The following is a 56,078-nucleotide window of genomic DNA, read 5'->3' on the forward strand; positions in this document are numbered from 1 at the left end:
AAGCTGTGCTTCATCCGCATGGAGGGCCACCTGTTCGGCGACGTCCCCATGGATATCGAGCTGCGCCTGTCGGTCGAGGACTCGCCCAATTCCGCTGGCGTCGTCATCGACATGATCCGCTGCTGCAAGCTGGCCCTGGACAACGGCATCGGCGGCATCCTGGAGGGACCCAGCGCCTATTTCTGCAAGCACCCCCCGGTCCAGTACACCGACGACGACGCCTACCAGATGACCGAGACCTTCATCCGCGGCACCACCCTGAAGCTCGCCGTCGCCAAATGAAGTGCCTGATCGTCGCAGCCGGGCAAGGAACCCGGCTGCGGGAGCGCGACCTGCTCAGCCGTTGATCCCTATCAAGGTCAGCCGTCGCCCGTGCGATAGAGTCCGCTCATAACGTTCCCCCTCCATAACGTTTCCGATGCCAAGATATGCAGAACTCAGCAGAGCAGATCCGGTCGCTTGTCTTTGACGCCCTCCGCGCCGCGCTGGAACGGCCCGTCGAATTGTCGGATGATACGAACATCACCGAAGGCCTCGGTCTGGATTCGGTTGCGGTCATGGATTTTGTGATGGAGATCGAGGATGCGCTCGACATCTCCATCCCGCTAGACCGGATCGCCGAGGTGAAGACCGTCGGCGACCTCGTCGCCGCGGCGCAGGACCTTAAGGGCGGCCACTGACCCATGGCCCTCTTCGACAAGTACGCGCCCTTGATGGGGCAGTTCGAGAGCCTGGAATCCACCGGCTACAACCCCTTCAACGTCAGCTTCGACCGGGTGCTCTCACCCACCGAGGGAATGATCGCCGGCCGGCGCATCCTGCTGCTGGGCACCAACAACTACCTGGGTCTGACCTACGACCCCGACGTGATCGACGCCGCCGTCGCCGCAACCCGCAACCTGGGCGCCGGCACCACCGGCTCGCGCGTCGCCAACGGCAGCTACGGCGGCCACCGGCAGCTGGAACGCCATCTTGCCGACTTCTACGGCCGGCGGCACTGCATGGTGTTCTCCACCGGCTACCAGGCCAACCTGGGCATCCTCTCCGCCCTGGCCGGCAAGGACGACCACCTGATCCTGGACGCCGACAGCCACGCCAGCATCTACGACGGCTCCCGCCTGGGCCACGCCCAGGTCACCCGCTTCCGCCACAACGACCCCGACGACCTGGACAACCGACTGCGCCGCCTGGCCGACACCCCCGGCGACAAGGTCATCGTCGTCGAGGGCATCTATTCCATGCTGGGCGACACCGCCCCCCTGCGCGAGTTCGTCGAGGTCAAGCGCAAGTGGGGCGCCTACCTGGTGGTGGACGAGGCCCATTCCCTGGGCGTCCTGGGACGCACCGGGCGCGGCCTGGCCGAGGCGGCCGGCGTCGAGGACGAGGTCGATTTCATCGTCGGCACCTTCTCCAAGAGCCTGGGCGGCATCGGCGGCTTCTGCGTCAGCGACATGGACGGCTTCGACATCCTGCGCGTCGCCAGCCGACCCTACATGTTCACCGCCTCCCTGCCACCGGCCGTGGTGGCGGCGGTGACGGAGGCGCTGAACCAGCTGCGCCACCGCCCGGCGCTGCGCCAGCAGCTGATGGACAACGCCCGCCGCTTCCATGCCGGCCTCGGCGACCTGGGCTTCCAGGTCGGGCCCGAGGCCAGCCCCGTCGTCTCCGCCATCATGCCCGATCCCAAGACGGCCTTCGCCTTCTGGACCCGCCTGCTGGAGGCCGGCCTCTACACCAACGTCAGCCTGCCCCCCGCCACGCCCAAGGGCCTCGCCCTGCTCCGCTCCAGCGTCAGCGCCGCCCACAGCCGCAGCCAAATCGACCACGCCCTCTCCCTGTTCGCAGACACAGGGCGCGAGTTGGGCCTCATCCCGGCAGAGCCGGCCATCCCCACCTGGGTCAAACACCCCACGGCAAACCTCGCCGGCACCGAGCCGCAGGACGCCCTCGCCATCGGTTTCCGCAACCAGCTGCTGGCGCGGCTGGCTGCCCCCAGCAAGGCGATGGCGAAGTACTATTCCGCTTTCCGCCGCCAGTCCCCTGGCCGCGCCCGCATCGTGGGCGACAAATAGGGCGCGCCTGAAATGCCGTTATCCCGCGAGCCAACAGCGCTGATCCAGATGACGTTTGACGATTGCGGGCACGCCCGCGACCGCTAAATAGTTCGCAAAAGCGGCGTGTCCGGCCTCATGCCAGCCCAGGTGGTTCTGATGAGGGTTGTCGCCTTCCCGCCGGCCCTGCTGATGTCGATGCCCGTGCTGGCGGCGCAGAGCGTCACGCTTCGGGGCAAGGACTCTACCTGGACGGCAAGCCCTGGCTGGCGAAGGGCGTGGATGTCAGCGCCTTCGTCAAACCGCCAAAAAATTCTTCTCCTTCGACACCTCGGCGCAGGCCCAGCGGGCCACATGGGGCTGGTCGAATGGGGCATCGAATCTTCGTGCGGGCGGAGCATCCGCGATCATCTGCAAGGACGGTTCATTGACGGGCGGCGGCCTTCTGCTCGCCAACTACCCTCACAACTGAAGGCCCGGCCGTCACCTCTTCACGCTGAGGGCGCTTGATCGCGCCGACCGACAGGCGCGATCCGTAATCGGGGCATTTTTCCGCGCCGGATCACAACGCGCTCCATTTAGGGCTGCCCGATCACATCTATCATCTGGTTCATCGGCTTCTTATTGCCGCATCTCGCCAGCCAGTCGTCCGGTCCCGTCCATGTCGGGACCGGACGCTTCCGAAGCCGCCACGCCGCCAGGGGCGTCAGGCGTTGTCCCAAGAGGGCGCGACGCGATCGGGTAGCGCTCTTTGAATCGGCCCGTGCGCTCGCGGCGTTCACGCCGCCAGGCCGCTGGACTCTGTCCTGTCGCTCCGCGGAAGCGGTTGGTGAAATGAGACTGATCGGAAAATCCGCAAGTAACGGCGATCTCGCTAAGCGGCGCGTCGCTTGTCAGCATCATCCGCTGGGCCAGCGCCAAGCGCCGCCGCGTGATGAAGCTATAAGGCGTCTCGCCCATCGTACGCTTGAATGCTCGGCAAAAGTGCGACGCGCTTCTTCGAGCGACCTCACCCAGCTTCTTGACCGAGATATGTTCCGACAGATGCTCCTCCATGTAAGCGGTGACCCGGCGCACCTGCCAAGGCGCGAGCCCACCACCGTCCGTCCCATGCAGGGTTGCGGTTCTTTCAAGCTCGACCTGTAGAATAGTGGATGCTCTCTTTATCGCGCTTTTGGCGGCTTCCGGGTCCCAGTCCACATCGCCGCCGGCACGCTCCAAGAGCTCAAGCAGGCTGTGAACAAGTGCCTCTTCGCCAATCCCATTCAGGGGCGCAGCGGGAACAGCAGCGGCGGTCAGGTGAGTCATCTTTCCAGTCCCGTCGGAATTACCTGGGAATGATGCCTTGCCCGCCCTCGCAAACGCTTGTTTGGCGTTGCGAGAAATCATTACGAAATTGTAAGCCCGCTTAAGCAAAGTGGTACAAATTGACGCACTGACTTTCTAGAAGAGAGCTTTTCCAGAACTTAGACTCGCCAGGACGTCATAGTCCGGGGAATCAATCATGCCTCTCGCTTCAGACGTCTTCCGATCCTACGGGGGTAAAAGACGTTGGAACCGATTGACGGCGTTTTCCGCCCATGTCTCGATCGGCGGCTCACTGTTGGGGGCCGGTTCGGCGTCCACGCCCGCTGGCCCGCTCGCTGGTCCGTCCGGCGGCCGTCCGTTTTCGCGGGAATTCGCCCTTGAAGGCGACCCCCATAGTCCAAGCCTGAAATTATTCGGCTCTACCGACACGGATCGCTATTTCCTTTATCGCCCCAACCGGATCGAGATCCGGACCAGGAGGGATGCTCTGATCATGGGGGTGGACCACCCGGGCGCCACTCTGGTGGAGAGCGCCCACGGTCGCCCCCTCAACGAGGTCGAGAGGTTGTACCTGACTGGAAACGTTTTATGGAACGCCATCGCCGGCCCTTTCGCCGGGCTTCTCCCTGGCGCGAGAACCGTCGCCGCCGGCGTGGGACAACTGGATATTCACCTGCCCCAGCGCGCGGATCCCCTATGCCCCCATCGGCGACTGCTCATCGGAGACGATGGAATTGCGTTCTGCTGCGACTATCGGATGCCGCATGTCCACCCCGGTGTTCTGGCGGACATGCTGTCGGCCCATGCCTTTTTCAACGGCATTCTCATCGCCACCCTTCGGCGGGCCCGCGCCATCGAAGCGGATGGGCGTCCTGGCACGAATTCCGTTTTGGACGTCGAGATTTTCGACGTGCGCTTCCAATAAAAGCGCACGTCGATCAGTCGCAAATCAGAGGAAGTTCTCCTGGATCATCTCGATGACGTCCTGGCTCTGCCCCCCCAGGATGGCCCGGGCGGAATAGAGCGCCATGCCATAGGCCGGGCCGAACTCGATGACCGGCGGCATCACCAATGTCATGCCTTCCACCTTGACGTTGAGCAACGCCGGTCCCGGGTGGTCGAGCCAGGATCCGACCGCCTCCTCCAACTCGTCAGCGCGGGAGACTGATCTTCCCCACAATCCCATCGCCTCGGCCACCTTGCCGAAATCCGGATTCTGCAGGTGGGTATAAAGCGGGAGCAGGCCTTCCGACTTCTGCTCAATATCAATGAAGCCCAGCTTGCCATTGTCGTAGACGGCGATCTTGATCGGCAGCTTCTCCTGAACCGCGGTCAGCAAGTCGCCGAACAGCATGGCGATCCCGCCATCCCCGGACAGGGCGATCACCTGCCGGTCCGGCGTCGCCTTCTGCAAGCCGAGGGCGGTGGGCATCGCCGACGCCATCGTGCCGTGCAGCAGGCTTCCGAAGAAGCGGCGCTGGGCCGTGGCGGTGAAGTAACGATGCATCCAGACGGTCGGGGTGCCATCATCCGCCGTCACCAGCGCATCGTCGGCCGCCAGGCGGTCGATGACTTCCGTGAGATGGATGCCGGAAATGCTGTCCCGCCGCTTGGGCGCCGCCTTGGCCATGTGTGAGGCGATCACCTCATGGTAGCGCTTCACCAGGCGGTCAAGGAAATGCGTGTCCGTCTTCTCCTGGACCCTGGGTATCAACGCTTCGACGGTCGCCTTGATGTCGCCAGTCAAGCCGAGGGCTATGGGATGACGGCGGCCGAGATGCGTCGGATCAAGGTCGATTTGAACGATGCGCGCATGCTTGGGATAAAATTGGCGCCAGGCGAAATCCGCCCCCAGCAGCAGCAGCGTGTCGCAGTCGTGAAGCGCCTGATAGCCCGCTTCGGTCCCAATGATTCCCGTCATGCCGACGTTGTAGGGGTTGTCGTAGGCCAGCGCATCCTTGCCGCGCGACGTGTGGGCGATCGGCGCCTTGAGAATTTCGGCGAGACGGACGATCGCATCATGCGCGTCGCGGCAACCCGACCCACCATAGATCGCCACCTTCTGCCCGGTATTGAGGAAGGCGGCGGCACGATCGAGATCGGCGTCGATGGGGCGGACCAGCGGATCGCTCGTGTGGACGGCATAGGGCACGTCGTCATGCGCATCGGAATGCGAAATATCAACCGGCACGATCAAGACAGCGACACCGCGCTTGGCCAAGGCGGCCTGACAGGCCATGACGGTCTTGCGCCTGGCCTGGTTGGGCGTCAGAATCATGTCGCAGTACACGCTGCAGCTGCCGTAAATCGCCTTGAAGTCGACCTCCTGCGGGAAGTCGAACCCCAACTCGTCGCGGACGACCTGGGTAGCGATCACGATGACCGGGGCCCGGTTGCGGTTGGCCTCCACCACCCCATTGATGAAGTGGAGGCTGCCAGGGCCGCAGCTGCCAGCGATGGCGGTGAGCCGGCCGGTCAGCAACGCCTCGCCCTGCGCCGCGAAGGCGCCGGCCTCCTCATGGCGCATATGGATCCAGTCGATCGAGCTGGTGGAGATGTTATGGGCGATCAGGTTGAGAGTATCACCGACCACGCCATAGCAGTTCTTGACGCCAGCCTGCTCCAGGGTTTCGACGATGATCTGGGCTACTTTCTTGCTCATTCCGGGAATACTCCTCTGCAGAAGAAGTCACTTGCGCCACAGGGCGGCGCTGGCGCTGTAGACGGCCCCACGGGCGCGATTGAGATTTCCGAGCGGCCGGAAGCTTTCGGGCGCGTTCCAAGGATTGAAGGCCAAACCATCGACCCGGGCGGCCATCTCCGCATCAAGGCTGGGGCGCCCCGGGATCACGAGGGTGGCAATGTCGATGGACGGAGTGACGGCTTCACGCCATTCCACGGCGCCGTCTTCTATCGGGGTGTGTTCTTCATCGACGAAGGATTGCAGCGCCAATTTGAAGGTCACCGAGCCCTGGGCCAGGCGTGCCGAGAAATCGGCATTGAGGTCGTCGGGCTCCACCCCGACGGGCCCGGCGGCGGCGTCAGACCAGGGCCGCAGGTTGAAGCGAACCGGCCCCGCCTCCCCCCAGAGATAGGCGCCGCGGCTCCAGAACCGTTCGCGGGCGAGCCCCGGTGATTTGCGGGCACCTTGCTGGATGTTTTCCAGCATCCGCCTCGTTTCCGCAGGCCCGAAATGCTCGACCAGGCGCTCCGGCAACGTGGCCCTGTCGCCGCTCGACGCGATCATGGCGAACTCGACGAATTGCCGCGCGTTGCGGGCGTGCGACACGGGGAAGCTTGTCATGAGCAAGTCATGGATGCCGCCATCCGGGGTCGCGACACGAAGCGCCACCCCCCTGAGATCCGGCGATGCGTCCGGCTGGTGTGCCGCGCTGGCGTTGGAGAAGCGGACGGTCGCCCCGAACTCCTTGCCAGCTTGGATATAGCCCTGGAAAAAACGGGCGGGCGCGTCTTCATCGATCAGCAGGCGGGCGTCCTCGATGCCGGCAATCTGCTTCGCATGGAGCGTTCTTTGCGGATAGCTCCATCCGGCCTTTCGCCGGGTGGCTTCCTGGATTGACTGGAAGACTTCCGAGAAGCGCTGAAAGCTTTCCCTTTCCGCCTCAATCGACCCGCCGTCGAAAACCTCGCGCCAGCGTTCTGTATTGGTCATCGCAAATCCCCTGATGGTGCGCCGGCCGCATGCTGGCGGCATCGTGCCCAAATGGATTGCAGTCCAATGCCCTGCTTTGGGAATTATTGTTGCTCGCGTCGGCGCGCCCCCCGGCACACGCAAGCAAGGATTTTCAAGTCGACGCACTGGGATGCAATCCCGGGGAAACCACACCGAATAGCTTCTAGGCCGGATATTCACCTCGCCTCCGGTTCCCCATGATGTCCCATCCCCGTACCGCCCCGGACCGCTGGCTCGTTCCCGCCGGCGCCCTGCTCCTGGCGGGTTGCCTGTCCAGTTGCAACACCGCCCCGACCCAAAGCATTCTGGGCTCGTTCTTCCCGTCCTGGATGATTTGCTTCCTGATCGGGGCCGTCGCCTCCGTGGCAATCCGGCTCATTCTTTCCGCGGTCGGTATCGCCCGCGCGGTGCCGGCCGCCCTGCTCATCCATCTGATCCTGGCGGTCGCCATTTCCTGCGCGGTGTGGCTGCTATGGCAGGACTAGACGCCGACATGCGGCCGCCCAGCGCCACCGAACGCCTGGTGGGAAAGGCCATCGCGGTGGTCACGGTGGTTCTGGCCATCGGACTGGGCGCCGCCGTCCTTGTGCGCATCGACAGCCGGCCGCGCACCCACGACGCGTTCCTGTACGCCGACAGCGCAGGCCTGGCCCCTGAGGTCAGCGGACGCATCCTCGACCTTAAGGTGCGCGACAACCAGCGCGTCACCAAGGGCCAGGTTCTTGTGGTGATCGACCCGGAGCCGTTCGAGCTGAGGCTCCGCCAGGCGCGCGCGCAGGTGGCGGCGCTCAGGGCGCAGATCGCGCTGACGGGGCGCCAGGTGGCCGGCCAGTCATCCGGCGCCGACGCCGCCGCGACCCAGGTGGGCCGCGCCCGAACCCAATACAAATTGGCACAGGACACGCTTGACCGGCTTTCCCCGCTGCTGGGCAAGGGCTATGTCACCGCGCAACAGGTCGATGAGGCCCGCACCAATGTGCAGACGGCCGCGGCGTCGCTGACCGCCGCCACCCAGCAGGCCCAGCAGGCGCGCCAGATGGTGGGCGACACCGACAGTCTCGAAGCACAACTGGCTGGCGCCGAGGCCAGCGAGGCCCTGGCGGAACGCGACCTGAGGCTGTCAACGGTGGTGGCCCCGTTCGACGGGCTGGTGGTCGGGCTGGATATCGCCGATGGCGCCTACGCGGTCGCCGGCCACCCGCTGTTCACCCTGGTCAAGGCCAACGAATGGTATGCGGTGGCCAATTTCCGGGAAACCGAGTTGCCCGCCGTTGCCGCCGGCGACGATGCCACGATCTGGATGATGATGGACAATGGCCATCCTCTGCACGGCAAGGTCGACAGCATCGGCTGGGGCGTCCGGCCCGAGGATGGCGGCGGCCCGTCCTTGCCATCGGTGGGCCGTACCCTGAGCTGGGTGGTGGTGGCGCAGCGTTTCCCCGTCCGCATTCGCCTGACCGAGCCACCGGAATCGCTCATGCGCATCGGAGAAACGGTGACTGTCGTGGTGCGGCATGGCCGCCGCTGAACAACCCTCCCTGTTGGCCTTTCTCCGCGCCGAGCTGGCGCCGCGGCCAGGAAGGATAAGCCGGGTCTGCCGTATCGCCATCACCTGTACGGTCGTCGTCATCATCGGCCAGATCTTCCAGGTGCCGCTGACGCCTTATATGGCCTACGCCGTATTCCTGGTCAGTGGTGGCGAGGCGGCAAGCACGGTGATGGTCGGCTTGGTGGCGGCGCTCGCCTTCACCATCGCCATCGGGCTGTCGCTGCTGTTTTACGTCTTCGACGCGTCCGAGCCGGCGCTCCGCATTCCGCTGATGGCGTTGAGCACCTTCGCGGGCATGTATCTCGTGCGTGTCATGACCCTGGGTCCGGTGATGTTCCTTGCGAGCTTCGTCCTCGTCCTGTCCCAGACCCTGATCGATGAAATCCCTAACCTCGAAGCATTGACCCATACGGTGCTCTGGCTGTGGGTGGTGGTGATGATCCCAGTCGCGGCGACCATCCTGGTCAATCTGCTGATCGGGGAAGATCCTGCGCGCCTGGCGCGGCGCACCGCCCATGATTTGCTCAAGGCCTTGGCGGACGCACTTCGACGCGGAGATTTCTCCGGCCTGGCGGAACGGCGGCAAGAGGCGGTCACGCTGATGGAAGTGCGCCACAAGGCCGCCTTTTTGAACCCCGGCCTGCACGGGCGCGATGCCCTGGACAGCATGCTGATCGAGACTGTGGCGGAATTGCTCGCCCTTTGTCCGCTGCTGCCCCCGCAGACTCCCGCCGCAATCCGACTGCCCTTGGCGGCGGTGGCGGATGACTGCGCGATGTTTCTATCCGCAGGGGCGTCGCCGGGCTCTCTCGCCGTGGCGATGCCCGCGCTGGATTTGACGCCTGAAGCAACTGCGGTCGTCATCGCGTTCCGCACGGCGATGATGCGGCTGCGGGAGGGCCTGTCTCAGCGTAATTCAGTAGATGCAGCCGTGCCGAGGCAACGAAAGCCCCTCTTTGTGGGTGATGCCTTCACCAACCCATCGCATGCGCGATTTGCCCTTAAGACCACCCTGGCCGCCATGGCCTGCTATGTCGCTTATAGTTTGGTGGAATGGCCCGGCATCGATACGGCGATCACAACCTGCTTTTTCGTGGCCCTCGGAAGCCTGGGGGAAACCATGCACAAGCTGGCGCTGCGCCTTAGCGGCGCGATTCTGGGTGGCCTGCTGGGCGGGATATGCGTGGTTTTCGTCCTGCCTCATATGACCGACATCGGCCAGCTGTCGGTGCTCATCCTGGGTGGCTCCGCGCTGGGCGCCTGGGTCTCAACCAGCAGCGACAGGCTTTCCTATGCCGGCATGCAACTGGCCTTCGCCTTTTTCCTGACCGTGCTGCAGGGCTATGCCCCGTCAACCGACCTCACGGTCCCACGGGACCGCATCGCCGGCATTCTGCTTGGCAACGTGGCGATGTCCCTCGTCTTCAGCCTGTTGTGGCCGGTCAGCGCCACGGACCGGGTCCGAAGCTCCATCGCCGAGGCCTTGCGGGCCTTGGCCGGGCTGTTGAGTTCCGGCACGCCAGGTACCCGGCTGGCCGCGATGCGGGCGCTGGGGGCCGCCCATCGCTTCACGGGCCTAGCCTTGTTTGAACTGAAAGCGCTTCCCGAGCGCGCGCTCCAGAAGCATGACGTGATAACCCTCGATTCCCTGGATCGTATCGCCGCGGCGACCTTCACCATTGCCGATCAGGCCGCAAGTCCCGCCGCAGCGCCAGCCGATGCCGCCGCCGCCGGTTGGCTGGCCGCCAGCGCCGACCGGGTCATGACCGGCGCCCCCGTCCAACCGCCGCCCCCTCAGGCGGCCGCGGATCTCGAAGGGCTGCTCGCCGTAACCCCGGCGGACGACCGCATCCCGCTCCAAGCCCGCAAATTGCTCCTGCAGCAAATCGCCCTCGCAACCGACGCCAGGAGTTGACAGCCGTGCTGTACCTCCGCACCGCCCTTCTGCTCTGTCCCCTTCTCGCATCCGCCTGTGCCACCGACAGGCTGGACCTGGCTCCGTCCAGTCCGGATCGCCCCATCCTGCTGCCGACGGATTATTCGGCCCAGCCGGCACAAGGGTCAACCGTGCGTCCTGAGGCCCCGGATGTCGTTCTGTCACCGGTGATGGTCGACCCATCCCGGCGCTACGACCTGCCCGCCCTGATCGACCTTTCCCAACGGAACAATCCCGACACGCGTATCGCCTGGGAAAGGGCCCGCCAGGCGGCGTTGGGGGTCGGTCTCGCGGAAGCCGCCTACCTGCCGCAGATTTCGGCGGAGGCGATCGGCGGAATCCAGCATACGCCGCTGCCGGCACCCACTTCCTTGATTCCGAAAGGATACTTCACCAGCAACAGCCGAGAGTTGGTTCCGGCGCTGACCGCCAAATGGCTGTTGTTCGATTTCGGTCAGCGTGCCGGCGCCGTTGACGAGGCCAAAGCCAATTCGTTCGTCACCAATGTCTCCTTCAACGGCGTCCACCAACGGCTGATCTATGAAGTGAGCCGCGACTATTTCGCCCTCGGCGCCACCCGTGGCCGGCTCAAAGTGGCGCAGAAGGCTTTGGATACCGCGCTGGTGGTGCAGGAAGCGACCCAAGGGAAGCAGAACAACGGCCTGGCCACCGTGGTCGCCCTGCATCAGGCGGAACGGGAAACGGCCCAGACGCGTTTCAATCTGGAACGGGCGCGAGGTGCTGAGCGTGCCGCCTACACCGCGTTGATGGTCAGCCTGGGCCTGTCGCCCTCGGAACCGCTGCAAACCACCGACAGTTCGGAATTGCCGCTGCCGGCGCTGCCCTCGGGAGATATCGAGCAGATGATCCGCGAGGCGTTGGATGCCCGCCCCGACATGCTGGCCGCCCTGGGAAAGGTTCGTGCCGCCGAGGCGCGCATCCGGTCGGCGAAAGCCACCTATTATCCGACCGTCGGCATCGACACGAGGGTCTATGAAAACGTGGGCCAGCTGAGTTCACAGGGCCACCCCTACAGCACCGTCAATCTCCCCGGCTCCTCATTTCTGCTGAGAATCAGTTTGCCGCTCTACGACGGTGGCGTGCGCGATGCCAAGGTGGCGCAGGCCAATTCGGAACTTGCCGCCGCCCATTGGGAGTTGGACCGAACCCGCGACAGTGCGTCCAAACAGGTTATCGATGCCTTTGATGCGCTGAAGACCAGCTTCGCCGAATACCAAGCGGCCGTGGTTCTCACCAAGGCGGCCCAGACCGCTTACGATTCCGCCCTCGAAGCCTACCGTCATGGTGTCGGGACTTACACCGAACTGGTCACTTCGGAAACGTCGCTTGCCCGCGCCCAGTCCGATAAGGAGGACGCGCACGCCAATGTCTTCACCGCGGCCGCAGCACTAGCCTTCGCGACTGGCTCGATGCGATGAAAGAACCAAACGCGACGCACGACGATCGCTTCGATCCCGATGCGCTCAGCTAGTTGGTGCTAGGCGGCGGGAAACGTCGTCCGTTTTCCCGCGCATAGACGGCCGGTGTGCAGCCGGCGTGATGGCGGAAGCGGCGCGTGAAATGGCTTTGATCGGAAAAGCCCACCGCATAGGCGATGTCCGCGAGCGGCAGATCGGCGGCCCGGACCATCTCCTTCGCCCGCTCGATCCTCAACCGCTCCAAATATCTCATGGGGGACATCCCCACTTCCTTTTTGAAGATCTTGACCAGATGGAAGCGGTTCACACCCGCCGCCTCGGCAAGTTCGGCAAGCGTGATCTTCTCCATGCCACGATCCTCGACATAAGCGAGGGCGCGCCTGACGGCGGACGAGGACGGTGCCGCCAGGGGTGTGTCCACCGTGTGCACGTCAGCGCTGTAACTACGGACCAGATGAACCGACAGGGCGACAGACAGGGACTCAATCAGGAGATCTTGTGCTGGATGCGGCGCCCGTCCCAGTTCCAGCGACAGTATCTCGCCCAAGCGGGCCAGCCAGGGATCACGCGTCCGGAAATTGCTGAGGAAGCGGGGCCTGGGTGCCGTTCCAATGCGCCTGCAGGCGTCAGCCGCTTGCATCAAATGATCCGGCATCAGGCCTATTCTGATGTGCTGGGGCAGCAGGCCCCGGAAACGGGTTTCATATCCCGCCGGCATCAACGTGGCTTCGCCAAAGAGGCTCGGGCTTTCAAACGTCTTCCCAAGCCGCTCCTGCAGGACTTCTGACGAGCGGCCAAGTGAGACGGTAACAATGTGATGGTCGCGCGGTGGCATGAATTGGCTGCCGTCCATGTAATAGTCGGCATATTCGTCCAGGGAAATTCCTTCCCATAACCTGCCGGCACTGGTGGCGCGCAGGGGACGATCACTGAGTTGCTGGCGGGCCTGCTCGAAATTGACCGCCTTCGGAGTTTGTCTGGCCGACATGGACTGGGATCCCTTACCGCGAACCTGTCCGGGAAGGCAGGCGGCATTCAGTTGAAATACGGCGAAGAGGTTCGCGCCCAATCCGACGGCTGCGTTTTCAGGGCAGGTGCTCGGAGAAGCGCGCCATCCCGACGCTGCAACGCACCAATCTGCACTTCCTCGGCGACTTTTGCGGTTTCCCGAGAAGTGTGCAACCGCGTTCCACCGGGGCGCCAGCCCTCCGAATGGATATGCACTTCGTCATGTCCCGCTCCCCCGCCGATTACCATGGGAACACCTGGCCATGAGGGACGCACGCTATTTCGCCGCACGCCATGGAAGCGCCAATAACATTCCACCACGCCATAAGTCGTCGGCTTTATTTCATGATTCTCAAGAAAAAAGCCGCGGCGACACCCCGCCACAATTTACGGCCAAGCGGGCCAATAAGCTTCAATCTTTCTCATAAACCGAACTGTTAGGCTGACCGCCTGTCTGATACCGACTTTCTGATTTTCGTGTATCCGACCCGAAAAACTCATATACCGCTCGCTATCTGGATAGCGTACGCTATGCACCATCCCGTGCCTTCGCGAATGCGATGTGAGGTTGTGAGAGGACAATATGATGGCGTTCGCCTCTCGACTTGCGGTCGGCAGCCTTGGGGATGACGGCACCGCCGACGAGCTGCTTTTCGGCCCCTTCCGCCTGTCACGACCCGAAAGGCGCCTGGAGCGGGACGGCAAGCTTGTTCCGCTGGGCGGCCGTGCGCTCGACGTCCTTTTCGCCTTGGTGGAACGCGCAGGCCGGGTGGTCAGCAAAGCTGAGCTCACGCGTGCCGTCTGGCCGAACATGATCGTCGAAGAGGGGAATCTGCGGTTCCATATCGTCGCCCTGCGCAAGGCACTGGGCGACAGTGCGCAGGACCATAGGTACCTCACCACCGTCGCGGGGCGTGGCTACTGCTTCACCGCCACCGCGACACCATCACCCGATATACCGTTAGCCACCGTGGCCGTCCGGGTGCCCCAACTGCCTCTCCGCACGCGCCGCGTCATCGGCGTCGATGAGGCGGTCGTGGATGCCAGCAACGAACTGCTGGCCCGCCGCTTTCTGACGCTGGTCGGGCCGCCTGGTATCGGCAAGACGACCTTGGCGGTCAAATTGGGCCATGACCTTCTAGAACATTTTCCTGATGGTGTCGCCTTTGTCGAACTCGGCGCGCTCCGCGGCAATGCCTTGGTCCCTGCCGCCATCGCGGCGGCGACGGGCCAGCCCTTGCCGGCGGACAATCCGCTGGACCACCTGATTGCGATTTTCCGCGATCGCCGAATGCTGTTGCTTCTTGATAGCTGCGAACACGTCATCGATCTTGTCGCCGACCTGGCCGAAAAGCTATTCAGCAGCCTTCCTCAGTTGAGCATCCTGGCGACAAGCCGGGAATCGCTGAGAGCGGAAGGGGAACATGTCTTCCGGCTGTTTCCGCTGGCCTGCCCGCCCCCGACCCTCCCGCCATCAAGCGAAGCCGCCCTGCGTTACTCGGCGGTGGAATTCTTCGTCGACCGGGTCCAGGCCAATCAGCTGGGCTTTCAATTGTCGGACGATGATACGCCCTTGGTCGGTGAGATATGCCGCAAGCTCGATGGCATCCCCCTGGCGCTGGAATTGGCCGCCGGTCGTGTTCCGGCCTATGGCATCAGGCAAACGGCCGCCCTTCTGGATGGGCATTTCCGCCTGCTGTGGGAGGGGCGCCGGACCGCCCCTCCCCGGCTTCAGACCTTGAGCGCGGCGCTCGACTGGAGCTATGAGTTGCTGAATGAGCCGGAGCGGGCCGTGCTTCGGCGCATTTCCATCTTCATGGGTTACTTCACGCTGGAGGCCGTGGTCGCCGTCGCCTGCTTTGGTGATTCTGACGACTACTCGGTGGTGGGAATCCTGGCCAACCTGGTTGCGAAATCGCTGGTGGCGCTGCATGAAACGCCGCACGGCGTACGCTATCGGCTGCTCGACACCACCCGCGTTTACGGGTTGGCCAAGATCGAGGCGATGGATGAGGCGCGGGCCGTGGTCTACAGCCATGCGCGCTTCTCTTACTCTTTCAACGGCTAAGCGATGGGTTGGGGGTTGTCGGCACCTCGATTGTGCTTCATGAGTCGATCATGGATGATGGCCGAACAAGATTAACCCGTCAGGAAAGCCAGCTTGCCACCCGTGCGCGCCTGATCGCGGCGGCGCGGACATTGATCGCCAGTGACGGGGTCGCGGCAGCTTCCGTCCGCAACGTCGCGGAGGCGGCGGGCTATACGCAGGGCGCCTTTTATTCCAATTTCCCCACCAAGGACCACATGCTGATGGCCGTCCTGGCGGACCACCTGGAAGGCATCGCGGTCCGGGTGGAGGCGATGGCGGAGGAAGTTGTCGCCGCGCCCCATGATACTAACCAACAGAAGATACCGGCCGCGATCACCGCATTCCTGCAAAATCTGAATCCGAAATCGAACTGGGCGACCCTTGCCACCGAACTTCTGCTGCATGCCAACCGCAGCGCCGACCTGGCGGCAGATTATTCCATTATGCGGGAGGGGTTCTTTCGGCGCCTTGGCGCGTCATTCCGGCGAATTTTCGATCACCTCGGCCTGACGCCCTCGATCTCGCCTGAAGATCTGGCGATGGGCCTGATCTCAACCTCCGTCGGCTTTTCAATTCAATTCGGCGGACCGTTAACTCCTGAAGCCCGGACCCGCTTCATGGTCGCCGTGTTTCAAGGGGTTCTCGATACCGCGTCTCCAATTTTGAACCCGGAATTGAAGTAGGCCTGGTCAAGGTCGACCGGTGATCACGCCCCTCCCGTAGACAAAGCCGGCGCGCTCGGATTGATCGGGCGCGCCGGCCTCGTGGCTTTACCCCGTCACAAAGCCGCGGGTGATAGAAAGGCGCGAAACGCCGGGGACGCGTCGGGCCCGAACATGTGGGCCGGCGGGCCGCTGGATTCGACGCGCCCGTTCATCAAGTGCACCACCCGGCTGGACACATCGCGCGCGAACGCCATTTCGTGGGTCACGACGATCATGGTCCGCCCCTCTTCCGCCAGGGACCGCATCAGGGCCAGCACCTCACGCACCCGTTCCGGATCGAGGGCGGAGGTCGGCTCATCGAACAGGACCAGCTTCGGGTTCGTCGCCAGGGCCCGGGCGATGGCCACCCGCTGCTGCTGTCCGCCGGAGAGCCGCTTGGGATAGGCGGCGTGAAAGCCAGCCATGCCCACCCGTTCCAGCAGCGACCGCGCGGTCGCCAGAACCTCATCACGGTCACGGCGATGGACGCGCAAGGGGGCCTCCATGACGTTCTGCAGCACCGTCAGATGAGGCCAGAGATTGAAGCCTTGGAAGACCATGGCCGTCTGTGTGCGCAGGCGGGCGGCGGCACGGCCGTCGGAAACCTCCAGGCGGCCATGGCGGTTGCGCGTCAGGGGCGCCTGCACGTCGCCGATGGCGATCTGGCCCTCGTCGGGAACCTCCAGCAGGTTGAGGCAGCGCAGGAAGGTGCTTTTGCCCGAGCCGCTGCCCCCCAGGATGGAGATGACCTCCCCCTCCCGAGCCTCCAGCGAAATGCCGGCCAGCACTTCCCTGTCGCCGAAGGACTTGCGGATGTTGGTGGCGGTCAGGACAGGGGGCGGCACGGTCATGACAGCGGCTCCAGGGTGGGCGGAATGGGCGCGAGCGGCGTAGGGGCGCGGTCAACGTCCAGCCGGCGCTCCAGCGCCGTCAGCAGGGTCGACAGCGTCGCGTTGATCAGCAGATACAGCGCCGCCGCCGCGCAGAACACGTCCAGGGTGCGGTAGCTGTGGGCGATGACCTGCTGCGCCACGCCGGTGATGTCCAGCACCGTGATGGTGCTGGCCAGCGAGGTCGACTTGGTCATCATGATGATTTCGTTGGAATAGCTGGGCAGCGCGATGCGGATGAGCGACGGCGCGATCACCCGCCGCAGCAGCAGGAACCCGGTCATGCCACAGGCACGACCGGCCTCGATCTCCCCGCGCGGCACGGCGGCCAAGGCCCCACGGAAGATTTCGGCGATGTAGGCCGAGCAGCAGCAGGTCATGGCCAGGCAGGTGCAGAAGACGGGATCCCGGAACGCCGCCCAGAGCAGGCCGTGGCGTATCCAGGGAACCATGGCGAACCCATAGTAGATCATGAAGATCTGCAGGATCAGCGGCGTGCCCCGGAACAGGAAGGTCCAGGTCCGCTGGATCAGGCGCGGCAACGGCGACCGCGCCACCGACATCGCCGTGAGGCCGGTGGCCAGCACCGTGGCGCAGACGCCGGACACCGCCAGGATCAGCAGGGTCACGGGCACGGCCCGCACCAACTGCGCGGTGACCGACCCGATGAACGTCAGATGTTCGCCCATCGCGGTCAGCCCCTGTCCCACCGGTTGGAATAGCGGCCGCCATAGTGGAAGGCCGTGCTGGAAAGGGTGGTGAGCACCAGGTAAAGCGCCATGGCCACGCCGAAGAACAGGAAGGGGTGCCGGGTCGATCCGGCGGCCACCAGGCTGGTGCGCATCAGCTCGCTCAGCCCGGTGACGGCGATGAGGGCGCTGTCCTTCAGGTTGAACTGCCAGACGTTGCCCAGCGCGGGCAGGACGACACGCGCCACCTGCGGCAGGACGATGCGGTGGAAGCACAGGAGGTCGCTGAAGCCCATGGCCCGCGCCGCCTCGAACTGGCCTCTGGGAATGGCGCCGACCCCGCCCCGGAAAATCTCGGCCTGGTAGGCCGCCGACACCAGGCCGACGGACAGGCTGCCGACCAGGAAGGGCGGCGGCAGGCCCGGGGCCTCCCAGCCGAAGGTCTCCGACAGCGACAGGATCAGCGACGGCAGCCCGAAGTACAGCAGCAGGATGACCAGCAACTCCGGCACCCCGCGCAAGACCACGCCATAAACCAGCGCCGTCCGCCGCAGCCAGCCTGGTCCCTTCAGCCGCGCCCAGGCCAGCAGGACGCCCAGTACCGTGCCAATGGCCATGGAGGTGGCGGACACCGCCAGGGTGAGCAGGCAGCCCTTCAGCAGCAGGGGCGCCCAGCCGTCCGGCCCAAAGCCGAGGAGCGTGAGGTCGTCCATCATGGTTGGGGGCTCCCGGCGGCGGCGCCCGGGTGGGCGTCCCCCGGGTGGGCGTCCCCCGGGCGGGCGTCCAGGGTCGGGGTGGCGTCCGCCTTGAACCATTTCAGGCTGAGGCGCCGCACGGTGCCATCCTCCACGGCGGAGCGGATGGCGGCGTTCAGGCGCTCCGCCAGGGCGGTGTCGTCCTGGCGCAGGCCGAAGCCTTCGCCGGCGCCGAGTTCGCCGCCGATCAGTTCCGGCCCGACCAGGACCAGGTCCTGCGCGTCGGGTGCCGCCAGCAGCGGCCGCAGGTAGGTGGTGTCATCCAGCGTGAGGTCGATACGGCCGCTCAGCAGGTCCAGGTCCCGCTCGCCCATGGTGCGATAGGATTTAACGGTGATGACGTCGGCCAGGTATTTGTCCAGGAAGGCGTCGTAGGTGCTGGAAATGGCGACGCCCAGCGTCTTGCCGCGCAACTCCTCGCGCAGGGCAGACAGCGCCTGGGTTTGGCGCTCGGGCGTGGGGCTGGCATCCAGGTCCAGCACCAGGCCCCGGTTGGCCATGCGGGCCAAAGGGCTGTCCTTCTGGGTGACAAAGACCCCGGTGGTGATGGCGTACGGCAGGGAGAAGGCCAGCACGGCCTTGCGCGCGGGCGTGATCTGCAACGCGTCGGCGATGACATCGATCTTATGAGCCTGCAAGGCGCCGATCATGCCGTCCCAATCCTGTGCCACCAACTGGCACCGCAGGTTCGCCCGCTGGCAAAGGACTTGAAGCAGATCGGGCTCGAAACCAATGAGGGTGCCGTCGGGCCGGGTGATGTTCCAGGGCGGGAAGGCCCCCTCCGTCCCGATCACGACGGTCCGGGGGGTATCCTGAGGGGCGACGTCCGTCGCGTGCCCGGTCTCTTGGGACAGCAGGACGGCGAGCCCGAGAACGGCGCCGCGCAGGGTTTTGCTCATGGCCGCTCCGTCAACGGGACAATCTCGATCCACCAGCACGCCGCCGTCGCCCGGACGGTGATGGACGCCGCCGTCCCAGCGTCGACGAATAGGGCGTCAAGCGATCCCAGGGTGTGGGCTTCGTCGCCGTGCGTCACCTGCGCCGCCCCGGTCGCCACCAGCAGGTGGGTGGCGGCCGGGGTCAGCGGCAGCGTGACGGTGCCGGGGGGCAGCCGGTGTTGCGCGCCGCATGCCCGGCCACGGCGGACCATGAGGTTCAGGTCAGTGACGGGCCCGCCATCCGGCGTTCCCGATACCGGCACATCGCCGGGAAACGCGTGGGCTGCCGTTTCCGGTGTCACCAGCACGGGGGCCGTGCCGGCGCCGAAGTCCAGCAGCAGGCGGCCGTCCAGCACCGCCAGCACGCGGTCGATGCCCGGGAAGTGGGAGAAGGGTCCCGCCTCCCGCACCTCCGCGATGCTGACGCGCCAGAGGATGTCGCCCGCGCCATCGTCCCGGCGGGCGACCTCACGCGTGACGCCGCCCCCATTCTTCCACGCCTGGGCGGGGCGGGAGGCCGAGGGAAGCAGCCGGACACCGCTCATCCCGGGGGTCATCCCGGGGGTCATCCCGGGGGTCATCCCGGGGGTCATCCCAGGGGTCATCCCAGGATGCCGGGCAGGTCGAGGCCCATGGTGCGGGCGCAGTCGCGGGCGATGTCGTAGCCGGCATCGGCATGGCGCATCACGCCGGTGGCCGGGTCGTTCCACAGGACGCGCTCCAGCCGCTTGGCGGCTTCGGGCGTGCCATCGGCGACGATGACCATGCCGCTATGCTGGGAATAACCCATGCCCACGCCGCCGCCATGGTGCAGCGACACCCAGGTGGCGCCCGACGCGGTGTTGAGCAGCGCGTTCAGCAGCGGCCAGTCGGACACCGCGTCGCTGCCGTCCCGCATGGCTTCCGTCTCACGGTTGGGGCTGGCGACGCTGCCGCTGTCCAGGTGGTCGCGGCCGATCACCACGGGGGCCTTCAACTCGCCCTTGGCCACCATCTCATTGAAGGCCAGACCCAGGCGGTGGCGATCCCCCAGCCCGACCCAGCAGATGCGGGCCGGCAGGCCCTGGAAGCGGATCCTCTCCCGCGCCATGTCCAGCCAATTGTGCAGGTGCCGGTTGTCCGGCAGCAGTTCCTTCACCTTGGCGTCGGTCTTGTAGATGTCCTCGGGATCGCCGGACAATGCTGCCCAACGGAAGGGGCCGATGCCGCGGCAGAACAGCGGGCGGATGTAGGCGGGCACGAAGCCGGGGAAGTCGAAGGCGTTGGCGACCCCCTCGTCCTTCGCCACCTGGCGGATGTTGTTGCCATAATCGACGGTGGGCACCCCCGCCGCCTGGAAGTCCAGCATGGCCTGGACGTGCACCGCCATGCTGGCGCGCGCGGCGGCGGCCACGGCCTGCGGCTCCCGCTCCCGCCGCTCGACCCACTCGGCGACCGTCCAGCCCGCGGGCAGGTAGCCGTTGACGGGATCGTGGGCCGAGGTCTGGTCGGTCAGCAGATCCGGTCGGATGCCGCGCCGGACCATCTCCGGCAGCAGTTCGGCGGCATTGCCCAGCAGGCCGACCGACACCGCCTTCTTCTCGGCACAGCTGCGTTCGATGATGGCCATCGCCTCATCGATGGTTTCGGCGGCATGGTCCAGATAGCCGGTCCTCAGGCGCATCTCGATGCGGCTGCGCTGGCATTCGATGGCCAGGCAGGAAGCGCCGGCCATGACGGCGGCCAGCGGCTGCGCCCCGCCCATCCCGCCCAGGCCGGCGGTCAGCAGCCAGCGGCCCGACAGGTCGCCGCCGTAATGCTGGCGGCCCATCTCGACGAAGGTTTCATAAGTGCCCTGCACGATACCCTGGGACCCGATGTAGATCCAGGAACCGGCCGTCATCTGGCCGTACATGGCCAGGCCCTTGCGGTCCAGCTCGTGAAAATGCTCCCAATTGGCCCATTTCGGGACCAGGTTGCTGTTGGCGATCAGGACGCGCGGGGCGTCGGGGTGGGTGCGGAAGACACCCACCGGCTTGCCGGACTGGACCAGCAGCGTCTGGTCGGCTTCCAGCCGCGTCAACGCCTCCACGATCCGGTCATAGCTCTGCCAGTCACGGGCGGCGCGGCCGATGCCGCCGTAGACCACCAGCTCCTCCGGGCGCTCCGCCACGTCGGGATGCAGGTTGTTCATCAGCATGCGCAGCGCCGCCTCGGTCAGCCAGCTTTTGGCGGTGCGTTCCGTGCCGGTGGCGGGGCGGATAACGCGGGTGTTGTCGATGCGGCTCATAGGGTCCTTCCCAGGCTGGTGGCGAAGGCGAGGCAGTCGTCCAGGATGCCGGTCAGGACCGTGACGAGAGGCCTCGCGTATGCGGGGTCGAAAGGGGGCGGCCAGGTGTCGGGGCCGGGCTCGTCGGGCTCGGCGAGATAGCCCCGGATGGCCAGTTCCATCTGAATGGCGTGGATGCCCTCAGCGGGGCGGCCATAGTGGCGCGTCGTCCAACCGCCTTTGAACCGGCCGTTCAGCACATGGCTGTGGCCGCTGGCGGCGCAGCGGTCATGGATGGCGGTGGCCAGCGCCCCGTCGCAGGTGACGCCACCGTTGGTACCGATGTTGAACTGCGGCAGAGGGCCGTCGAACAGGCGCGGGATGACGCTGCGGATGGAATGGGCGTCATACAGGACGACGGCGCCATGGTTCCGCCGCAGCCGCGCCAGTTCCGCCCGGATGGCGTCGTGGTAGGGATCGAAATAGGCCGTCCGCCGCGCGGCGATGTCGGCGGCATCGGGCGTGGCCCCGGCGTAAAGCGGCTCACCGTCGAAGGTGGTGACGGGGCAGAGATCGGTCGTCGCTTGGCCCGGATAAAGCGATGCGCCGGAGGGGTCGCGGTTGACGTCGATGACGCTGCGCGACAGCCGCGTCCGGATGGTGGTGGCGCCCATGTCCGCCGCGAAAGCGTACAGCCGGTCTATCCACCAATCGGCGTCCTTGCGCGCCAGCCAGGGCGACGCGAAGCGGCCCAGCAGCCCATCCGGTATGTCGGTGCCGGTATGGGGGAAGGTCACGACCAGGGGCGCGGCGCCGCGGCGGATTTCCAGCCAGTCCGTCATCTCACCAGTCCGTCATCTCGGTTGCCCCGCCAGACGCGCGCGTGCAGGGGGTTGAACCCCATGCGATAGACCAGATCCGCCGGCCGCTCGATATCCCAGATCGCCAGGTCGCAGGACTTGCCCGCCTCCAGCGTGCCGATCTCATGCTGCAGCCCCAGGGCCCGGGCGGCGTTGCGGGTGACGCCGGCGATGCATTCGTCCACCGTCATGCGGAACAGGGTGGCGCCCATGTTCATGACCAGCAGCAGGGAGGTCAGGGGCGAGGTGCCGGGGTTGCAGTCGGTGGCTAGGGCCATGGGAACGCCGGCCGCGCGGAAGGCGTCCACGGGCGGCAGCTTGGTTTCCCGCACGAAATAGAAGGCGCCGGGCAGCAGTGTCGCCACGGTACCGGCCGCCGCCATGGCCGCGATGCCGTCGGCGTCCGTATGTTCCAAATGGTCGGCCGACAGGGCGCCATGCCGGGCCGCCAACGCGGCGCCGGACAGGTTGGACAACTGGTCGGCGTGCAGCTTGACCGGCAGGCCGTGGGTGGCGGCGGCGGCGAACATCCGCGCCGTCTGATCCGGCGTGAAACCAATGCCTTCGCAGAATGCGTCGACGGCGTCGGCCAGCCCCTCCCCCGCCGCCGCCGGCAGCACGGTGTCGCACAGGAAATCGACATAGCGGTCGGCGTCACCGCTGAATTCAGGCGGCAGCGCGTGGGCGCCCAGGAAGGTGGTGGTGATCCGGACCGGCCGCGCCTGCCCCAGCCGCCGCGCGGCGCGCAGCATGCGCAGTTCCGCCTCCAGGTTCAGCCCGTATCCCGACTTGACCTCCACCGTCGTCGCCCCTTCGGCGATCAGGGCGTCCAGCCGGGGCAAGGCGCTGGCCGTCAGCGCCGCCACATCGGCATCGCGCGTGGCGCGCATGGTGGAAAGGATGCCGCCGCCGGCCCGGGCGATCTCCTCATACGAGGCGCCGGCCAGCCGCAATTCGAACTCATGCGCCCGGCTTCCGCCATGGACCAGGTGTGTGTGACAATCGATCAAGCCGGGGGTGATCCAGCGGCCGGCGCAGTCCACCACCACGTCGGCGTCGAAATCGGGCGCGTCGGCGATGGCGCCGGCGTAGGCGATCAGGCCGTCACGCATGGCCACGACACCATCGCGAACGATACCCAGCCCGGACCGCGCCCCGACCAGGGTCGCCAAATGGGCGTTTGTCCACAGCTTGTCGCAACGCATGCCCGTTCTCCCGGCGGCTCAGGTCCGCCTCAATGGTTGCGTTCGCACCTTAGAATGTATAGACATATGGCGCAACAGGAGAATGCACCATGGGCACTGACGGCGGTTCGAACGGGGCTTTCCATTTCGAGCAGGCCCTGCTTCCCGAGGGTTGGGCGGACAATGTGCGGCTGACGGTCCGGGGTGGCGTCATCGCCACCCTGGAACGGGACGCGGCAGCCCAGGCCGGCGATGAGCGGCGGCCGGTGGCCATACCGGGCCTGCCCAACCTTCACAGCCACGCCTTCCAGCGCGGCATGGCCGGCTTGGCGGAGGTACGCGGCCCGGCGGGCGACAGCTTCTGGACCTGGCGCGACGTCATGTACCGCTTCGTCGACCGCCTTTCGCCCGACGACCTGCACGCCATCGCGGCCCTGGCCTATATGGAAATGCTGGAGGGCGGGTTCACCCGCGTCGGGGAATTCCATTACCTTCATCATGACCGGGATGGCGGGCAGTTCGCCGACCCGGCGGAAATGACCGCCGCCATCGTCGCGGCGGCAGCGGAAACCGGCATCGCGCTGACCCACCTGCCCGTGTTCTATGCGCATTCCGGTTTTGGCGGGGCGGCGCCCGGGCATGGACAGCGGCGCTTCCTGAACAACCTGGACGGCTTCGCCCGCCTGCTGGACGGGGCGCGGACCAAGGCGCGGGCCCTGCCCGACGCGGTTGTCGGCGTGGCGCCGCACAGCCTGCGCGCGGTGACGCCCGAGGAATTGAGCCAGGTGGTCGGCCTGGCCGGCGCCGCCCCCGTGCACATCCACATCGCCGAACAGGTCAAGGAGGTTGAGGACTGCGTGGCCTGGGGCGGGGCGCGGCCGGTGGAATGGCTGCTGGTCAACGCGGCCGTGGACGCCCGCTGGTGCCTGGTGCACGCCACCCACGTGACGCCGGCGGAGGTCGCGGACATGGCGGCGCGCGGCGCGGTGGTTGGCCTCTGCCCCATCACCGAGGCCAACCTGGGCGACGGCATCTTCCCGGCCGCCGCCTACCTGGCCGCCGGCGGCCGGTTCGGCGTCGGATCGGACTCGAACGTCCTGATCGACGCGACCGAGGAACTGCGCCTGTTGGAATACGGCCAGCGCCTGGCGGGCCGCAGCCGCAACGTGATCGCGACGGCGCCGGGACGATCGACGGGCCAGGATCTGATGGAAGGCGCCTTGGCGGGGGGCGCCGCCGCCCTGGGCGCGCCGGCCGCCATCGCGGTCGGCCATGCGGCGGACCTGGTCAGCCTCGACACACAGCACCCATCGCTGCACGGCCGCCGGGGCCCGGCGCTGCTGGACGCCCTGATCTTCGCCGCCGGCCGGGCGGCCATTGACGGGGTCTGGCGCCGGGGCAAGCAGGTGGTTAATACTGGCCAGCACCAGCGGCGGGACGCCATTGTCACCCGTTACCGCCAAGTCCTCGAAAGATTGACCCAGTGACGCTTTCCCTGCATGAGCGCATTCGAACGGACATAGAGTCGGCCATCCTGTCGGGAAAGCTGGCACCGGAAGACCGGCTCCCCGTCGAGCATGAGCTGATGCAGACCTATCAATGCTCGCGCATGACGGTCAACAAGGCGCTGTCCGCCTTGGCGGCGGCGGGTCTGATCGAACGGCGCAAGGGCGCCGGCTCCTTCGTGGGCCGCCCGCATGCCCATTCCATGATCCTGGACGTCCCGGACCTGCCGGTCGAGGTGGCCAAACGCGGCCATGTCTACGGCTATCAGCCGTTGGTGCGGAAGCTGCGGGCAGCGGCCCGGGGGAACGCCGAGGAGGAATTGCTGGCCGGCGGTCGCCGGCTGTTGCAGTTGGACGGCCTGCATTCCGCCGACGGCGCGCCCCTGGCGGTGGAACGCCGCCTGGTCAGCTTGGCCGCCGTGCCGGCCATCGCGGACGCCGACCTTGAGAAGGAGCCGCCGGGAACCTGGCTGCTGCGACATGTGCCATGGACGGAGGCGGAAACCCGCATTTCCGCCGTCCCCGCGGATGCGGAGATCGCGCGTCTTCTGAAGACGCCCGTGGGCACGGCCTGCCTGTTGGTGGAACGGCAGACCTGGCGCAGTTCGGAACGGATCACGGCCGTGCGCCAATATTTCCTGGGTACGGCCTATCACCTGGTCGCGCGGTTCGGCAGCACCCGTCCGTGACGGCCTGCGGGCCCCGAAGGACCGCAGGCCGGACGGGACATCAGAACTTCTGACCGAACTTGACGCCGAACAGTCGCGGCTTCGTCGGATAGATGCGCGCGTACTGACCGGAGATTTCAGGGGCGGAGAACGTGTTCCGGGTCAGCCCCCCGCGTTCGTCGAACAGGTTCTGGACATAGAACTCGGCGGTGGTGTTGCCGATCTTGCCACCCATCGAGATGTCGATGGTGGTGAAGCCGGGGCTGTCGCCGACGAGGTCGTTCGCCGTGGTGCCCAGGAAGCTGCGCGTGCTGGTCTGGTGGTTCAGGGAACCCTGGACGAAGCTGTCCACATCCCCCAGCAGGAATTCATAGCGGGCCGTCGTGTTGAATTTGATGCGGGGCTGCACCGGCAGCCGCGTGCCCTTCGGCGCCGCGATGATGCCGGAGGCGCAGTCCGGGTTGCTGTTGGCGCCGATGGCGCAGAAGTCGGTCGTCAGTTGGGCGTCGTTGAAGGCGCCCGATGCCGACAGGGTCAGGCTGCGGGTGACGGCCCAGGTGATGTCCGTCTCGACGCCATAAACCCGGGCGTCGCCGGCATTGTAGATGTTGGTCACGCTGCCGGAATTCAGCGCCACCAGGGCGTATTGCAGGTTGTTCCATTCCTCGTAATAGACGGCGCCGTTGAAGCGCAGCTTCTGATCGAACCAGGACGTCTTCCACCCCAGTTCGTAATTGTCCAGGGTGTCGGATCCATAGGGCTCCACCGCCGCCCGCCGGTTGTTGCCGCCGGGGCGGTAGCCGGTGGAGTACGTGGCATAGACCATGCGGTCCGGGTCGATCTGCCACGTCACGTTCAGTTTGTGGGTCTCGCCTGAATCACTGAATTTCTTGTTAAGGTAGGAACAGCTGTTCAGCGACGGGAAAGGCGTCACGCAGCCGGCCTTCGCCGCGTCGCTGGCGAAGCCCGAGAAGCCGGTCAGCGTGTTGTCGGCGATGAACCCGCGCACGCCGCCGGTCAGGGTGACGCTGGGCAGGATGTCGTAGGAGGCCTGGCTGAACACCGCGTAGTCGCGGTCGACGATGTGCACGTTGGTCAGGAAGATGTCGTCTTCGTATACGGGCGATCCCTGCTGGGACGACCCGTAACCAGGGGCGTAATAGTTCGCCTGAAACTGGTTGGTCTGTTCCTGATAGAACAGGCCGGCCGTGACCCGCCAGCGGTTGGCCGCGGGCGAGCTGAAGCGCAGCTCATGGCTTTGCTTGGTCAGATCCTGGTGCCCATAGTAATATTGGGTGGGGTCGATCTGCTTCCCCATCGAATTCGTGAAATACCCATAGTTGGGATAGGCATCGTACGCGACGGTGTAATAGCTGTAGTCGGCGTGGGTGTCGATCGACCGCTGCATATAGCCGCCGGAATAGAGCACATCCCAATCCCAGACCTTGCCCTCGACCGTCAGGGCCGCCTGGTACCACTTGTCGATGTTGCGTTCCGGCGCATAGTCGTGGACCTGCAGGTCACCAGCCTTGGGGTCGTAAAGGAAGGAACCGTTGGACCGCTGGTGCTGGGCGATGACCTGGGGCGTGACGGTCCAGTCGTCGTCCAGGTCGATGCCCAGGGCCACGCGGCCGCCATAGGTATCGACATCGTTGAAGTTATTTTTGACGAACTTGGAATTGTCCACGGTGATGGGGCTGTTGACCACCGTGCCGTCGTCCAGGGTATGGGGGCTCTGGTAGGTGCGCTGGTGGTAGGTGTTGTCGATATAGCCGCCATCATGCTCGTCAAAGCCGACGATGCGCACCGCCGCCTTGTCGCTGAGGGGGATATTGACGAAGCCCTCGATGGTGCCGCCCAGGCTGCCCTTGTCGAAGCGGGTGCCCTGCACGTCATAGCCCGCGGAGAATTTGGACGTGTCGGGCTTGTTGGTGATGATGCGCAGGGTGCCGGAGAGGGAACTGGCGCCGTAGAGCGTGCCTTGCGGCCCGGACAGTGCCTCGACCCGGGCGACATCATAGATATGGACGTCCAGCAGGGAGCCGATGGTGGTGACCGGTATTTCGTCCAAGTAGAAGCCGCTGGTGGGCAGCGCGCCGAACGGCAGGCCGTCGCCACCGGACGAAATGCCGCGGAAGAACAACTGGCTCTGGCCTGGCCCGAAAGACTGGAAAGACACGCTGGGCAACTGCTTGGCGTAGTCGTCGAAAGACTGAACCTGGTGTTGCTCCAGCGTGGCCGTACCCAAGGCCTGTAGGCTGATGGGCACGTTCTGCAGGTTCTCGCTGCGCTTCTGCGCCGTCACCACGATTTCCATCAGGCCGTCATTCGCCGCAGAATCCGGGGTCGCCGGTGCAGCGGGCGTGGTGTCGGCGGCGATGGCGGACTGCATTCCCCCTATCGGCGCCAGCGCCGTGGAGGCCAGAAGCAGGACCAGCCTGCCGGCCCGCTTGGTCTTAACTCGCATTATGATCGCCCTTTCCCATGAAGTTCCGCTTCTGTCCCTGTTCTTGTGGGTCTTCCGCCCTTTGGTGTTTTGTTATTTTACTTTATATTGATTTACACAACTATAACTCAACTTCCGGATACGTGGACAGCGCGGTCCCCAGCGCCGCCTTCAGCGGTGCCAGCCAGGGCTCGAAACGCCGCCAGTGGTCCAGCCCCTCGGTGAAGATGGGCTGGCGCACCTGTTCCGAACTGGGAGTCCGCACGGTGCGCCTGTTGTCCCAGAACGCCAGGCAGCCGTCCTCGAACGGCAGGCCCAGATGGTCCAACAGCGCGTGGACCTCGTTTTCGGTGTCGGCCACCAGCCGTTCATAAATGACCCGGTGCACGCAGCCCGGGGCCGCCCGGTCCACGTGGGCCATGAGCGTGGCGTAATCCGCGTAATAACGCCCCAGCTCCGTCAGGTCGTAGGTGAAGGCCTGGCCGCGCGCGAAATGCTGCTTGTACGCGGACCAGCCGACGCCCAGGGGATGCCGGCGGACATCGACGATCCGAGCCTTGGGCAGGATGGCGCGGATGAGCGCGACGTGCATCCAGTTGTTGGGCATCTTGTCGATGAAGAAGGGCTTCGCCTCATGGCGGTGCACCCGCGTCCGCGCGATGTATTCGGCGCCCAACGCCGCCAGGGCGTCGGCGGGAAGATCGTCCAGGCATTCCGGATACCGCCCTGCGGCCGCCCCTTTGCCGGGGGACGCCAGCCGCGCGGCGATCGCCATCATGTCGGGCAGTTCGCTGGTGCCCTCGACCATGCTGTGGCTGGCCAGGATCTGCTCCACCAGGGTGGAACCCGACCGGGGCAGGCCGACGATGAAGATGGGGTCGGGCGCCTGGCAGCCGCCACGGTCCCGGGCCAGGAAACCCCTATCGACCATGGCGGCGATGCGGGCGCACTGGTCATGGATCTCATCCGGGTCATAGTCCAGCTGGGCCCGGCGCAGGCGGTTGCCCTCGGCATAGGCCCGGAAGGTGGCCGCGTCATCACTCCCCGCATCCTCAAGCGCCTTGCCCAGCGCGAAATGCAGGTGCAGCCGGTTCTCGTCGTCCGCCGTTGCCCGCAGGCCGCGCTCCATGGCCGCCCTGTCGTCCACGGAAAAGCGGAAGGTCTTGAGGTTGGCCAGGCTCCACCACGCCTCGCCCAGCGTGGGCTGCTGATCAAGGGCGGTGCGATAGGCGTTGATGGCGTCATCCACCCGGCCAATCGCCTTCAGGACATGACCATAGCTCATCCAACCCTTGGCCTGCTGCGGGTGGCGGGCCAGGACGTGGGCGTACACGGCGGCGGCGGCGTCCTGGTCGCCGATGCGGACCAGCAGCGAGGCCTTGAGCATCAACACCGATGGATTGTCCGGCTCGTCCGCCAGCAGATGCCCCACCTCCGCCAAGGCCTCGGCCGGCCGGTTATGTCGCTGCAGCGTGCGGGCCAGCAGCTCGCGGGCTGCCGTGAAAGCGGGCGCCAGTTCCAGCGCGCGCCGCAGCAGGGTGATGGCATCGTCGTACCGGCCCAGGCGCACCGCCAGCTCGGCCATCATGCGGATGGCCGCCACGTCCGTGGGCTGGGCGCGCAACCGGTCCCTCAGCGCCCGTTCCGCCACGTTCAACCGGCCCTCGATCATGGCCATGGCGGCCTGGGCCAGGACGGGATCGCGGGTGGAGGCCTTCACGCCGGCCAGGCGGGCCCGCTCCGCCTCCTCAGGCTCGCCGGCGAGGGCCAGCGTGTCGGCCAGCGCCCGCCAGGCAGCGGCCAGGTCGGGGCTGAGCGCGCCGGCACGGCGCATCTCAGTGAGGGCATCGGTAAGCTGGCCCAGGTCGCGCAACGCCAAGCCCAGTTCCAGGGCTGTGGCGGCCGACTTCGGCTCCGCCACAGCCAGCCGGCGGAGTATGTCCGCCGCCGCCTGGATGTCCCCCGCCAGCCTGAGGGCACGCCCCTGGATCAGCCGCGCGCGCGGGTGGTCAGGTACGGCGCCCAGCACTTCCGCCACCTGCGCGATGGCCAGGGCCGGGGCGCGATCGACCAGCGTGGCCGCATGGTCCAGGGCCGCATCGATGGAAACCAGGGACGGCGCGGCGCTGGTCATGCGGCCCTCGCCTGCGGACCGTGATGGGAGGGATATGCAAGGTCCGACATGGGATGCCAACTCCTGCTTCGTCTGGGATGGCCCGTTTGTCCCGCTGGGCCGGGTTCCGTTGCCGGCGCTGCCCGTTCATTCATATTGTCTATACATTCCCACTTCGATTTAGTCTATACATAATTGCCAGATCACGCTGCCCGCCGCATGAATCTTGCGACTTATGGACCCAAGGAGCAAACAATGACGCCATCCGTCCTGCTGAATGGTCCCCTGACCTGGCGCGACCTCAGCGCCGTCGCCCGGGGCAGTGACTTGGTGCTGTCCCCGGACGCCTGGGCCCGCATCGGGAATGCCCATGCCGTGGTCGAGGCCATCGTGGCGCAGGGCATCCGGGCTTATGGCGTGAACACCGGGGTCGGCGCGCTGGTGAGCACGGTGGTGGACCGCGCCAAGCAGCGCGACCTGTCGCGCAACCTGGTCATGAGCCATGCCTGCGGCATGGGGCAGCCGCTGGAGACGGCCGCCGTGCGGGGCATCATCGCCGCCCAGATCAACAATTTCGCGCATGGCCGCTCCGGCGTGCGGCCCGACCTGGTGCAGGGCCTGCTGACGCTGTTGGCCCGGGGCTGCATACCGGAGGTACCGTCGCGCGGGTCGGTGGGCTACCTGACCCACATGGCCCATATCGGCCTGGTCCTCATTGGTGCCGGCTCGGCCTACATGGGCGGGCAGCGCCTGTCGGGACGGGAGGCGCTGGACGCCATCGGCATGTCCCCCCTGGTGCTTGATTCCAAGGAAGGGCTGAGCCTGGTGAACGGCTCGCCCTGCGCCACCGGCCTGGGCGGCTATGCGCTGTCGCGGATCGAGCGGTTGCTGGCCGCGGCGGACGCGGTCGCGGCGCTGACGCTGGAGGCGCTGGGCGCCCAGATGTCGGCGTATGAGGCCCAGGTGCTGCGGATACGGGTGTCGAGCGGGCTGCACCGCACGGGCGCCGCCCTGCGGAACTACCTGGCGGGCAGCCGCCGCCTGGAACGGGTCGCGGGGACCCGGCTGCAGGACGCGCTCAGCCTGAGGGCGGTGCCGCATGTGCACGGTGCCGCGCGGGACGCCTTCGACGGCGCCTGCGCCGTCATCGACCGGGAACTGCAATCCGTCACGGACAACCCCATCGTCTCCGGCACGCCGGCGGCGCCGGTCGTCGAGTCCGAGGCGCACGCCGTGGCGCCCGCCCTGGCCATCGCCCTGGATTCGTTGGCCATCGCCATCGCGCACCTGGGGTCCATCTCCGAACGCCATACCGACCGGCTGGTCAATCCGCTGGTCAGCGGCCTTCCGCCTTTCCTGGCCAGCGATCCCGGCGCCACCACCGGCTTCATGATCGCGCAGTACACCGCGTCCGCGCTGGTGGCGGACAACCGCCGCCTGTGCGCGCCGGCCAGCCTGGACGGCGGCATCAACTCCGCGCTGCAGGAGGATTACCTGGCCCATCCCACGGCGGCGGCCACCAAACTGCTGGCCGTCATCGACAACACCGAATACATCCTGGGAATTGAGCTGCTGGCGGCGACCGAGGCGCATGACCTGGCGGTCGATCCGGCGGACCGCGCGCCCGGCACCGCCGCCATACACGACCATGTGCGCGCCTGTGTCGGCCGTTATCGCGACGACCGGCCGCTGGCCGATCACCTCAACATCGGCGCCGACATCATCCGAAACGGCCTGCCGGCGTGACCGGCAGGCCGTGGGCGCTGGATCGCAGGACGCACAGGTGCTTAGCGGGGCACCGCCGTCACCCGGTCGCCGCCTAGGCCGGCGTTGGCCAGTTCCCGTTCCGCCTGGGTGAAACCATAGGCCGGCACGATCTCGTCGCGGCGGTCGGAGATGCCGTCCCAATTGGCCACCACTTTCTCGCCCGCGCTGGCGCCCGCCCCGATGTAGCGGCCAGCCGTCAGGGTGACGCTGGCCGTGGCGAAATGGCCGGCCCCCGCGCAGAGGATGGCGCGGGTGGGCGCGTCCTCGCCCGCCAGCGCCAGAAGGCCGGGGCTGACCAGGCTGGGCGCCAACAGATCCAGGCTGTTCTCCGACAGCACGCCATGGGTCATCTGCGTCGCCGCCGTCGGGGCCAGACAATTGACCCGGATGCCGTATTTCTCACCCTCGATGGCCAGGGTCTGCATCAGCCCCACCAGCGCCATCTTGGCCGCGCCGTAGTTGGCCTGGCCGAAATTGCCATAGAGGCCGGATGACGAGGTGGTCATGACGATGCGGCCGTAGCGCTGCTCCCGCATGATGTCCCACACCGCCTTGGCGCAGATGAACGCCCCGGTCAGGTGCACATCCACCACCAGCCGGAAATCATCCAGGCTCATCTTGGCGAAACTCTTGTCGCGCAGGATGCCGGCATTGTTCACCAGGATGTCGACGCGGCCCCAGGTGTCCATGACCCGCGCCACCATGGCCGCCACACCCGCCTCGTCCGTCACCGACGCGGCGACGGCGATGGCCTGCCCCCCCTGTGCGGCAATCTCCGCCGCCACCGTGTCGGCGGCGGCCTGCGCCAGGTCGTTCACGACCACCCGCGCGCCCTGCCCCGCCAGGTACAGGGCATGGGCGCGCCCCAGGCCCCCACCGGCCCCGGTGATGATGGCGACCCGACCGTCCAGCGACATGCGTTCCCCCTTCGCCATTGCGTTCTCCATTCTTGGCATATGAGTCTAACTCTCTGGTGAGTGAATAAAATGATGGCGGTTTGCTTAAATACGCCCCAAGCCCTCAGGACTCCTGCCGCCGCTGCCTGCAGACCTCGAGGAAGCCGGCGGCCATGAATGAGGCCATGCGCGCCTTGACCGCCGCAAAGTCGTCAGACTTGCACAATCCCCCCGACAGCTTGTCGATGCGCCCCGTGCGCGCCAGCGTCAGCAGCAGGGCGCCGGTGACGAAGTGATAGCCCCAGAAGATGTCTTCCTCCGGACTGTCCGGCAGCGCCTTCTTCAACAGACCGATCAGGCGCAGCACGACCGGGTCGAAGTGCTGGTCCATCAGTTCCGCCCCCCATTCCGGCGTGTTGGCCACCTGCGCGCCCAAGGCGGCGTAATTCTTCCAGCCCTCCCCCCCCTTGATGTACAGATCCAGGTCGGTGTCGAGGAACGCGTGCAGCGCCCCCTCCACCGTGGGCTTGCCGCCGGTGGCCGCGTCGTATTCGTCCAGCGCCTTCATGCGTCGGGTGCTGGTGACCTCCGCACGACGGGCGAAGACCGCGTCGAACAACTTCTTCTTGTCTTCGAAGTAATAGTTCAACAGCGTGTGATGCACGCCGACACGCTTGGCCACATCCTTCAGCGTGACGCCGTAAAGTCCGTTCTTGGAGAAAAGATACTCGGCCTCATCGAGGATCTGCTCCATCATCTCGGCGCGCTGCTCGGCCTTGGTCGAGCGCCGACGCGGTTTCACCTGTTCACTCAATCTTCCGTCCTGACGTGTGTCCGGGCGGCGCGGCTCGCTACCCGTTCCTTCAATCAGCCTCCATATTGGGCACGCAACCGGATTTTGTCGATCTTGCCCGTCGAGGCCTGGGGCATGCTGTCCACGCGGATGACCGCGTCGGGTATCCACCAGGCCGCGACCCGGCCCCGCAGGGACGCCAGCAGCGCCTCGTCGCTGATGTCATCGCAGGTCTCCACCAGCAGGATGGGGCGTTCGCCCCATTTCGGGTCCGGCCGGCCGATGACGGCGGCCAATGACACCTGGGGCAGCGCGCCGACGATGGCCTCGATCTCCGCCGGGTTGATCCATTCGCCGCCGGACTTGATCAAATCCTTGGCCCGGCCGGTGATCATGAGGTTGCCATTGGCGTCGATGCGCGCCAGGTCGCCGGTGGGAAACCATCCATCGGCATCGGTGGCGGGCGCGTCGTGGCCGAAATAACGGGCGATAACGGCGGAGCCGCGGACACGCAGATGCCCTTCGACCTCGCGCTGCTCCGGCAACGGCCGGCCCTCCGCATCGGTCAGCAGCAGGTCCACGCCCACGGCGGGCCGGCCCGCCAGGGTGGCCGACCGCCCGGGGTCGTGCGCCGGCGTCACCGTGCCGGTGGGCGACATCTCGGTCATGCCCCAACTGGTCTGCACGGCCACACCCAGGCGCCGCTCGATCCGTTCCATCAAGGCGGGCGCCAGGGGAGAGCCGCCCATGAGGATGCGCTTCAGCGTGGGCAACGCGCCGCCCACGGCCTCCAGATGTTCCACCAGGCCCAGCCAGACTGTGGGCACGCCCACGCCGACGGTCACGCCTTCCGCCAGGATCAGACGGGCCAGGCTGGCGCCGTCGGCATGGCGACCGGGCAGCACCAGCTTCGCCCCCACGGCCGGTGCCGCGAAAGGCAGGCCCCAGGCGTTGGCGTGGAACATCGGCACCACCGCCAGCACGCTGTCGCTGCCCGAAATGGCCATGACGTCGGTCTGCAGCACCCGCAAGGTGTGCAGGAAGCTGGAACGGTGGGTGTACATCACCCCCTTCGGCGCGCCGGTGGTGCCGGAGGTGAAGCAAAGGCCCGATGGCGCCGTCTCCGCGAAGTCGCCCCAGGCGACGTCATGCCGCGCTTGGGCGATGAAGGGCTCCAGCGGGGAAACCAGCGGCTCCTCCACGTCCCCATCAATGACCAGGATGCGTTCCAGGCCGGGCACACCCTGCTGGATCTGGCGCGCCAGGGGCAGCAGGTCGGCGCTGGCGACCAGCAGCCGCGCGCCGGACTGCGTCAGCATGGCGGCCAGCTGTTCCGCCGTCAGGCGGGGGTTCAGCGTGTGGCAGACGGCGCCCATGCCCATGATGGCGTACCACGCCTCGACATGGCGCTGGGTGTTCCAGGCCAGCGTGGCCACACAGTCACCGACCGTGATGCCGAAACCCGCGAGCACGGATGACACGGCCAGGCTGCGCGTCTGCAGGTCGGCGTATCCGATCCGGTCGGCGCCGCCACCCTCCCGGGCGGTGACGACCTGGGCGCGGGGATGCCATTTGGCGGCGTGGCGCAGGAACTGATCCAGCGTCAGGGCATAGTCCTGCATCGCTCCCCACATCACGGGCAACCCGCGCTCTTGGCCGGAAGGACCGGGGACATGATGCCGGTGTTCCAGTTCCACGGCAGGGCGCCGGCGGCGTGGCGGCGGCAGACCGTCGCCTCGTGCAGCGCGTACATGCCCGGCATCAAGTGGTTTTCAGGCTGCGGCGTGGCGGCGAAATGCATGTAGGCCGCGGCGCCATCATAAGGTCGCCACGCCGGCTGGCCGGCCGCGCTGGGCGTGCCGGTGCGCGCGAAGGAGGTCCAGTAATCCATCATCGCATCCGAAAAGCGGGCTTCGGCCGGGGTGTCCGCCACCTTGGGCCAGTAGGGCGGCGTCCCGTGGGCGGTGCCGAAGACGTAGGGGATTTCCGAGGCGTGGAAGCCATGCAGGTCCTTGGCATCCGCCTCGGGATAACCGTGGTCGAACAGGTAGAGGAAGGCCGGCTGGCCCAGCGCCGTCTGCTTGATCGCCAAGCGCTCCGACGTCCAGGCGTAGAGCGCGTCGCGGGTGTTGGCCAGGATGCTCTCGCCCATGTCGCTGGCGGGATATAGCGCCAGGTAGGCGTCGGCCAGATCGCCGTACTGGTGGCGGATGGCCGTCTCATAGGTTGCGGCATCGGCCGGCGGCGGCGGGGCCAGGAACCGCAGGGAGCGGATTTCGCCGCTGTTGAAGCCGACCAGGAGGGGGACCGGCGCCTGCCGTCCCTGGTCGAACACATCGACCAGTTGGGCGGTCAGGACATGGCCGTCGACGTTGCCCCAGGGGCCGTAGCCGGCCTTGACGGCCGCGACGGTCAAGGCTTCCGCGTCCATGCCGCGCAGCGCCGCGATGTCGGCGGCGCCGACCGCCGCCGCCAGCCGCCTGCCGTTCTCCTCCGCCGACTGTTCGCCGAAGCGGGCCTCCTTCAGTGTCGGGGTGGAGATCATATAGGCGCTCTGCGCGATGGCCTTGGTGAAAAGGCCGCGCGCCGGCGGCGACGCCATCAGGTACATGACGCTGAGCGCCCCGGCGGACTCACCGGCGATGGTCACGTTGGCGGGGTCGCCGCCGAAGGCGCCGATGTTGCGCTGAACCCAGCGCAGGGCCTCGATCTGGTCCAGCAGGCCGTAGTTGCCGGAAACGCCCTCCGGAGATTCGGCGCTCAGGCCCGGATGGGCCAGATAGCCCAGGACGCCCAGCCGGTAATTGATGGAAACGACGATCACGCCGTGCCCCGCCAGGCGGGCGCCGTCGTACAGCCCCTCGCTGCTGGCACCGCCGACCAGGGCGCCGCCGTGGATCCACACCAGCACCGGCGCCTTCTTCGCCGCCGCCGGCGCCCAGACGTTCAGCGACAGGCAGTCTTCGCCCATTTTCGCCGGCGGGTCGGCATAGAGGCTGCCGGGGCGGGGCGGCGGCTGCACGCAGGCGGCGCCGAAATCATGGGCCGGTCGCACGCCCGTCCAGGACTGGACCGGCACCGGCGGCTTCCACCGCAACAGCCCGACCGGGGGCTGGGCGTAGGGTATGCCCTTGAACACGGCCAGGTCGCCGGCGACTTCGCCTTCGACCGCGCCCACCGGGGCGTTGACGACGGGCCCGCCGGTGGCGGCGCCGGCGGGAACGCCGTGGGTGAGAAGCAGCATGGCGGCGCAGACGCCCATGCGCAAAAGCGGACGCATCATCGATCTCCAGTCCGGGGCCCATCCTTCCGCAACACCCGCGCCAAGGCCAGGAACAGCAAGACGGCCAAGCCATAGAAGGGAACGAGCGTGTAGAAGGCGAGTTGCAGCGAGTGGTCGGGGTGTGTGGCGCGGAACAGGTCGCTGACCGCGCCCAGATAGGTGGGGCCGAAGCCCAGGCCGATCAGGTTCATGACCAGCAGCAGCAGGGCACCGGACAGCACGCGCTGGTCGGGCCGCACCTCCTCCTGCACCAGGGCGACGGCCGGCGACAGGTAGAAGTAGTTGAAGAAGGTGGGGCCGGCCAGGAACAGCAGCGCCAGGGGCCAGGACGGCGCCCAGACGAAGCCGACGAAGAAGGGCACCGCCGCGCACAGGGCCACCGCCGGCACCAGCGCGTAGCTATGCCGGGCCCGGACGGCGAACCGGTCGATCAACCGGCCGGAGACGTACATGCCGGCGCTGACGCCGATGCCGATCAACAGGGCGTAGTAGATCGCCACCTCGCCCAGGGCCATGCCCTTTTCCCGCATCAGGAACAGGGTGGTGAAGTTCAGCAGGGCATAGGTGACGAACTGGGTGGCGCCCGTCGCCAGCGCCACCAGCAGCAGCGCCGGGCAGGTGAAGAACATCCGCACCGTTTCCCAGAACCCGGCCTTCGCCGCCAGCGTGGCTGGCCCCCCCGTGACTGGGCCCGCCGTGACGGGGCCCGCAATCACAGGGCCGGCATCCAGCCCCCCTCGGCGTGGTTCGCGCACCAGCAGGTACACGGCCACCGCCGTGACGACGCCGACCGCGCCCAGCAGTTGGAAGGCGCTGCGCCAGTTGTAGGCGGCGGCGATGGCGGCGCCGAAGGCCACGCCCAGGGCCTGGCCCAGCGGCGGGCCGAAGTTGTACAATCCCAGCGCCGTGCCACGCCGGCCCGGGCCGAAATAGTCGGAGATGATGGCGTAGGAGGGCGGCACGCCACCCGCCTCCCCCACCCCGACGGTCATGCGCGCCAGCACCAGCTGCGGATAGGTCGAGGCCATGCCGCAGGCCACAGTGGCCGCGCTCCACAGGGCGCAGGCGATGGACAGCACCCGCACCCGGTTGGTGCGGTCGGCCAGCCAGGCCACGGGGATGGAGATGAAGCAATAGAACAGGGCGAAGTAGAGCCCGCTGATCAGGCCCAGCTGGCCGTCCGTAACCTTCAGGTCATCCTGGATGGGCTTGGCCAGGATGGACAGCAACTGCCGATCCAGGAAATTGAGGACATAGACAAAGCAGAGCATGCCCAGCACGAACCAGGCGCGGGCCCCCGGCCGCGCGGACGACGGCGCGACCGGGGAAGGGGTGACGGCGTCGGCCGCCGGTGCAAGCGTCTCGGGCACCGCCATCACCTCAAATCCCATAGGTCAGCCGGATGCCGACGGTGCGCGGCCGCATGGTGCCGTAGCGGCTGGCCAGGAACGCCTCGGGATGGATGTAGGTGATGGAGGCGTCGTCCAAGAGGTTCTCGACATAGGCCGTGGCCGTCCATTTATCGCGCGCCACGCTGAAGCTCATGTTCACGTTGTTGTAGCTGTCGGTGTAGCCAAAGGTGGGGTTGATGGTCTGCGGCTGCCCCGGCACCCGCGGGAACTCGCTGGGGAAGGACCCCACGTGCTGGAAGTTGATGGCGACGTTGCCCATCATGTCCGGCGTCACGTCGAAGGCGTACTGGGCGTAGGCGGACCCCTGGAAGTGCGGTGACGACAGGCTGGCGCCCAGCACGGCGCCGGAAATGGCCGCCTCGGCCGGGCTGAGCTTCGTCACCCGCGCGTCATTGAACGAACCGTTCAGGCCGATGGTGAGGCCGGTCACGGGCACGGCAGCGATCTCGAACTCGATGCCCTTGCTTTGCGCCGCGCCGATGTTGGTGGCGAATTGCACCGAGTCCGACACGCGGTTGGCCTGGACCTGGATGTTGCTCCAGTCGATCAGGTAGAGCGCCAGGTTCGCCGACAGCCTGCCATCGAACCACCGCCCCTTGGCGCCGATCTCATAGTTGGTCAGGTCGTCGGAATCCGCGCCGTTGGGAATGATCAGGTCCTTGGCGTTGACCGTGCTGGGCCGCCCGGCGTAGGCGTTGACCACGGGGGCGCGGAAGCCGGTGGCGATGGTCGCGTAGGTCGTCAGTTCCGGGATGGGCTTGAACGAGGCGCTGACCTTGTAGGATGGCTGGCTGCCCTCCGCCTTCGTGCCGGTGGCCGGCGGCGTGGAGGTGATGGTCAGGGGCCCCGACCTGCCCAGCAAGGCGTTCGTCAGGTAATTGGAGTTATAGCCGCCCGTGGTGAACGCCTGGGCATCCAGGCCGCCATAGCGCAGGCCGCCGGTCAGCCAGAATTCGTCCGTGACGTGGTAGGTCAGCTCACCAAAGCCCGCCAGCTCATGCGAATTGGTGTAGGTGTAAAGGCGCTGGTAATACTGGTCCGGCACGCCGGTGATGTTGTGCGCCCTCAGGTAGGCGATGTCGGAACGGTAGAGGTAGTCGATGTCCAGCCGGCGATCCAAATAGAAGGTGCCGATGGTCCAATCCCACTTGCCGCCGGGATCGGACGACAGCCGCGCCTCCTCCACGAAGGTGTTCTGAAAGGCCGACGCATCCAGGCCGAAGGGAATGGCGCCGGCGAAGGTGCCGGCCAGGTCCACGAAGAACTGCTGGTCGAATTCCGACCAGGTCGTGGAGCTGGTGAAGTGCGCGCCGTCGAACTGGTAGTCTATGGTGCCGTTGACGGTGCCCAGCTTGCCGGTGAACAGGTCCGGCTCGTTGGAGTTGCGCTTGTACTTGCCCAGCCGGGGATCAATCAGGGCGCTGTCATGCGGGTTGCTGTCCTCATACGAGGCCAGCAGCTTGATCTGCAGGCGGTCCGACCCCTTGAGCAACAGGCTCATGCGGCCGCCGGTGTCGATCAGCGTGTTGGCGTTGTGCACGCCGGTGCCCAGGTTATCGACCCACCCTTCCTCATGGCGGTAGAAGCCCACCATGCGCAGCGCCAGCTTGTCCTCCACCAGCGGCACGTTGACCATGGCGTCATAGCGCTGGCGCCAGGAGTCCGATCCGGTCAGAGCGACATCGGCCAGGGCGCTGCTGTCATATTGGGTCACGTCGGGGCTTTTGAGCAGGATGCGCAGGGCGCCCGACAGCGAACCGGACCCGAACAGCGTCCCCTGCGGGCCGCGCAAGAACTCCACACGTTCCACGTCGAACAGGTTGGGGTCCAGGACGGTGGTGTTGCCGGTGGTGGAGATGGGCAGTTCGTCGATGTAGACGGCGACGCTGCTTTGCAGGTTGGCGCCATAGCCGTTGGTGGCGATGCCGCGGGCCGTGAAATTGTTGAAGTTGGCGGTGGGCTTGTTCAGCACCACGCCCGGCGTCTCGCGCGCCAGCCCCTCATAACCGACGATGCCCTGCTTGGTCAGTTCTTCCTGCGAGAACGCGGTGACGCTCAACGGCACGTCCTGCAGACGCTCGGGCCGGCGGGTGGCGGTGACGACGATTTCCTGCAAGGCGTCGGAGGCGGACGCCTTGGGCGGCGTTGACGCGGTATCCTGTGCCAGGGCCGAAACCGTGGACGTGAGTAACGTGGCCGCGCACGCGGACACGAGCAGCTTGGCTCTCATGACGTGTTAAACCTCCCGTGCGTCGCCGATCGAACGTCGGCGTATGGGCGCCACCATGAGGCAGGCGTACCTCGATGTCAATATTCACTCTCACGTGTGTGAATATTATGCTCCCGCCGGTGGGCCAGGCGCTGCCGCGTTGACCGGGAACGCTCTGCGCCATTGCGCTACAGGTAGGCGTGGCGCTTATAAGGCTGGCCCCGACACGCAAGGAAGATCCGCGTTGAAGACCTTAGGTTCCGCCGCCGTCGCCCTTCTCTTGATCGCGGGTTCCGCCTGGGCGCAACCCGGCGCCGGCCCCCAGCCGGTGACGCCGGCGCCATTCGCCCCGGCCCCCCAGGACGGGCCTTTCAACGGCGTCATCCGGTTGGACGTGGACGCGACGGACACCGTGCACAAGGTCTTCACCGTCCATGAAACCATTCCGGTGCAGCAGGCGGGCCGCATGGTCCTGCTGTACCCGGAATATGAGACGGGCAGCCACGCCGCCACCGCCTCCATCGCGGCGCTGGCGGGCCTGACGCTGCATGCGGGCGGCCAGCCCCTGGCCTGGCGTCGTGACCCGCTGAACCCCTATGCCTTCGCGGTGGAGGTGCCGGCGGGCGCCGCCGCCGTCGAGGCCGATTTCCAGTTCCTGTCCCCCACCGGCCCGCGCCAGGGGCCCCTGCGTATGACGCCCGGCATGGTCACCGTCGCCTGGCAGACCCTGGTGCTGTACCCGGCCGGCTGGTTCACCCGCGACATTCCCGTCGCGGCCAGCCTGCGCCTGCCCCCCGGCATGACGCCGGCCACCACCCTGGCACCCGCCCTGGCGCCCACCCCGGCACCCACGTCCGGCACCGAGGGGAGGCTGAGCTTCGCGACCGAGACGCTGGAGGACTTGGTCGATTCGCCGGTCTATGCCGGCCGCCACGTCCGCGAGGTTCCGCTGTCACAGGACAAGGCGGCGCCGGTGACCCTGGCGCTGCTGGCGGAAAAGGCGGAGGACCTGGAAACCACGCCGGCGCAGATCGCCGGCCTGGCCCGCATGGTGGCGCAGACCCACCGCCTGCTGGGCCCGGCGCACTATCGCCGCTACGCGCTGATCGTGGCGCTCAACGACCAGTTGCCCGGGCCCGGCGGGTTCGAGCACATGGAGTCCAGCGAGAACGCGGTGCCGCCGGACTTCTTCCAGGCCACCGACGGCTACGCCGTCTATCAGGACCTGTTCGCGCACGAGTTCGTCCATTCCTGGAATGGCCGATACCGCCAGCCGGCCGGCCTGTGGGCCCCGACCTACAACCAGCCGGTCGATGGCAGCCTGCTTTGGGTCTATGAGGGGCAGACGGAGTTTTGGGGCCGTGTGCTGGCGGCACGCGCCGGCCTGAGAACGGCGGCGCAGACGCTGGATGCCCTGGCGATCGATGCCGCCGTCGCCCAATCCCGTGTCGGCCGGGCGTGGAAGTCGCTGCAGGACAGCGCCAACGACCCGTCCATCGCCATCGGCCGGCCCATGGTGTGGCGCGATTGGCAGCGGCGGGAGGATTATTACGGCGAGGGCGTGCTGCTGTGGCTGGATGCCGACAGCCTGATCCGCGAACGCACGGGCGGCAAGCGCGGCCTGGACGACGTGGCGCGCGCCCTGTTCGGCGGCCCGGCCGGGGACCGGGTGATCCGCACTTACAGCTTCGATGACGTCTGTGCCGCCCTCAACAGCGTGCTGCCCTTCGATTGGGCCGCCTTCCTGCGCCGGCGGCTGGACGCCCACGACGACACCGGGCTGCTGGATGGCCTGACGCGGGGCGGCTATCGCCTGGTCTTCACCGACACGCCCACCGACTATTTCCGGCAGACGGAGACGGACGGCGGCGGCACCGATCTCAGCTACTCCATTGGCTTGGTGGTGGACGCCAAGGGCCAGGCCCGCGCCGTCGCCTGGAACGGCCCGGCCTTCCGCGCCGGCCTGAACGTCGGCAGCCGCCTCATCGCGGTCAACGGCCAACCCTTCAGCGGCGACCGGCTGATCGAGGCGGTGCGGCAAGCCGCCGCCCGTCCGGTGGAGCTGGGCTTCGACAGCGACGGGGCGGAACAAACCGCCGCCATCGACTATCATGGGACCCTGCGCTATCCCCGGCTGGAACGCGTCACCGGCACGCCCGATCGCCTGACGGCGCTGTTGCGGCCTCTGCCGTGATGGCGGCTGGCGCGAGGATCACGCAAGCCTCGCCGCTTATTTGCCACCGGTCACGTCGAGGAAGGTGCCGGTGATGAAGGACGCCTCGGCGCTGGCCAGCCAAAGGATCGCGCGGGCGACCTCCTCCGGTTGGCCGCCCCTTCCCATGGGTATGGTGTCCTTGACACGATCCACACGGCCCGGCTCGCCACCGCTGGCGTGCATGTCGGTATAGATGTGTCCGGGGCGGATGCAGTTGACGCGAATTCCCTCCCGCGCCACCTCTTTCGCGAAGCCGGTGGTGAAGGTCTCGACGGCCCCCTTGGATGCGGCGTAATCGACATATTCGTTGGGGCTGCCAAGCCGGGCCGACGCCGATGAGATGTTGATCACGGCGCCACCCCGCCCGTTGTGGCGATAGGCCATGCGCTTCACCGCCTGTTGCGCGCACAGGATGGGGCCGATGGCGTTGACCAGGAAGATGCGCTGCATCCGCTCGAACGCCAAATCCTCCAGCCGGGATTGCCGCGCCAGCATGGCCGCGTTGTTGACCAAGACATCGATCCGCCCGAACACTTGGTCGATCGTGGCGAACAAGTCGGCAACCTGCGCCGGATCGGCACTATCGGCGCGCATAGGCAGAGCCCGGCGCCCGGCCGCCTCCACATCGGCCGCCACCGCCAGGGCGGCGGCCTCGTCGGACAGGAAGCTGATCGCGACGTCATAGCCTTGCGTGGCCGCGAGCCGGGCCGTCGCCGCGCCGATGCCGCGACTTCCCCCCGTTATCAGCATAAGCGGCGCGTCAGAGACAGTGTTCATTGGATCAACCTTCCTATTTCACGCGGCCCTGTTTCACGCGGCGGTACCGCGCAGATGGGGCCGCAACGCCAAGACAAGCGGGACAATCAAGGCGGCGGTCGCGGCGGAGGCCAGCACGCCGACGGTCTGGCTGCTGTGGTCGGCGATCGCGCCGTAAAGGATGGGCGCGACGCCGCCGGAGCCGATCACGCTGGTGTAGAAGACGGCGAAGGCGCGGCCCGTATCGGCGCCCGAAAGCTCAGGCACGGTGCCGTAAAGCACCGAGGAGGTGCCGTTGAGCACGACGCCGAGCAGCGGAAGCAAGATCAGCGTCTGCGTCAGGGGGGTGAACAGCGTCGCCATGATCAGCACGGCGGTCGCGGCCTCGGTCACCATGACGGTTCCGACCACACCCAGCCGGTCACCCAGCCAGCCGCACGTCGCCTTTCCGAACGCGCCACCGATGAACAGCAGGCCAAGGGCCAACCCCACGGTGGGCGAACCCCCGCGCTGCCCGTGGATGAGGAAGGGCAGAAACAGCAAATAGCCCATGCGGGTCGCCGTATCGAGCGCGCCGATCGCTGTCAAAACCCCGAAGCCGCCGCGACCACGACGCCCGGAAGGCCCCCCTGGCACGGCCGCGCCCGCAGCGGCCGCCCCCCGCGCCAGCGATGTCAGCGCGATCGCGACGGCGACGCCAAGCACCACCATCAGGCCCAGCACCGCCCGCCAGGCGAGGACGGGCAACAGGACCGCGACGAGCGCCGGCAACACCGCTTTCCCGAGATCGCCCGAAAAATTGTAGATGCCGAGCGGGCGGCGCGACGCCCCGCCGTAACTGTCGGCGACGAGCATCGAGCCGCGCGGATGCTGGATGCTGGACCCGGCGCCGGCCAGGATGAGACCGACGCAAAGACCGGCGAAGCCGAACGGCAACGCCACGACCAGCAACCCCGTTGATGCGATGAGGGTCGACAGGATCAGCGCCGACCGCGCGGAGACCCGGCGCAGTAGTCGGTCGGCCGGCAGTTGCAGCCCACCCATCGTTCCCGAATAAAGCGCGCGGATGAGGGCAAGCGCCGCGTAGGAAAGGCCGAACTGCGCCTGCCATACCGGCAGGAACGCATAGAGACCGTCAGTATAGCCGTCGTGAAGCGCATGGGCGAGGCACGCGGCCAGCAGGCTGCGCAATTTCGTCGTCGCTGGGGGGATCGAGCCACCCACTGACGCGGCAAGGCTGGTCGAAGACGTCATGGCGCGATGGTAGATAGGCGATAAATTTTCAACTAGCCTGTCATTGATCACGATATGGGTCAGTTTTAGTCACGGGTTCCCATGCGCCGCCTGCCACCCCTCAACGCCCTGCGCGTCTTCGAGGTCGCCGCCCGCACCGGCAGTTACGCCGAGGCGGCGGCGGAGCTTGGCGTAACCCACGGCGCGGTGAGCCGGCACATCGCCGCCCTGGAAAGCTGGCTGGGCCAGAGGCTGTTCACCAAGGAAGGCCGCCGCATGGTGGCGACGCCCATGGCGGGCATATTCGCGGCGGAGGTCGGCCTTTCCCTCGACCGCCTGGCTGTCGCCGCCGAGGCCTGCGGCCGGCCGGGCGCGCGCCGCATCCTGCGTGTCAGCGCGCCGACCAGCTTCGCGATGCGTTGGCTGATCCCGCGCCTCGGCCGCTACCACGCGGATCATCCGCATGTCGAGGTTGTGGTCACCACCGTTTCAACGGTGCTTGAGGCGTTGCGCGGGGGTGTGGATGTGGCGATCCGGCGGAGCGCCGCGCGGGAGCACGCGTGGCCGCAGCACCGCGTCGTTCCGGTGCTGGATGACGTCGACACGCTGATCATGAGCCCGGCGCTGTTCGCGCGGCGCCCCATCCTGCGGCCCGCCGATATCGAGGGGCACGTCCTGCTGGCGACCGAGACGCGCGGCGGCGACTGGACCGACTGGCTGGAGGCGGCGGACCTGCACCACCTCGCCGGGCTTCCGCGCCAGGTGTTCGACCACTTCTTCGTGACGCGCCAGGCGGTGGAAGACGGGCTGGGCATCGGGATCGGCCCGCTGCCCATGCTGGAGATCGATATCGACGGCGGACGGCTGATGACGCCGCTGCCGCAGATCCAAGTTCCACGCCGGGGCTATGTCGCCGTCGTCCCGCGCCAAGCCGACGCCATCAACCTGCTGACCGGTTTCGTCGACTGGCTTGTCGAAGAGGGGGGCCGTCCCCCGCCGGGCCCTGGGCTTGCCCAACCGTAGCGCGCGGCCCGCGCGCCCCCGCCCGGCGGCCCCCTGCCCGGCGGCCGAGGGCAAGGACGCTGAGGAAGGAAACGGCGCACATCGCGCTCAGGTAGACCGATATGGGCACCGTCGACTGGAAGTGCGCGAACAGCGCCGTGGCGATGATGGGGGCGAAGCCGCCACCGACGACGGAACCGATCTGATAGCCGAGCGACGCGCCGGAATAGCGCACCTCGACGGGAAACAGTTCCGCGAACAGGGCGGCCTGCGGCCCGTACATCAGGCTGAGGAACAGCATCTCCACCACGATCGCCAGGGTGATGAGGACGGGCGATGCCGTTTCGATAAGGGGAAACAGAGCGAAGGCCCAGAGACCGGCCAGCACGGCGCCGATCATGAATATGCCCCGCCGGCCGAATTTGTCGGAAACGCCCCCGCAAATGATAAGGACCGGCAGCATGAGCGCGCTGGCCAGCATCACGGCGGCCAGCAGCGTCTCCTTCGCGATACCCAGGGTGGCGGTGCCGTAAGCAACGACATAGGTGATCGCCATGTAGAAGCAGGTGTTGTTGGCGACGAAGGCGCCTCCCGCCAGCAGCACATCCCCAAGGTGGTCGCGCAGGACCCTGGCCAAGGGCGGCCCCTGGACAGCGCCCGCCACAGCGGCCCCGACGGTCTCGAACTCGCCGGGTTCCACCAGGTGACGCCGGACATAACCACCGATCGGGACCAGGACGACGCTGAGCAGGAACGGCAGGCGCCACCCCCACGTCAGGAAGGCCTGGGGCGCCAGGCTCTTGCCGACCAGCAGGAAGACGACGTTCGCCAGCACCAGGCCCACAGGCACGCCGATCTGGACGAAACTGCCATAGAACCCGCGCCGGCCGCTGGGCGCGCTCTCGATCGCCATAAGCGCGGCGCCGCCCCACTGCCCGCCCACCGCCAGGCCTTGCGCGAACCGCAGGGCCACCAGCGCCAAGGGGGCAGCCACGCCGACCTGGGCATAGCCGGGCAACAGGCCGATGCCCGTGGTCGCGAAGCCCATCAGCAGCAGGGCCCCCGAAAGCGCGCGTTTGCGGCCGAAAACGTCCCCCAGATGGCCGAATACGACACCACCCAGGGGCCGCACGATGAACCCCACGGCGAAGGTGCTGAATGCCGCGATCTGCGCCACGAGCGGGGGCAGATCGACGGGAAAGAACTGCGCCGGAAACACCAGGGCCGCCGCCGTGCCGTAGATGAAGAAGTCGTACCACTCGATGGCCGCGGCGGCTGCGGCGGTGACCGCGACCGTGACGATGGACGCGCGGGGCGCGGGCACCTTGCCGGTCATCGTCCCCTCCCCCTCTATTCTCTTGTCCATTCTAGCGGCGCCCGGCGGCATAGGCCGCGCCTTGGCGGCCTATGATGTCGACCAGGTCGCCGACCGCCTCGTGCATGTCGATGCGATGCAGCCCCCAGTCGGGGAACAGGCGCCCGTCCACGATCACGTCGCCGGGGATATCCCGTGTCCGGGCATCGTCCGCGCCCGCGTTGACGTGGATGGCCAGATAGGTGTGGGCCCCGTTGCTGACGCACCGGGCGGTCAGCAGGCCGGGGGTGGTGACGAAGGGGGTGTCGATCGTGCGGGGTGTCCTGGTCCAGGAGAAGCCGGCCGGCGCCCAGGCGCCGAAGTCCGCCGCGAAATAGCTGTGGAGGGGCCCCGCCCCGCCCGCCAGGTCAGCCGGGTTGGTGCCGAGCGCGTGGGAATTGGTGAAAATCTTTTGGGACAAAGGGTCCAGGGCACGGCCGAACAGGCCGCCCGGCGGTGGCGGCGCCGTATCCCGGAAGGAAACGTAGGCGATAACACAGCCCGTCTGGTCGGCGGCGTGGCAGGCCGGAATGTGCTGAAAGGTGCCGCCGACGTCGGCCCCATCGGGAACCACGACGTTGGTGCCCAGCAGGATGGCCGACACCAGGCGCGCCTGCGCCGGCTTGCCGTCGATTTCTTCCTGGACCAGTTGCGTCAACACGACGGAGCCCTGGCTATGCCCGATCAGCACGACGCCACGCCCCTGGTTATCGTGCGCCATGTAGTGGCGCCACGCCGCCAGAATGTCGGCATACGGCATCGCCCTGTCCGGCGGCCGGCTGGCTGTGCCGTTCATGCGCGCATGCAGTGAGGTCAGGGTCACCTGCCGGTACATCGGCGCGAAGGTTCGGCACCGGGCGGCATACCGGGCGAATTGCCCGGCCACGACGGTGAATTCCTCCCGCCCGGGCGTCAGGTCGCTGTTGCCGCCCGGATCCAGCGAAACGGTGGGATAGACGTAGAAGCAGTCGATCGGCGGATCGCTGGCCGGCCTGAAGGCCTCGCGTCATGTGGCCATCCGCCGTGATGACGGTTGCGGTCTGGTCCTGCGCGCAGGCGTCGGCCCGGCCGGGGCGGCAGAGCCAGTTGGCATCCTGGCTGTAGTCGGGCGCCGCCAGCCCGGCGGTTTGCGCCCGGCCCGGCACGGCCGCGACCCATAGGGCGGCCACCAGCGCCGCGCCTTTCCAAAACCCGTCCATGACGCCTCCCATTTATTGTTTTCCTGTTTTATCGTTCGCTGCCGAAACTTCCGGATCCCGCCCTCGGATCTTGTGGCGGGCTGGGCCGCCTCAGCCTCCGCGGATGATATCCGCCAGGTGCTGGGAACTGGGCTTGGGTGTTCGCGCGAAGGTGTCGCGGTTGACGGCCACCAGGCCGAAATGCTGGCCGTATCCTTGCGTCCATTCGAAATTGTCCAGTAACGACCAGTAGATATAGCTGCGCACGTCGATACCCGCGCGCAGGCAGGCTTCGACCTCCGCGACGCTGGCGTCCAGCCAGGCGACCCGGCGGGCGTCGTCATCCGTGGCGATGCCGCTTTCGGTGACGAATATGGGCTTGGCGGTCTTGCGCGCGGCCAGCCGGATCACCTGTCCCAGAGCCTGCGGGTAATATTCATATCCCGCCGCCGTCATCTCCGCCCCCGGCGGCGCGACGGTCAGGCCCTTGGCATCGACCCGCAGGCGGGTATACGCCTGCACGCCCACGAAATCGCTGGCATTCACCGCATCCCACCAGCCACCGTACAGCGTCGTCTCGACGGTGGGGGCGAGGCTGTCGTCGCCCACCGCCTCCACCGCCTGCGTGGTCAGCGTGACGCCCACAGGGAAATCGCCGGGTCCCGCCTTGATGGCCTGGTAGGCCTTGGCATGAGCCTCAAGCAGATGGGCGTCGATGCGGTCGGGGTCGGCGAACAGGATGGAAGAGAACCGTGGGGACTGGGTGGCACGGGCCGCGGCGGCGATCATCGCGGTGCGCGCGGCCCGGTATTCGGGCGTGGCCGCCCCCCGCAGGACCTTCACCAGCAGGTGGATGTTGGCCTCGTTGAAGGGCGAGGCCATGCCGATCTGGCCGCCCAGCGCGCGCGTGGCCCGTTCACAGAAGCGAGCGAACAGGTCGGGACTGTCCGGTACCTCCCATCCCCCGCGGGTCGCGAACCACAGCGGCACGGTAAAGTGGTTGTACGTCACGATGGGCAACAGCCCGTGCGCCCGGCAGGCGGCCAGCACTCGCGTGTAATGGTCCAGCTCGACCTGGGAAAACTGGCCCGGTTCCGGCTCTATCCGGGCCCATTCGATGCCGAAGCGATAGCAGTTCAACCCGATGGCCCGGGCGATGGCGAAGTCCTGCTCGTATCGATGATAGCTGTCGCAGGCAGCGCCCGACGGCTCCTTGTAGACCGTCTCCGGCAGGTGCTCCAGCAGCCAGCTGTCGGAATTGGTGTCGTTGCCTTCGCTCTGGTGGGCGGAGATCGCGGCCCCCCACAGGAAGCCCTTCGGCATGGCCGGGCGTTGGGCCGCCCGCGCGGGAAGCGCGTTCAAGGCGGTCGCCGCCGCCAGCCCCGCCAATATCGTCCGGCGTGTGGTCGCCATTCCTTCCTCCCTTAAATCCTTCGCCCCTGTTCCCTGCGTCCCGCGCCCCCACCCGGCTCAGCCGTGGTCGGCACGCAGGCGCGCCTTGTCGATCTTGCCCGTCACCGCCTGCGGCATGGCGCCGACGCGCACGATGGCGTCGGGCAACCACCAGGACGGTATGCGCGGCCGCAGCGCAGCCAGCAGCGCCTCGTCGCTGATGTATCCGCCCTGGCGCTGCTCGATCACCAGGACGGGACGCTCGCCCCACCTGGCATCGGCCCGGCCTACCACCGCCACCTGCGCCACCTCGGGCAAGGCACCCACGATGGCTTCGATCTCGACGGGGTTGATCCATTCCCCACCCGACTTGATCAGGTCCTTGGCCCGGCCCGTGATACTGACCTGGCCGTCCACATCGATGACGGCCAGGTCGCCGGTGTCGAACCAGCCGTCGGCATCGACGGCCGGTTCGCCCTGCCCAAAATAGCGTTCCACCACGGCGGCCCCCCGCACCCGCAGCCGGCCCTCACGCCCCCGCTGCTCGGGCAGCGGCGCGCCATCGGCATCGGTCAGCCGCAAATCGACACCGATGGGCGGGCGGCCGGAACGGGAGGCCAGCCGCACCGGCGCGCCCGGTGGCGTGGTGGTGCCCAGGGGCGACAGTTCCGTCATGCCCCAGCTGGTCTGCACGACCACGCCCAAGCGCCTTTCCAGCCGGTCCATAAGCGCCTGCGGCACCGACGCGCCGCCCAGCATGACCCTTTTCAGCGAAGGCGTGTCCTCGCCCGTCCGGTCCAGATGGTCCAGCAGCCCCAGCCAAACCGTCGCGATGCCGGCCGCGACGGTGACGCCCTCCGCGTTGATCATGGCCGCCAGGCTGGGGCCGTCCTGGTGACGGCCGGGAAGGACCAGCTTGGCCCCCACAGCCGGCCCGGAGAACGGGAAACCCCAGCCGTTGGCATGGAACATGGGCACCGCGACCAGAACGCTGTCGCGCGCGGTGAGGCCGCTGGCGTCCGCCTGCAGCTGGTGGACGGTGTGCAGGTAATTGGACCGGTGCGTGTAGGTAACGCCCTTGGGCACACCCGTGGTGCCAGAGGTGAAGCACAGGCCCGCCGGCGTGTTCTCGTCGAAACCGCCCCAGGCGGTATCCCGGCCCAGGCCCGCCAGCAGTTCCTCGTACCTCCAGACGCGGGCAGGACCGTCATCCGGCACGCCGGGAAGCGGGCCCCGCGCCGCCGCACCCGGCTCGTCCAGCACGATGACATGCTCCAGCGTCGGGCAGGTCGCCGCCAGCGTGCCGGCCAGCGCCGTCAGATCCGGGCTGACGGCCAGCACGCGGTTGGCCGCCTGCCGGATCATGCCGGCCAAGTGCGTGGGAGCCAGGCGGGGATTGAGGGTGTGGCACACGATGCCGACCCCGACGGCGCCATACCAGCATTCCAGATGCGCCTGGCTGTTCCAAGCCAGGATGCCCAGATTGTCCCCCAGGCCCAGGCCCAGCGCCTGGAACGCACCCGACAGCCGCCGGCTGCGGTCCCGCAGCGCCGCATAGCCGATGCGAGCGCCGGGGCCCCCCGCCGTCACCACCTCGGCGGCGCCGTGCCACTTGGCCGCGTGGTCGATGAAGCGATCCAGGGTCAAGGCATACGGCTGCATCGCGCCGGCCGGCGAAGGCCCAAGGGGCGAAGAGCTGGGCATCGGGGTGGGCGGCTCAGGCATGCTAGGGTGTCTTGTCCTGTTGGCAGATGGCCAGGAAGCCGGCGGCCATGAACTTGGCCATGTGCTTCTTGATGGAGACGAAATCGTTGGAAGAACAAAGGCCGTGGGACAGTTCGTCCAGACGGCCGGTGCGGGCCATGTTGTGCGTCATGGCGCCCGAGACGAAGTGATAACCCCAGAAGATCGTCTCCTCGTCACAGTCCGGCATGGCCTTCTTCAGCAGGTCGATCAGCGCCAGGACGACGGGATTGAAGTATTTGGTCATCTTCTCGGCGCCCCAGCCGGCGGCGCTGTTGGCCTGCGCGGCGATCTTGCCGAAGGTGGCCCATTGTTCCACATCGTCGATCTGCACGTTCAGGTCGGCGTCGATCCAGGCGCTCAGCGCCCCCTCGACCGTGACGTCGTCGCCCACCTCCTCGGCATAGCGCCGCATGGACTCCAGGCGATTGCGGGCGGAAATGGGCGCCTTGCGGGCCCACACCGCCTCGCAGATGCTGTCCTTGCCGTTGAAGTGGTAATGGATCAGCGTGGAACTGACACCGACGCGGGCGGCCACGTCCTTCAGCGTGAAGCCATGGTAGCCGAATTCAGCGAACAGCTGCTCCGCCGCGTCCAGGATGCGTTCGATCGACGCCTCGCGGGCGCGGGCTTTATGGTTACGGGCGCGCGTGGGTTGATCAGTATTGCTCATTCGATTCCATACTCCCGACCTGGATGCCAAGGCAGCCTTCCCGTGCCGCCTTGGCCTGTCCAGGTACGGTTAAAAGGCCGAGAAGCCGATGTCGAGCCGCCAGCCGCGCCCCTGCTGGCGGCGGGTGGCGACCAGCGCATCGGCGTAGGTGAAGGCGGCCGGCTGCAGGCCGCGCCGGGCGGCCGGACGGTCATCGATGTCGAGGTATCCGGCCTGGGCTGCCGTATACCGGGGCCATGCCGCCTCTCCCGGGGCGGTGGGGGCGCCATCCCGGACGAAGCTGGCCCAGTAGTTCATCATGGCATCCGAAAGCCTGGCCTCCGTTTCGGTCAGCGGCGGCCGGGGCCAGTTGGGCCCCAGCGCCCCGGACGGGCCGACCTGGCCGAAGATGTAGGGCAACTCGCTGGCATGGAAGGCCGCCAGGTCGCGCGCCCGCTCCGCCGGGGTGCTGTGCCGGAAATAATAGAGATAGGCCGGCTGTCCCGCCGCCGCCTGCTGACGCGCCAAGTACTGGGCGGCCCACCCATACAGCCCGTCGCGGATGGAAGCCATCACATCGGCCCGTGGGTCGGCGCCGGGATAGACCGCCAGGTAGGCGGGCGCCTGGGGACCGAAGCGGCGGCGCACATCGGCATCATACGCCGCCGGGGTGTCGGGCGCCTTGGGCATCAGGAAGGGCAGCGAGCGGATCTCCCCCTCGTTGAAGCCGGCCAGCACGGGCACCTTGGCCTGCTCCCCCCGGGCGAAGGTGTCGGCGAACTGCCGCGTCAGCGTAACGCCGTCAATCACCGGCTCCGGCTGCCAGCCTTGGGCCAGGCCGGCCTTGAACAGGGCGACAAGGTCGGCCTTGCGCAGCGCGGCAGCGTCGGTGGCCCCCACCGCGGTGGCCAACGCCGCACCCGCCGCCTCCGCCGATGGAAGGCCCAAGGTTTCCTCATGCAGAGCCCGGTAGGACGGCATGTACCCGCTTTGCGAAATCGCGCCGGCGAACAGGCCGCGGGCCGGCGGGCTGGCCAGCAGCGCAATGACGCTGAGGCCGCCGGCCGACTCCCCGGCGATGGTGACGCGGCCGGGATCGCCGCCGAACGCCGCGATGTTGTCGCGTACCCAGCGCAGCGCCGCGATCTGGTCCAGCAGCCCGTAGTTGCCTGACAGGTGCTGCGGCGATTCCGCGCTGAGCGCCGGATGCGCCAGGAAGCCCAGCAAGCCCAGGCGATAATTGATAGAAACGACGATGATGCCGCGCCGCGCGAGGCTGGCACCGTCATACAGCGGTTCGGAACTGCTGCCCCCCACCAGCGCGCCGCCGTGGATCCAGACCATGACCGGCAGGTGTTCCGCCCCGGCGGGCGCCCAGACGTTCAGGGTCAGGCAATCCTCGCCGACCGGGGCCATGCCGCCCGAATAGATGCCGGTGGGCGATGGCGGCGGCTGCAGGCAGGCATGCCCGAAATCGCGAGCGTCGCGCACCCCCGTCCAAGCCCGGGCCGGGACCGGCGGGCGCCAACGCAGGTCGCCCACCGGCGGCTCGGCGTAGGGAATGCCTTTGAAGGCCGCCACCTTGGTTCCCGGTACCATGGCGCCCTGCAGGTCGCCGCCGCTGACATGCGCCCGGGGCGGAGCGTCCACCGGCCCGACCGGCGCCGTTTTTGCGCAGGACATAAGGGCCAATCCCAGGCAGGCCGCCGCCAGCCAGCGGTGCCCCCGTCCCCTTCGCGTTTTTCGCATCGTCGTCCTCATAGGTCGGCCGCCAGCCGCAGGCCGAACGTCAGCGGCCGCACGATGGCGTAGCGGCTGTAGACGAAGGCTTCCGGATGCACGTAGGTGATGGCCCGACTGTTGGTGAGATTTTCGCCGTACAGGGTGGCCGTGACCTTGCCGAACGTGGCGCCCGTCTGCAGGTTCAGCAGCGTATAGCTGTCGGTGTGGTCATAGAGCGCGCTGGGCTTGCCCAGCGTGCCGGGGGTGTTGGGGAAGCCGACGGGGAACGACCCGACATGCTGCACCTGGAAACCGCTGAACCCGGGGATGTTGCCGAACAGGGTGTAGCCGTAGGTGCCGAAGAACGATCCCTGCAGGTGTGGCGAAGCCAGGCTGGCCCCGTTTACGGCACCGGAAATCTGCGCCTCCTGCGCGGAAAGCCCCGTCACCTTGGCGTCGTTCAGCGCGGCGTTCAGGCCCAGGACCAGCCCGTGCACCGGTTCCAGCGTGACCTCCGCCTCCAGCCCCTTGCTTTCCGCGGCGCCAATGTTGGTGGCGAACTGCACGGAGTCAGAGACGCGGTTGGCCTGGACCTGCAGGTTCTGCCAATCGATGTAATAAGCCGCCAGGTTGGCGGTCAGCCGCCCATCCCACCAGCGGCCCTTCAATCCGATTTCATAGTTGGTGAGGTCATCCGAACTCGCGCCCGTGGGGATGACCAGATCGTTGGGAGTGACCGTGCTGACACTGCCGGCGCGGGCATTGTACACGGGCGTGCGGTAGCCGGTCGACACGGTGGCGTAGAGCGTCAAGTCATGCGATGGCTCATAGGTCAAGCTTGCTTTCCAAGACGCCTTCTCGGCGGCGGGATAGTCGGTGCTGGACGCCGGTGTCGGCGTCAGGGCCAGCGGCGCCCGGATGCCGCCCAAGGCGTAGGCGAAGTAAAGCGAGTTGAACCCCGGGGCGACATCGACCGTCGTGGCGTATTTGCCGTAGCGCAGGCCGCCGATCGCCGAAAGCGTGTCGGTGATGTGGTAGGTCAACTCACCGAAGCCCGCCAATTCATAGGAACTGGAGTTGCTGACGTTGGAGTAGAAGGTGCCGTCGGCGGGCAGGCCGGTGATGCCGTGCGTGCCGAGGTAGGCCGGGGTCGATGCCTCGCGCGCGGCCAGATACTGGTCCCGGTGAAGATAGTAGGTGCCCACCGTCCAGTCGAACCGGCCCCCCTTTTCCGAAACCAGCCGTGTTTCCTGGACCACGGTTTTCCAGATGCCGTGGTCGAAAAGGTTGAAAGGCAGGGCCAAGGCGAACGTGCCGGCCAAGTCGACGTCGAACAGCCCGTCCTGGTAGCCATAGCTGGTGGAACTGGTCAGATGCGCCCAGTCAAACTGATAGTCGATGGTGGCGTTATAGAGCTGCGACTTCGACGTATAAAGATCGGGCATGGTGGTGTAGCGCTTGCGATCACCCAGGGAGGGGGTGACCAGCGACGCGTCCTGGGGATGGCTGTCCTCATAGAGGCCCATCAGCCGGATGCTGAGACGATCCGTCGGTTTCCATAGGATGATCCCCCGCCCGCCCCAGTCCTTCAGGGTGTTGGAGTTCTTGACGCCCGTGCCGACGTTGTCAACGTAACCATCCTCGTGCCGGTAGAAGCCGACGACACGCACCCCCAGCTTGTCATCCACCAACGGCACGTTGACCATGCCGTTGTAGCGCTGACGAACGGCGCCGGCGTCCGGCGTATAGCCCGTATCGGTCAAGACGGAGGCATCCACCCGGTTCAGGTCGGGGCTTTTGGTCAGGATGCGGAGCGCGCCGGACAGGGAGCCCGACCCGAACAGCGTGCCCTGCGGCCCACGCAGGAATTCCACGCGTTCCACGTCGAACAGGCTGGGGTCCAGCGTCACGGAGTTGCCGATGGTGGTCAGCGGCAGGTCGTCGAGGTAGACGGTGGTGGTGCTCTGCAGCCCGGCCTCGTAACCGTTCACGGAAATACCGCGGGTGGTGACGCTGAGATTATTGTCGCTGCGGTGGTCCAGCACGACGCCGGGTGTCTCCCGCGCGATGCCCTCCACCCCGACGATACCCTTCTGGGTCAGTTCATCCTGCGAGAAGGCCGTGATGCTGATGGGCACGTCCTGCAGGCGCTCGGCGCGGCGGGTCGCCGTCACCACGATTTCCTCAAGCCCGGTGGAATTGTCGCGCTTCTGGCCTGAATCCTGTGTGGCCGGCGCCGGCGCGGTCTGCGCGACGGCTGCCGACGCGCCGGCAAGCAGCGCCATCAGCGACGCCGCGTAAGCTAAGGGACTGTTGATAAATAAATGAATCAATGATTTTTTGCGGTTTGGGGATTCTCCGGCTGACACGGAGCTTATAGAATCGCCGGATGATTGA

General features: G+C 67.0%; 43 protein-coding genes and 1 pseudogene. 15 read left to right on the forward strand and 29 right to left on the reverse strand.

Features of this window, described 5'->3' with window-relative positions; all coding sequences use genetic code 11:
* From FBZ89_RS27900 to spt, 3 genes and pseudogenes are all read left to right on the forward strand, one after another.
* Positions 1-282: pseudogene (locus FBZ89_RS27900) on the forward strand (inositol-3-phosphate synthase); the annotation flags it as partial.
* Positions 283-428: 146 nt separating this feature from the next.
* Positions 429-680, forward strand: a complete 252-nt coding sequence (locus FBZ89_RS27905; RefSeq protein WP_145754115.1) for an acyl carrier protein — start codon at positions 429-431, stop codon at positions 678-680.
* A 3-nt stretch (positions 681-683) separates the two neighbouring features.
* On the forward strand, positions 684-2,072 hold the full coding sequence (gene spt / locus FBZ89_RS27910; RefSeq protein ID WP_145754117.1) for a serine palmitoyltransferase: 1,389 nt from the start codon (positions 684-686) through the stop codon (positions 2,070-2,072).
* 600 nt (positions 2,073-2,672) lie between these two features.
* Here the strand turns inward: spt and FBZ89_RS27915 are convergent.
* Positions 2,673-3,359 (reverse strand): helix-turn-helix transcriptional regulator, encoded by a 687-nt coding sequence (locus FBZ89_RS27915; protein WP_186457625.1) that lies wholly within the window; start codon positions 3,357-3,359, stop codon positions 2,673-2,675.
* Between the two features lie 253 nt (positions 3,360-3,612).
* Here FBZ89_RS27915 and FBZ89_RS27920 point away from each other — a divergent pair, with 253 nt between their 5' ends.
* The gene (locus FBZ89_RS27920) at positions 3,613-4,284 is read left to right on the forward strand and encodes a hypothetical protein (RefSeq protein WP_145754120.1); all 672 of its coding nucleotides are present in this window, start codon (positions 3,613-3,615) and stop codon (positions 4,282-4,284) included.
* 24 nt (positions 4,285-4,308) lie between these two features.
* Here FBZ89_RS27920 and FBZ89_RS27925 read toward each other — a convergent pair whose 3' ends face one another.
* Positions 4,309-6,021, reverse strand: a complete 1,713-nt coding sequence (locus tag FBZ89_RS27925) for a thiamine pyrophosphate-dependent enzyme (protein WP_145754122.1) — start codon at positions 6,019-6,021, stop codon at positions 4,309-4,311.
* Positions 6,022-6,048: 27 nt separating this feature from the next.
* The gene (locus tag FBZ89_RS27930; protein WP_186457626.1) at positions 6,049-7,032 is read right to left on the reverse strand and encodes a catalase; all 984 of its coding nucleotides are present in this window, start codon (positions 7,030-7,032) and stop codon (positions 6,049-6,051) included.
* Positions 7,033-7,250: 218 nt separating this feature from the next.
* Here FBZ89_RS27930 and FBZ89_RS27935 point away from each other — a divergent pair, with 218 nt between their 5' ends.
* From FBZ89_RS27935 to FBZ89_RS27950, 4 genes are read left to right on the forward strand one after another with little or no spacing between them, the layout of a single operon-like run.
* A complete protein-coding gene (locus tag FBZ89_RS27935) occupies positions 7,251-7,538 on the forward strand; it encodes a YtcA family lipoprotein (protein ID WP_145754125.1) in 288 nt (95 codons plus the stop codon).
* Positions 7,526-8,581, forward strand: a complete 1,056-nt coding sequence (gene mdtN / locus FBZ89_RS27940; protein ID WP_145754127.1) for a multidrug transporter subunit MdtN — start codon at positions 7,526-7,528, stop codon at positions 8,579-8,581. Before FBZ89_RS27935 ends, mdtN begins: the two co-directional genes overlap by 13 nt.
* Complete coding sequence (locus tag FBZ89_RS27945) at positions 8,568-10,517, forward strand: FUSC family protein (protein ID WP_145754128.1); 1,950 nt, start codon at positions 8,568-8,570, stop codon at positions 10,515-10,517. Before mdtN ends, FBZ89_RS27945 begins: the two co-directional genes overlap by 14 nt.
* A gap of 5 nt (positions 10,518-10,522) precedes the next feature.
* A complete protein-coding gene (locus FBZ89_RS27950; protein WP_145754130.1) occupies positions 10,523-11,977 on the forward strand; it encodes a TolC family protein in 1,455 nt (484 codons plus the stop codon).
* Between the two features lie 49 nt (positions 11,978-12,026).
* Here the strand turns inward: FBZ89_RS27950 and FBZ89_RS27955 are convergent, their stop codons facing one another.
* Complete coding sequence (locus FBZ89_RS27955; protein ID WP_145754131.1) at positions 12,027-12,965, reverse strand: AraC family transcriptional regulator; 939 nt, start codon at positions 12,963-12,965, stop codon at positions 12,027-12,029.
* A gap of 603 nt (positions 12,966-13,568) precedes the next feature.
* Here FBZ89_RS27955 and FBZ89_RS27960 point away from each other — a divergent pair.
* Together FBZ89_RS27960 and FBZ89_RS27965 are read left to right on the forward strand one after the other, a co-directional pair.
* Positions 13,569-15,053, forward strand: coding sequence for an ATP-binding protein (locus tag FBZ89_RS27960; protein WP_145754132.1), 1,485 nt, complete (start codon positions 13,569-13,571; stop codon positions 15,051-15,053).
* A 50-nt stretch (positions 15,054-15,103) separates the two neighbouring features.
* Complete coding sequence (locus tag FBZ89_RS27965; RefSeq protein WP_145754134.1) at positions 15,104-15,757, forward strand: TetR/AcrR family transcriptional regulator; 654 nt, start codon at positions 15,104-15,106, stop codon at positions 15,755-15,757.
* Between the two features lie 95 nt (positions 15,758-15,852).
* On the opposite strand, the gene FBZ89_RS27970 is transcribed toward FBZ89_RS27965, so the two are convergent.
* From FBZ89_RS27970 to hutI, 8 genes are read right to left on the reverse strand one after another with little or no spacing between them, the layout of a single operon-like run.
* Complete coding sequence (locus FBZ89_RS27970; protein ID WP_145754136.1) at positions 15,853-16,629, reverse strand: ABC transporter ATP-binding protein; 777 nt, start codon at positions 16,627-16,629, stop codon at positions 15,853-15,855.
* Entirely contained in the window at positions 16,626-17,357 is a 732-nt protein-coding gene (locus FBZ89_RS27975) for an ABC transporter permease (protein ID WP_145754137.1), read from the reverse strand. The genes FBZ89_RS27970 and FBZ89_RS27975 overlap by 4 nt, the downstream gene beginning before the upstream one ends.
* Before the next feature lie 5 nt (positions 17,358-17,362).
* Positions 17,363-18,073, reverse strand: coding sequence for an ABC transporter permease (locus FBZ89_RS27980; protein WP_145754139.1), 711 nt, complete (start codon positions 18,071-18,073; stop codon positions 17,363-17,365).
* Positions 18,070-19,011: a transporter substrate-binding domain-containing protein gene (locus FBZ89_RS27985; protein WP_145754141.1), complete on the reverse strand. Its 942-nt coding sequence runs from the start codon at positions 19,009-19,011 to the stop codon at positions 18,070-18,072. The genes FBZ89_RS27980 and FBZ89_RS27985 overlap by 4 nt, the downstream gene beginning before the upstream one ends.
* Positions 19,008-19,595 carry a HutD/Ves family protein gene (locus FBZ89_RS27990; RefSeq protein ID WP_186457628.1) on the reverse strand — a complete coding sequence of 196 codons (588 nt, stop codon included), beginning with the start codon at positions 19,593-19,595 and terminating at the stop codon, positions 19,008-19,010. Before FBZ89_RS27990 ends, FBZ89_RS27985 begins: the two co-directional genes overlap by 4 nt.
* 56 nt (positions 19,596-19,651) lie before the next feature.
* Positions 19,652-21,319, reverse strand: a complete 1,668-nt coding sequence (gene hutU / locus FBZ89_RS27995) for a urocanate hydratase (protein WP_004273757.1) — start codon at positions 21,317-21,319, stop codon at positions 19,652-19,654.
* Complete coding sequence (gene hutG / locus FBZ89_RS28000) at positions 21,316-22,140, reverse strand: N-formylglutamate deformylase (RefSeq protein WP_145754144.1); 825 nt, start codon at positions 22,138-22,140, stop codon at positions 21,316-21,318. The genes hutU and hutG overlap by 4 nt, the downstream gene beginning before the upstream one ends.
* Positions 22,137-23,363, reverse strand: a complete 1,227-nt coding sequence (hutI, locus tag FBZ89_RS28005) for an imidazolonepropionase (protein WP_145754147.1) — start codon at positions 23,361-23,363, stop codon at positions 22,137-22,139. Before hutI ends, hutG begins: the two co-directional genes overlap by 4 nt.
* An 89-nt stretch (positions 23,364-23,452) precedes the next feature.
* On the opposite strand from hutI, the gene FBZ89_RS28010 reads away from it, so the two are divergent.
* Entirely contained in the window at positions 23,453-24,829 is a 1,377-nt protein-coding gene (locus tag FBZ89_RS28010) for a formimidoylglutamate deiminase (protein ID WP_145754148.1), read from the forward strand.
* A complete protein-coding gene (gene hutC, locus FBZ89_RS28015) occupies positions 24,826-25,536 on the forward strand; it encodes a histidine utilization transcriptional repressor HutC (RefSeq protein ID WP_145754150.1) in 711 nt (236 codons plus the stop codon). Before FBZ89_RS28010 ends, hutC begins: the two co-directional genes overlap by 4 nt.
* Before the next feature lie 40 nt (positions 25,537-25,576).
* On the opposite strand, the gene FBZ89_RS28020 is transcribed toward hutC, so the two are convergent.
* On the reverse strand, positions 25,577-27,982 hold the full coding sequence (locus FBZ89_RS28020; RefSeq protein WP_145754151.1) for a TonB-dependent receptor: 2,406 nt from the start codon (positions 27,980-27,982) through the stop codon (positions 25,577-25,579).
* Positions 27,983-28,082: 100 nt separating this feature from the next.
* A complete protein-coding gene (locus tag FBZ89_RS28025; protein ID WP_145754153.1) occupies positions 28,083-30,095 on the reverse strand; it encodes a tetratricopeptide repeat-containing sulfotransferase family protein in 2,013 nt (670 codons plus the stop codon).
* Positions 30,096-30,329: 234 nt separating this feature from the next.
* On the opposite strand from FBZ89_RS28025, the gene FBZ89_RS28030 reads away from it, so the two are divergent.
* Positions 30,330-31,820: an HAL/PAL/TAL family ammonia-lyase gene (locus FBZ89_RS28030; protein ID WP_145754154.1), complete on the forward strand. Its 1,491-nt coding sequence runs from the start codon at positions 30,330-30,332 to the stop codon at positions 31,818-31,820.
* Positions 31,821-31,861: 41 nt separating this feature from the next.
* On the opposite strand, the gene FBZ89_RS28035 is transcribed toward FBZ89_RS28030, so the two are convergent.
* From FBZ89_RS28035 to FBZ89_RS28060, 6 genes are all read right to left on the reverse strand, one after another.
* Positions 31,862-32,776 carry an SDR family NAD(P)-dependent oxidoreductase gene (locus FBZ89_RS28035; RefSeq protein WP_246172794.1) on the reverse strand — a complete coding sequence of 305 codons (915 nt, stop codon included), beginning with the start codon at positions 32,774-32,776 and terminating at the stop codon, positions 31,862-31,864.
* An 85-nt stretch (positions 32,777-32,861) separates the two neighbouring features.
* Positions 32,862-33,539: a TetR/AcrR family transcriptional regulator gene (locus FBZ89_RS28040; protein WP_211115385.1), complete on the reverse strand. Its 678-nt coding sequence runs from the start codon at positions 33,537-33,539 to the stop codon at positions 32,862-32,864.
* 65 nt (positions 33,540-33,604) lie between these two features.
* The gene (locus FBZ89_RS28045; protein ID WP_211115386.1) at positions 33,605-35,164 is read right to left on the reverse strand and encodes an AMP-binding protein; all 1,560 of its coding nucleotides are present in this window, start codon (positions 35,162-35,164) and stop codon (positions 33,605-33,607) included.
* Positions 35,164-36,813, reverse strand: coding sequence for a carboxylesterase/lipase family protein (locus tag FBZ89_RS28050; protein WP_246172797.1), 1,650 nt, complete (start codon positions 36,811-36,813; stop codon positions 35,164-35,166). Before FBZ89_RS28050 ends, FBZ89_RS28045 begins: the two co-directional genes overlap by 1 nt.
* A complete protein-coding gene (locus FBZ89_RS28055) occupies positions 36,810-38,189 on the reverse strand; it encodes a spinster family MFS transporter (RefSeq protein WP_186457629.1) in 1,380 nt (459 codons plus the stop codon). Before FBZ89_RS28055 ends, FBZ89_RS28050 begins: the two co-directional genes overlap by 4 nt.
* Before the next feature lie 4 nt (positions 38,190-38,193).
* The gene (locus FBZ89_RS28060) at positions 38,194-40,455 is read right to left on the reverse strand and encodes a TonB-dependent receptor (RefSeq protein ID WP_145754156.1); all 2,262 of its coding nucleotides are present in this window, start codon (positions 40,453-40,455) and stop codon (positions 38,194-38,196) included.
* A 223-nt stretch (positions 40,456-40,678) separates the two neighbouring features.
* Between FBZ89_RS28060 and FBZ89_RS28065 the strand changes: the two genes are divergently transcribed.
* Positions 40,679-42,628 (forward strand): M61 family metallopeptidase, encoded by a 1,950-nt coding sequence (locus FBZ89_RS28065; RefSeq protein ID WP_211115387.1) that lies wholly within the window; start codon positions 40,679-40,681, stop codon positions 42,626-42,628.
* Between the two features lie 36 nt (positions 42,629-42,664).
* Here FBZ89_RS28065 and FBZ89_RS28070 read toward each other — a convergent pair whose 3' ends face one another.
* Together FBZ89_RS28070 and FBZ89_RS28075 are read right to left on the reverse strand one after the other, a co-directional pair.
* Positions 42,665-43,426 carry an SDR family oxidoreductase gene (locus FBZ89_RS28070; protein ID WP_145754158.1) on the reverse strand — a complete coding sequence of 254 codons (762 nt, stop codon included), beginning with the start codon at positions 43,424-43,426 and terminating at the stop codon, positions 42,665-42,667.
* A gap of 33 nt (positions 43,427-43,459) precedes the next feature.
* The gene (locus tag FBZ89_RS28075) at positions 43,460-44,596 is read right to left on the reverse strand and encodes an MFS transporter (protein ID WP_246172799.1); all 1,137 of its coding nucleotides are present in this window, start codon (positions 44,594-44,596) and stop codon (positions 43,460-43,462) included.
* Between the two features lie 144 nt (positions 44,597-44,740).
* Here FBZ89_RS28075 and FBZ89_RS28080 point away from each other — a divergent pair, with 144 nt between their 5' ends.
* Complete coding sequence (locus tag FBZ89_RS28080; RefSeq protein WP_145754159.1) at positions 44,741-45,661, forward strand: LysR substrate-binding domain-containing protein; 921 nt, start codon at positions 44,741-44,743, stop codon at positions 45,659-45,661.
* On the opposite strand, the gene FBZ89_RS28085 is transcribed toward FBZ89_RS28080, so the two are convergent.
* The 7 genes from FBZ89_RS28085 to FBZ89_RS28115 all read right to left on the reverse strand — a co-directional run bounded on the left by FBZ89_RS28085 (position 45,579) and on the right by FBZ89_RS28115 (position 55,966).
* Entirely contained in the window at positions 45,579-46,976 is a 1,398-nt protein-coding gene (locus tag FBZ89_RS28085; RefSeq protein ID WP_246172801.1) for an MFS transporter, read from the reverse strand. The genes FBZ89_RS28080 and FBZ89_RS28085 overlap by 83 nt on opposite strands.
* A 31-nt stretch (positions 46,977-47,007) precedes the next feature.
* Entirely contained in the window at positions 47,008-47,967 is a 960-nt protein-coding gene (locus FBZ89_RS28090; RefSeq protein WP_211115390.1) for a DUF3089 domain-containing protein, read from the reverse strand.
* Between the two features lie 316 nt (positions 47,968-48,283).
* Complete coding sequence (locus FBZ89_RS28095; protein ID WP_145754161.1) at positions 48,284-49,585, reverse strand: glycoside hydrolase family 1 protein; 1,302 nt, start codon at positions 49,583-49,585, stop codon at positions 48,284-48,286.
* A gap of 57 nt (positions 49,586-49,642) precedes the next feature.
* The gene (locus FBZ89_RS28100) at positions 49,643-51,226 is read right to left on the reverse strand and encodes an AMP-binding protein (RefSeq protein ID WP_246172803.1); all 1,584 of its coding nucleotides are present in this window, start codon (positions 51,224-51,226) and stop codon (positions 49,643-49,645) included.
* A gap of 64 nt (positions 51,227-51,290) precedes the next feature.
* Entirely contained in the window at positions 51,291-51,980 is a 690-nt protein-coding gene (locus FBZ89_RS28105; protein ID WP_145754164.1) for a TetR/AcrR family transcriptional regulator, read from the reverse strand.
* 69 nt (positions 51,981-52,049) lie between these two features.
* The gene (locus tag FBZ89_RS28110) at positions 52,050-53,642 is read right to left on the reverse strand and encodes a carboxylesterase/lipase family protein (RefSeq protein WP_246172806.1); all 1,593 of its coding nucleotides are present in this window, start codon (positions 53,640-53,642) and stop codon (positions 52,050-52,052) included.
* Positions 53,643-53,716: 74 nt separating this feature from the next.
* On the reverse strand, positions 53,717-55,966 hold the full coding sequence (locus FBZ89_RS28115) for a TonB-dependent receptor (RefSeq protein WP_145754168.1): 2,250 nt from the start codon (positions 55,964-55,966) through the stop codon (positions 53,717-53,719).
* Positions 55,967-56,078 lie beyond the last annotated feature (112 nt).

Source organism: Nitrospirillum amazonense, assembly GCF_007828045.1.
Taxonomy (GTDB): domain Bacteria; phylum Pseudomonadota; class Alphaproteobacteria; order Azospirillales; family Azospirillaceae; genus Nitrospirillum; species Nitrospirillum amazonense_C.

Excerpts from the sequence above, each read along its gene's own strand:
- FBZ89_RS27975 (WP_145754137.1), bottom strand. The coding sequence starts at position 17,357 with ATGGGCGAACATCTGACGTTCATCGGGTCGGTCACCGCGCAGTTGGTG.
- FBZ89_RS28085 (WP_246172801.1), bottom strand. The coding sequence starts at position 46,976 with ATGACCGGCAAGGTGCCCGCGCCCCGCGCGTCCATCGTCACGGTCGCG.
- FBZ89_RS28095 (WP_145754161.1), bottom strand. The coding sequence starts at position 49,585 with ATGGCGACCACACGCCGGACGATATTGGCGGGGCTGGCGGCGGCGACC.
- FBZ89_RS28045 (WP_211115386.1), bottom strand. The coding sequence starts at position 35,164 with ATGTGGGGAGCGATGCAGGACTATGCCCTGACGCTGGATCAGTTCCTG.
- FBZ89_RS27965 (WP_145754134.1), top strand. The coding sequence starts at position 15,104 with ATGGATGATGGCCGAACAAGATTAACCCGTCAGGAAAGCCAGCTTGCC.
- hutU (WP_004273757.1), bottom strand. The coding sequence starts at position 21,319 with ATGAGCCGCATCGACAACACCCGCGTTATCCGCCCCGCCACCGGCACG.
- FBZ89_RS27945 (WP_145754128.1), top strand. The coding sequence starts at position 8,568 with ATGGCCGCCGCTGAACAACCCTCCCTGTTGGCCTTTCTCCGCGCCGAG.
- FBZ89_RS28080 (WP_145754159.1), top strand. The coding sequence starts at position 44,741 with ATGCGCCGCCTGCCACCCCTCAACGCCCTGCGCGTCTTCGAGGTCGCC.
- mdtN (WP_145754127.1), top strand. The coding sequence starts at position 7,526 with ATGGCAGGACTAGACGCCGACATGCGGCCGCCCAGCGCCACCGAACGC.
- hutG (WP_145754144.1), bottom strand. The coding sequence starts at position 22,140 with ATGACGGACTGGCTGGAAATCCGCCGCGGCGCCGCGCCCCTGGTCGTG.
- FBZ89_RS28105 (WP_145754164.1), bottom strand. The coding sequence starts at position 51,980 with ATGAGCAATACTGATCAACCCACGCGCGCCCGTAACCATAAAGCCCGC.
- FBZ89_RS28070 (WP_145754158.1), bottom strand. The coding sequence starts at position 43,426 with ATGAACACTGTCTCTGACGCGCCGCTTATGCTGATAACGGGGGGAAGT.
- FBZ89_RS28025 (WP_145754153.1), bottom strand. The coding sequence starts at position 30,095 with ATGACCAGCGCCGCGCCGTCCCTGGTTTCCATCGATGCGGCCCTGGAC.
- FBZ89_RS28035 (WP_246172794.1), bottom strand. The coding sequence starts at position 32,776 with ATGGCGAAGGGGGAACGCATGTCGCTGGACGGTCGGGTCGCCATCATC.
- FBZ89_RS27915 (WP_186457625.1), bottom strand. The coding sequence starts at position 3,359 with ATGACTCACCTGACCGCCGCTGCTGTTCCCGCTGCGCCCCTGAATGGG.
- FBZ89_RS28050 (WP_246172797.1), bottom strand. The coding sequence starts at position 36,813 with ATGATGCGTCCGCTTTTGCGCATGGGCGTCTGCGCCGCCATGCTGCTT.
- spt (WP_145754117.1), top strand. The coding sequence starts at position 684 with ATGGCCCTCTTCGACAAGTACGCGCCCTTGATGGGGCAGTTCGAGAGC.
- FBZ89_RS27985 (WP_145754141.1), bottom strand. The coding sequence starts at position 19,011 with ATGAGCAAAACCCTGCGCGGCGCCGTTCTCGGGCTCGCCGTCCTGCTG.
- FBZ89_RS27960 (WP_145754132.1), top strand. The coding sequence starts at position 13,569 with ATGATGGCGTTCGCCTCTCGACTTGCGGTCGGCAGCCTTGGGGATGAC.
- FBZ89_RS27935 (WP_145754125.1), top strand. The coding sequence starts at position 7,251 with ATGATGTCCCATCCCCGTACCGCCCCGGACCGCTGGCTCGTTCCCGCC.
- FBZ89_RS28055 (WP_186457629.1), bottom strand. The coding sequence starts at position 38,189 with ATGGCGGTGCCCGAGACGCTTGCACCGGCGGCCGACGCCGTCACCCCT.
- FBZ89_RS28030 (WP_145754154.1), top strand. The coding sequence starts at position 30,330 with ATGACGCCATCCGTCCTGCTGAATGGTCCCCTGACCTGGCGCGACCTC.
- FBZ89_RS27925 (WP_145754122.1), bottom strand. The coding sequence starts at position 6,021 with ATGAGCAAGAAAGTAGCCCAGATCATCGTCGAAACCCTGGAGCAGGCT.
- FBZ89_RS28060 (WP_145754156.1), bottom strand. The coding sequence starts at position 40,455 with ATGAGAGCCAAGCTGCTCGTGTCCGCGTGCGCGGCCACGTTACTCACG.
- FBZ89_RS28100 (WP_246172803.1), bottom strand. The coding sequence starts at position 51,226 with ATGCAGCCGTATGCCTTGACCCTGGATCGCTTCATCGACCACGCGGCC.
- FBZ89_RS27955 (WP_145754131.1), bottom strand. The coding sequence starts at position 12,965 with ATGTCGGCCAGACAAACTCCGAAGGCGGTCAATTTCGAGCAGGCCCGC.
- hutI (WP_145754147.1), bottom strand. The coding sequence starts at position 23,363 with ATGCGTTGCGACAAGCTGTGGACAAACGCCCATTTGGCGACCCTGGTC.
- FBZ89_RS27980 (WP_145754139.1), bottom strand. The coding sequence starts at position 18,073 with ATGATGGACGACCTCACGCTCCTCGGCTTTGGGCCGGACGGCTGGGCG.
- FBZ89_RS28010 (WP_145754148.1), top strand. The coding sequence starts at position 23,453 with ATGGGCACTGACGGCGGTTCGAACGGGGCTTTCCATTTCGAGCAGGCC.
- FBZ89_RS28020 (WP_145754151.1), bottom strand. The coding sequence starts at position 27,982 with ATGCGAGTTAAGACCAAGCGGGCCGGCAGGCTGGTCCTGCTTCTGGCC.
- FBZ89_RS27930 (WP_186457626.1), bottom strand. The coding sequence starts at position 7,032 with ATGACCAATACAGAACGCTGGCGCGAGGTTTTCGACGGCGGGTCGATT.
- FBZ89_RS27990 (WP_186457628.1), bottom strand. The coding sequence starts at position 19,595 with ATGAGCGGTGTCCGGCTGCTTCCCTCGGCCTCCCGCCCCGCCCAGGCG.
- FBZ89_RS27970 (WP_145754136.1), bottom strand. The coding sequence starts at position 16,629 with ATGACCGTGCCGCCCCCTGTCCTGACCGCCACCAACATCCGCAAGTCC.
- FBZ89_RS28115 (WP_145754168.1), bottom strand. The coding sequence starts at position 55,966 with ATGGCGCTGCTTGCCGGCGCGTCGGCAGCCGTCGCGCAGACCGCGCCG.
- FBZ89_RS27905 (WP_145754115.1), top strand. The coding sequence starts at position 429 with ATGCAGAACTCAGCAGAGCAGATCCGGTCGCTTGTCTTTGACGCCCTC.
- FBZ89_RS28110 (WP_246172806.1), bottom strand. The coding sequence starts at position 53,642 with ATGTCCTGCGCAAAAACGGCGCCGGTCGGGCCGGTGGACGCTCCGCCC.